This is a genomic window from Acidocella aminolytica 101 = DSM 11237 (assembly GCF_900129125.1).
GTDB lineage: Bacteria > Pseudomonadota > Alphaproteobacteria > Acetobacterales > Acetobacteraceae > Acidocella > Acidocella aminolytica.
Window position 1 is genome coordinate 1 of record NZ_FQVJ01000017.1, and the last position, 57,531, is coordinate 57,531.

The 57,531-nt window shown below is 58.2% G+C and carries 52 protein-coding genes and 4 pseudogenes; 32 read left to right on the forward strand and 24 right to left on the reverse strand.

The features are described from left to right. Positions 1–304 (forward strand): transposase (locus BUB54_RS10380; protein WP_139284873.1); only part of this gene is annotated, 304 nt, incomplete at its 5' end. Between the two features lie 191 nt (positions 305–495). On the opposite strand, the gene vapC is transcribed toward BUB54_RS10380, so the two are convergent. The 15 genes from vapC to BUB54_RS10460 all read right to left on the reverse strand — a co-directional run bounded on the left by vapC (position 496) and on the right by BUB54_RS10460 (position 16,025). Beyond that, the gene (gene vapC / locus BUB54_RS10390) at positions 496–897 is read right to left on the reverse strand and encodes a tRNA(fMet)-specific endonuclease VapC (RefSeq protein WP_026440725.1); all 402 of its coding nucleotides are present in this window, start codon (positions 895–897) and stop codon (positions 496–498) included. Continuing rightward, positions 897–1,121: a type II toxin-antitoxin system VapB family antitoxin gene (gene vapB, locus BUB54_RS10395; RefSeq protein WP_048880604.1), complete on the reverse strand. Its 225-nt coding sequence runs from the start codon at positions 1,119–1,121 to the stop codon at positions 897–899. Before vapB ends, vapC begins: the two co-directional genes overlap by 1 nt. Positions 1,122–1,256: 135 nt before the next feature. Further along, entirely contained in the window at positions 1,257–3,017 is a 1,761-nt protein-coding gene (locus BUB54_RS19945; RefSeq protein ID WP_082075817.1) for a DUF2786 domain-containing protein, read from the reverse strand. Positions 3,018–3,276: 259 nt separating this feature from the next. After that, a complete protein-coding gene (locus BUB54_RS10405; RefSeq protein ID WP_073211553.1) occupies positions 3,277–4,830 on the reverse strand; it encodes an ISL3 family transposase in 1,554 nt (517 codons plus the stop codon). A 169-nt stretch (positions 4,831–4,999) separates the two neighbouring features. Then, positions 5,000–5,275: a type II toxin-antitoxin system RelE/ParE family toxin gene (locus BUB54_RS10410; RefSeq protein ID WP_048880597.1), complete on the reverse strand. Its 276-nt coding sequence runs from the start codon at positions 5,273–5,275 to the stop codon at positions 5,000–5,002. Continuing rightward, a complete protein-coding gene (locus BUB54_RS10415; protein WP_073211556.1) occupies positions 5,272–5,559 on the reverse strand; it encodes a CopG family ribbon-helix-helix protein in 288 nt (95 codons plus the stop codon). The genes BUB54_RS10410 and BUB54_RS10415 overlap by 4 nt, the downstream gene beginning before the upstream one ends. Positions 5,560–5,693: 134 nt before the next feature. Further along, positions 5,694–8,060, reverse strand: a complete 2,367-nt coding sequence (locus tag BUB54_RS10420) for a TOTE conflict system archaeo-eukaryotic primase domain-containing protein (protein ID WP_048880645.1) — start codon at positions 8,058–8,060, stop codon at positions 5,694–5,696. Positions 8,061–8,167: 107 nt separating this feature from the next. Further along, complete coding sequence (locus BUB54_RS10425) at positions 8,168–8,581, reverse strand: putative toxin-antitoxin system toxin component, PIN family (RefSeq protein WP_048880646.1); 414 nt, start codon at positions 8,579–8,581, stop codon at positions 8,168–8,170. A 3-nt stretch (positions 8,582–8,584) separates the two neighbouring features. Beyond that, positions 8,585–8,851, reverse strand: coding sequence for a ribbon-helix-helix domain-containing protein (locus BUB54_RS10430; RefSeq protein WP_048880647.1), 267 nt, complete (start codon positions 8,849–8,851; stop codon positions 8,585–8,587). A 366-nt stretch (positions 8,852–9,217) separates the two neighbouring features. Beyond that, positions 9,218–9,493, reverse strand: coding sequence for a type II toxin-antitoxin system RelE/ParE family toxin (locus tag BUB54_RS10435; protein WP_048880648.1), 276 nt, complete (start codon positions 9,491–9,493; stop codon positions 9,218–9,220). After that, positions 9,490–9,777, reverse strand: coding sequence for a CopG family ribbon-helix-helix protein (locus tag BUB54_RS10440; protein WP_073211559.1), 288 nt, complete (start codon positions 9,775–9,777; stop codon positions 9,490–9,492). Before BUB54_RS10440 ends, BUB54_RS10435 begins: the two co-directional genes overlap by 4 nt. A gap of 125 nt (positions 9,778–9,902) precedes the next feature. Continuing rightward, complete coding sequence (locus tag BUB54_RS10445) at positions 9,903–10,307, reverse strand: type II toxin-antitoxin system VapC family toxin (RefSeq protein WP_048880377.1); 405 nt, start codon at positions 10,305–10,307, stop codon at positions 9,903–9,905. Beyond that, positions 10,307–10,540 carry an antitoxin gene (locus tag BUB54_RS10450; RefSeq protein ID WP_048880376.1) on the reverse strand — a complete coding sequence of 78 codons (234 nt, stop codon included), beginning with the start codon at positions 10,538–10,540 and terminating at the stop codon, positions 10,307–10,309. Before BUB54_RS10450 ends, BUB54_RS10445 begins: the two co-directional genes overlap by 1 nt. A 60-nt stretch (positions 10,541–10,600) precedes the next feature. Beyond that, entirely contained in the window at positions 10,601–14,854 is a 4,254-nt protein-coding gene (locus BUB54_RS10455) for an AAA domain-containing protein (RefSeq protein WP_241869471.1), read from the reverse strand. 97 nt (positions 14,855–14,951) lie between these two features. After that, the gene (locus BUB54_RS10460) at positions 14,952–16,025 is read right to left on the reverse strand and encodes a DUF4011 domain-containing protein (RefSeq protein ID WP_048880375.1); all 1,074 of its coding nucleotides are present in this window, start codon (positions 16,023–16,025) and stop codon (positions 14,952–14,954) included. Positions 16,026–16,129: 104 nt separating this feature from the next. Between BUB54_RS10460 and BUB54_RS10465 the strand changes: the two genes are divergently transcribed. From BUB54_RS10465 to BUB54_RS10485, 5 genes are all read left to right on the forward strand, one after another. Beyond that, positions 16,130–16,429, forward strand: a complete 300-nt coding sequence (locus BUB54_RS10465) for a type II toxin-antitoxin system ParD family antitoxin (protein ID WP_048880374.1) — start codon at positions 16,130–16,132, stop codon at positions 16,427–16,429. Continuing rightward, positions 16,426–16,731, forward strand: coding sequence for a type II toxin-antitoxin system RelE/ParE family toxin (locus BUB54_RS10470; RefSeq protein ID WP_048880373.1), 306 nt, complete (start codon positions 16,426–16,428; stop codon positions 16,729–16,731). Before BUB54_RS10465 ends, BUB54_RS10470 begins: the two co-directional genes overlap by 4 nt. 215 nt (positions 16,732–16,946) lie before the next feature. After that, a complete protein-coding gene (locus BUB54_RS10475; RefSeq protein WP_048880372.1) occupies positions 16,947–18,488 on the forward strand; it encodes a type I restriction-modification system subunit M in 1,542 nt (513 codons plus the stop codon). Then, positions 18,488–19,705: a restriction endonuclease subunit S gene (locus tag BUB54_RS10480; protein WP_048880371.1), complete on the forward strand. Its 1,218-nt coding sequence runs from the start codon at positions 18,488–18,490 to the stop codon at positions 19,703–19,705. The genes BUB54_RS10475 and BUB54_RS10480 overlap by 1 nt, the downstream gene beginning before the upstream one ends. Positions 19,706–19,707: 2 nt before the next feature. Beyond that, entirely contained in the window at positions 19,708–23,076 is a 3,369-nt protein-coding gene (locus tag BUB54_RS10485; RefSeq protein WP_048880370.1) for a DEAD/DEAH box helicase family protein, read from the forward strand. Between the two features lie 84 nt (positions 23,077–23,160). Here the strand turns inward: BUB54_RS10485 and BUB54_RS10490 are convergent, their stop codons facing one another. After that, a complete protein-coding gene (locus BUB54_RS10490) occupies positions 23,161–23,445 on the reverse strand; it encodes a hypothetical protein (protein ID WP_139284874.1) in 285 nt (94 codons plus the stop codon). A gap of 173 nt (positions 23,446–23,618) precedes the next feature. Further along, positions 23,619–25,013 (reverse strand): CoA transferase, encoded by a 1,395-nt coding sequence (locus BUB54_RS10495; RefSeq protein WP_082075790.1) that lies wholly within the window; start codon positions 25,011–25,013, stop codon positions 23,619–23,621. A gap of 121 nt (positions 25,014–25,134) precedes the next feature. Between BUB54_RS10495 and BUB54_RS10500 the strand changes: the two are divergent. The 3 genes and pseudogenes from BUB54_RS10500 to BUB54_RS10510 form a co-directional block, all read left to right on the forward strand. Continuing rightward, positions 25,135–25,317, forward strand: a pseudogene (locus BUB54_RS10500) (transposase); the annotation flags it as partial. A 401-nt stretch (positions 25,318–25,718) separates the two neighbouring features. Further along, the gene (locus BUB54_RS10505) at positions 25,719–25,985 is read left to right on the forward strand and encodes an AbrB/MazE/SpoVT family DNA-binding domain-containing protein (protein WP_048879329.1); all 267 of its coding nucleotides are present in this window, start codon (positions 25,719–25,721) and stop codon (positions 25,983–25,985) included. Beyond that, positions 25,982–26,380, forward strand: coding sequence for a type II toxin-antitoxin system VapC family toxin (locus BUB54_RS10510; protein WP_048879328.1), 399 nt, complete (start codon positions 25,982–25,984; stop codon positions 26,378–26,380). Before BUB54_RS10505 ends, BUB54_RS10510 begins: the two co-directional genes overlap by 4 nt. A 283-nt stretch (positions 26,381–26,663) precedes the next feature. Here BUB54_RS10510 and BUB54_RS10520 read toward each other — a convergent pair. After that, positions 26,664–27,350 (reverse strand): annotated as a pseudogene (locus tag BUB54_RS10520) (transposase); the annotation flags it as partial. Positions 27,351–27,896: 546 nt separating this feature from the next. Between BUB54_RS10520 and BUB54_RS10525 the strand changes: the two are divergent. From BUB54_RS10525 to BUB54_RS22060, 12 genes are all read left to right on the forward strand, one after another. Next, positions 27,897–28,832: a LysR substrate-binding domain-containing protein gene (locus BUB54_RS10525; RefSeq protein WP_048879327.1), complete on the forward strand. Its 936-nt coding sequence runs from the start codon at positions 27,897–27,899 to the stop codon at positions 28,830–28,832. Between the two features lie 209 nt (positions 28,833–29,041). After that, positions 29,042–30,199, forward strand: a complete 1,158-nt coding sequence (locus tag BUB54_RS10530) for an alpha/beta hydrolase family protein (protein ID WP_048879326.1) — start codon at positions 29,042–29,044, stop codon at positions 30,197–30,199. 21 nt (positions 30,200–30,220) lie between these two features. Next, positions 30,221–31,177: a VOC family protein gene (locus tag BUB54_RS10535; RefSeq protein WP_048879325.1), complete on the forward strand. Its 957-nt coding sequence runs from the start codon at positions 30,221–30,223 to the stop codon at positions 31,175–31,177. Positions 31,178–31,179: 2 nt separating this feature from the next. Beyond that, complete coding sequence (locus tag BUB54_RS10540; RefSeq protein WP_073211582.1) at positions 31,180–31,551, forward strand: Rieske (2Fe-2S) protein; 372 nt, start codon at positions 31,180–31,182, stop codon at positions 31,549–31,551. Next, a complete protein-coding gene (locus BUB54_RS10545) occupies positions 31,548–32,675 on the forward strand; it encodes an FAD-dependent oxidoreductase (RefSeq protein ID WP_048879323.1) in 1,128 nt (375 codons plus the stop codon). Before BUB54_RS10540 ends, BUB54_RS10545 begins: the two co-directional genes overlap by 4 nt. A 16-nt stretch (positions 32,676–32,691) precedes the next feature. Continuing rightward, positions 32,692–33,678, forward strand: coding sequence for a fumarylacetoacetate hydrolase family protein (locus BUB54_RS10550; RefSeq protein WP_048879322.1), 987 nt, complete (start codon positions 32,692–32,694; stop codon positions 33,676–33,678). A gap of 153 nt (positions 33,679–33,831) precedes the next feature. Beyond that, entirely contained in the window at positions 33,832–34,776 is a 945-nt protein-coding gene (locus BUB54_RS10555) for a SphA family protein (protein ID WP_048879321.1), read from the forward strand. 11 nt (positions 34,777–34,787) lie between these two features. Further along, a complete protein-coding gene (locus tag BUB54_RS10560; protein WP_048879320.1) occupies positions 34,788–35,984 on the forward strand; it encodes an MFS transporter in 1,197 nt (398 codons plus the stop codon). Positions 35,985–36,027: 43 nt separating this feature from the next. After that, a complete protein-coding gene (locus BUB54_RS10565; RefSeq protein WP_048879319.1) occupies positions 36,028–36,813 on the forward strand; it encodes a cyclase family protein in 786 nt (261 codons plus the stop codon). 345 nt (positions 36,814–37,158) lie between these two features. Beyond that, the gene (locus tag BUB54_RS10570) at positions 37,159–37,467 is read left to right on the forward strand and encodes an antitoxin Xre-like helix-turn-helix domain-containing protein (RefSeq protein ID WP_244890767.1); all 309 of its coding nucleotides are present in this window, start codon (positions 37,159–37,161) and stop codon (positions 37,465–37,467) included. A gap of 216 nt (positions 37,468–37,683) precedes the next feature. Further along, positions 37,684–38,277 carry an RES family NAD+ phosphorylase gene (locus tag BUB54_RS10575; RefSeq protein WP_244890768.1) on the forward strand — a complete coding sequence of 198 codons (594 nt, stop codon included), beginning with the start codon at positions 37,684–37,686 and terminating at the stop codon, positions 38,275–38,277. Positions 38,278–38,564: 287 nt separating this feature from the next. Next, entirely contained in the window at positions 38,565–38,873 is a 309-nt protein-coding gene (locus BUB54_RS22060) for an SOS response-associated peptidase family protein (protein WP_073211575.1), read from the forward strand. A 270-nt stretch (positions 38,874–39,143) separates the two neighbouring features. On the opposite strand, the gene BUB54_RS20255 is transcribed toward BUB54_RS22060, so the two are convergent. Further along, complete coding sequence (locus BUB54_RS20255) at positions 39,144–39,728, reverse strand: hypothetical protein (RefSeq protein ID WP_139284875.1); 585 nt, start codon at positions 39,726–39,728, stop codon at positions 39,144–39,146. 552 nt (positions 39,729–40,280) lie between these two features. On the opposite strand from BUB54_RS20255, the gene BUB54_RS10595 reads away from it, so the two are divergent. From BUB54_RS10595 to BUB54_RS19950, 4 genes are all read left to right on the forward strand, one after another. Then, on the forward strand, positions 40,281–40,577 hold the full coding sequence (locus BUB54_RS10595; protein WP_048877474.1) for an ArsR/SmtB family transcription factor: 297 nt from the start codon (positions 40,281–40,283) through the stop codon (positions 40,575–40,577). Then, on the forward strand, positions 40,574–41,638 hold the full coding sequence (locus BUB54_RS10600) for a permease (protein WP_048877468.1): 1,065 nt from the start codon (positions 40,574–40,576) through the stop codon (positions 41,636–41,638). The genes BUB54_RS10595 and BUB54_RS10600 overlap by 4 nt, the downstream gene beginning before the upstream one ends. A 15-nt stretch (positions 41,639–41,653) precedes the next feature. Continuing rightward, positions 41,654–41,890 (forward strand): thioredoxin family protein, encoded by a 237-nt coding sequence (locus BUB54_RS10605; RefSeq protein WP_048877467.1) that lies wholly within the window; start codon positions 41,654–41,656, stop codon positions 41,888–41,890. Positions 41,891–42,201: 311 nt separating this feature from the next. Further along, complete coding sequence (locus tag BUB54_RS19950) at positions 42,202–42,486, forward strand: hypothetical protein (RefSeq protein ID WP_052948282.1); 285 nt, start codon at positions 42,202–42,204, stop codon at positions 42,484–42,486. Positions 42,487–42,642: 156 nt separating this feature from the next. On the opposite strand, the gene BUB54_RS20260 is transcribed toward BUB54_RS19950, so the two are convergent. Then, positions 42,643–42,831: a hypothetical protein gene (locus BUB54_RS20260; RefSeq protein WP_139284876.1), complete on the reverse strand. Its 189-nt coding sequence runs from the start codon at positions 42,829–42,831 to the stop codon at positions 42,643–42,645. Positions 42,832–43,187: 356 nt separating this feature from the next. After that, entirely contained in the window at positions 43,188–44,732 is a 1,545-nt protein-coding gene (locus BUB54_RS10615) for a DUF1254 domain-containing protein (protein ID WP_052948281.1), read from the reverse strand. 240 nt (positions 44,733–44,972) lie between these two features. On the opposite strand from BUB54_RS10615, the pseudogene BUB54_RS21460 reads away from it, so the two are divergent. After that, positions 44,973–45,253, forward strand: a pseudogene (locus tag BUB54_RS21460) (transposase); the annotation flags it as partial. A 252-nt stretch (positions 45,254–45,505) separates the two neighbouring features. Here BUB54_RS21460 and BUB54_RS21465 read toward each other — a convergent pair. Next, positions 45,506–45,838, reverse strand: a complete 333-nt coding sequence (locus BUB54_RS21465) for an SDR family NAD(P)-dependent oxidoreductase (RefSeq protein ID WP_241869296.1) — start codon at positions 45,836–45,838, stop codon at positions 45,506–45,508. A 554-nt stretch (positions 45,839–46,392) separates the two neighbouring features. Between BUB54_RS21465 and BUB54_RS10630 the strand changes: the two genes are divergently transcribed. Next, positions 46,393–47,319, forward strand: coding sequence for an ABC transporter ATP-binding protein (locus BUB54_RS10630; RefSeq protein WP_048877466.1), 927 nt, complete (start codon positions 46,393–46,395; stop codon positions 47,317–47,319). Continuing rightward, a complete protein-coding gene (locus BUB54_RS10635) occupies positions 47,316–48,086 on the forward strand; it encodes an ABC transporter permease (RefSeq protein WP_048877465.1) in 771 nt (256 codons plus the stop codon). The genes BUB54_RS10630 and BUB54_RS10635 overlap by 4 nt, the downstream gene beginning before the upstream one ends. A gap of 119 nt (positions 48,087–48,205) precedes the next feature. Here the strand turns inward: BUB54_RS10635 and BUB54_RS10640 are convergent, their stop codons facing one another. Continuing rightward, on the reverse strand, positions 48,206–49,120 hold the full coding sequence (locus tag BUB54_RS10640) for a LysR family transcriptional regulator (RefSeq protein ID WP_048877464.1): 915 nt from the start codon (positions 49,118–49,120) through the stop codon (positions 48,206–48,208). 99 nt (positions 49,121–49,219) lie between these two features. Between BUB54_RS10640 and BUB54_RS10645 the strand changes: the two genes are divergently transcribed. The 4 genes and pseudogenes from BUB54_RS10645 (at position 49,220) to BUB54_RS10665 (ending at position 56,526) form a co-directional block, all read left to right on the forward strand. After that, positions 49,220–50,053 carry an SDR family oxidoreductase gene (locus BUB54_RS10645; protein ID WP_048877463.1) on the forward strand — a complete coding sequence of 278 codons (834 nt, stop codon included), beginning with the start codon at positions 49,220–49,222 and terminating at the stop codon, positions 50,051–50,053. Between the two features lie 122 nt (positions 50,054–50,175). Continuing rightward, a pseudogene (locus BUB54_RS10655) lies at positions 50,176–51,250 on the forward strand (IS3 family transposase). Positions 51,251–51,865: 615 nt separating this feature from the next. Beyond that, positions 51,866–54,034: a GGDEF/EAL domain-containing response regulator gene (locus BUB54_RS10660; RefSeq protein ID WP_048877462.1), complete on the forward strand. Its 2,169-nt coding sequence runs from the start codon at positions 51,866–51,868 to the stop codon at positions 54,032–54,034. An 89-nt stretch (positions 54,035–54,123) separates the two neighbouring features. Beyond that, positions 54,124–56,526, forward strand: a complete 2,403-nt coding sequence (locus BUB54_RS10665; protein WP_048877461.1) for an ATP-binding protein — start codon at positions 54,124–54,126, stop codon at positions 56,524–56,526. A gap of 32 nt (positions 56,527–56,558) precedes the next feature. Here BUB54_RS10665 and BUB54_RS10670 read toward each other — a convergent pair whose 3' ends face one another. Beyond that, on the reverse strand, positions 56,559–57,530 hold the full coding sequence (locus BUB54_RS10670) for a crotonase/enoyl-CoA hydratase family protein (RefSeq protein WP_048877460.1): 972 nt from the start codon (positions 57,528–57,530) through the stop codon (positions 56,559–56,561). Between the last annotated feature and the right edge of the window lies 1 nt (position 57,531).

Sequence of the window (57,531 nt, forward strand, 5' to 3'; positions counted from 1 at the left end):
CGCTGAACCGCTGATCAACACAACCAAGGTGCCCAAGAAATTCCTCGCCGACAAAGCTTATGACAGCGCCGAATTACGCAAGGTACTGAAAAAGCGCGGCACAAAGCCGGTTATTCCAAATAAGTGCAACCGCAAGAAGCCCTTCAGCTTCAGCAAAAAAGCCTACAGGGATCGACACCTCATCGAAAATGCCTTCTGTCGCCTGAAAGACTTCAGACGTATCGCAACACGTTACGACCGGCTCGAAGTCAATTTCGCCGCATCAATATACCTGGTTGCCGCCATCGTCTGGTGGATTTTATGAGTCTGGACCCTAATAATAAACTGAAAAATATGAATAATTTTTAGAATTTTTCGTTTGTGTGATAATATATGTGATAGATTTAGCGAAGTCATTACGGTAAATCGTGAAAAAAGTGCTAATCGCACTCATCATAGGCGAAATGGTTTCAGCACGCCCCCTGAACAACTGCCCAACACAGCCGGAACTGGTGCTCATACCAACCAATCCTCGCATCTCAACCCCTGAACTCGTTGGAACTCGCCCAAATTACCCGTGACAACAACCAAGCCCCGGCTGCGGGCATGCCCGGCGATCATAAGGTCATACGGGCCGATCACGCAGCCCCGCATCTCAAGTTCAGCCCTGATTTCGGCGGTGTGCGCCGCCGCATCACTGTCAAACGGCAGAACCGTCAGTCGCCCGGAAAAATGCTCCACATCGCGGCGAATGCGGGGCGGGTCGTTCGATCGCTCGGCCCCGTACAGCAATTCATAGAGCACCACATCAGAGAGACAAAGTGCCTCGGCATTCGCATTGAACCTCGCCCGCAAGCCCTGCGGCCGGTCGCGCAGCACACGGATGCAAAGATTAGTGTCCAGCAGATAGCGCAGCATCAGAAGCGCTCACGTTCCTGCATCGCCGGCTGCTCGCGCCCGTTCAGGTCAATCCCCGGCGCGTCAAAGAAATCATCCCAGGCCGTACCAGCAGGCGCGATGATCCGACGCGGGCCATCAGGGACTATGACCACTTCGCGCACCTCATCAGCAAAGGCCAAGGCCTTGGGCAGCCGCACTGCTTGTGAGCGGTTGGAGAGGAACAGGGATGTGCGCGCCAGCATGAGAAAACTCCTGAGTATATCCCGTCAGGATATACTCAGACTCTGACTTCAATTCAACAATATTCATGGGCGTGAATGCTCAGCGCGCTTGGCGTCAGACCTTCAATCACGCAGCAGCCGGCGTGATGTCCGAACTTACGCCGTCGCGGCAATCCCCGGGGCATATTCAAATCGCTGTCCGGCCGCTTCGCCCGCCGCGAACGCATCGCTAAGAACCAGCTTGCCGCGGCCGAGTGCACGGGAACTGAGGCTAAGGCCCAGTTTATCCATCTCCTGCTCCACCATCGCCGCCTTGGCCGGCACCAGATCACGGCCCGAGCCACCGCGCATGGTGGCCTCGCGCGTGGCGCGGATAGCATGGAGCTTGCCGGAAATGCCCCGCGCCAAGCCGGTCTGGAACGAGTTTGTCGCGGCTCGCCGTTCACCGGCCATCTCGAAATAAATATCGCTGGCGCGGAACGCGTTGGTCTCTGTCTCAAACGCACGCTCAACCATCTCGTAGAGATACCGTGCCGCCGTCACATCACCACGCAGGCCGAAGAAGATATAGCGTAACGGCGCAGCCTCGGCGCGCTCCGCCCAGACGCGGCAGTCAAAAAAATTCGCAATTGCTGGGATGCATTCATCAATCGGTGCGATGCGGCGGCGGTTGGTCTGGATACCAATGCCCTCGCAAGACTGTGCCCTAAATTCAAGTTCACCGAGTGACAGACCGTAGCGGTCCAATAACTCGGCCACCTTTTCCGCCGCTGCCAGCGCTTCATGTTCCGTGCAACCTTGCGCCACGGTTTTGGCGCGCAACGCCTGGATGCGCTGCACCAGCCGTTCCAACTCGGGGTCTTCCGCCACGCGCCCACCTGTCAGTTTTGCCCGCAACGTCTCAAAAAGCGTGCGCACCCGCTGCGGCCAGCCTTGTTTGGCAACGACATCGGCAAGCCCGGAGGCAATCAAAGCCAGGGTAAGCCCGCCAACGCCATGGCGCTCTCGGTGCTGCGCCACCTCCAACTGCACCAAAAGCAAACGCTCAATGGCCGCGGCAACATCATCCCTGCCGCCATCGCGGGACAGTACGGCGGCGGCCAATGTATCGAGTATATTCGCCAGACTGGCCGTTTGCCGCGTGCGCTGAAGCAAATTCGCGTCCGGTGCCCGCGCGTCCAGCGCCAGCCACGCCATGGCGAGGTCTTCCAACTCGCTTTGCTCTTCTTCAAACAGCCCCACGCCGCCAGCCTCGCCCATCGGCCGATTCAGGCCCGGGACATCCAGCGTGCCATGGCGGACCACATGGGCATAAACCGCCTCCGCCCAGCGCACATTGGCGCTTGCAGCCGAGGCACCTGCCGCCGGATGGCCGGCCGCCACCGCCAGGGCAGCAACATCGAGCGGCGTTGCCGCACCCGCCAGGCAACCAACTCCGCCGGGCAGCGTCACCACGCGGCCGAATAGGGTCGTACCGTCCAGCAGGGGCAAAAGCTCCGCATCCGCCAGACGCAACACCTCACCCGTGACAACATCCCGCACTCTGATCCCGGCACCGTCAGCGCCTTGCTCCAGACGCAGCAAGCGGAATCGCGCCCGGCAAAGGGCCGCCACCGCCTCCCTCTCCGCCACCGGGGCATTCCCCCAACTCCTGGCAAGGCGATCAAACGCGGTTGCGCCACTGGCGGAAGGCTGCGAGAGCAACAAATCGGACGAAAGCAGCACGGCGTCCGCCATCATGGCGAGCATCCGCTCCTCGGACATATCCTGCACATCCCGCTCGCGCTGGGGCAACCATTTGCGGACGATGCCATCGCCACGCTCGCGCGCCACAAATTTCGCCGCCGCCTCAATCAGGCCGTCAATCAGGTGACAAACCTCCTCGGAGGACGATGTGGCAGTAGCGGCACGCGACATTGGCAACTCCTCTGTTGACCGCTTTTGTATAGCAAGCAGACCGCGAGTCGCACATGAGCCGCCCGGGACCAAAGGCCAACCTGACGCTTGGCCAGGTTGGCCTGGCTTGGAGCGATCCCGTGGAAGCACGTGACCGGTTGGCACTGGATATTTTGTAAGCTTTGTGCTACAAAAATATACTTAATAGTCGCGCAAAGACATCAAAATTGTCGATTTCCGCTGAGGTCTGGCTCTGACTCACATTTGCTGCTGGCGATGCTCATGCGCCGACTACGCGCGCCTGAAGCAGGTCAAGTTTCGGGCGCCCATACATCTGTCGCTTGATAAGTTTGAGGCGCGTGAGTTGCCCCTCAGTCTGTCCGTTCGACCATGGCGAGACGATCGCGTTTCTGACAGCCGTCTGGTCCTTTTCGACGCCACTGGCGAATGACCCGATGAGGCTGCCTTTGGCAATCGCCAGCCAGTCAACGAGCTTTGCCGCTGATCTTGAGCGGATCATGGATTGGAAGTCCCCAATCGCTTTGCGCGCCGCGACCAATTCAGGGACGCTTGCCTCGATGGCTGCCACCAGGATCGCTTCGGATTTAACAAGCCCATCCCGTGCCGAGGTCATCAGGCGGGCAATGACCTTGGCTGAGGGCGTGCGTGCAAATCCACTTTGATTGGCCTTTTCAGCGAGGCGCCGGCGCTGTGCCCATTGCGAGACGACACCGCTCTGGCCGACAAAGCCTTCCGCGCGCATCTCACGCCAGAGCGCCAGAGCATTGCGGGCACCGCTTTCCCATCTGTTGTTTAACCACGGCAACCAGCTGTCCAGAGAGCTTGGCCGGGTGCGGAAAACGTCCAGTCGCTGTCCGCGCAAACCGTTGCGAACGAGCTTTCTGCTATGACCTGTTTGCCGGACAATCTGCCTGATGGACGTCCCGTTGTTCGCCAGCTTCAAGATCGCTTCGTTTGTTTCCTGCCGTCGCCGGTAGCCTTCGTATTGCAGCTTCTCAGCATAGGTCAGAAGCTTGGGATCGATGTCATTGCCGCCAACCGACTGCCTGATCTGCCGCATGGACTTGTTGACGGCGTCCAGAAAAGCTCGGCTCGAATTCTCCATAAGATGCCAACGATCGGCAACCTGCTGGGCTTCAGGCCGCCCTTTTGCAATTGCCTCGCCATATCCGCCGCCCCGGTCACGGGCAACGATCGATATCGACGGGCGGTTAGCAAGCCAGGCTCGAGACGTTTCCAGCGTTCGGTCCGGCAATAGGGTAACAGGCTTCCGGCGCTCCAGATCGCAAATGATCGTCCCATAGCTCTGGCCTCGCCGGAAAGCGAAATCGTCAATGCCTATGACACGAAGCTCATCAGTCTGATCAACCGCACGCCGGCGCACCACGCGCAGCAAGGTGTCCTTGCTAACCGGCATCATGAGCCGAGTGGCGAAAGCCGCCCCAGGTCTGCCACCCAACGCCAGCCCGAGATGATGGACAATTGTTTCAAGCCGCTGAGTGCGTCGAGCATAGCAAGACAGAACGCCATGATCGAACTGCTCGCAGAAGATACGCCGCCGGCAAATAGCCGTGTCACACCAGAACCGGCGCGCCCTGATCGCAAGAAAGGCGCGGCGGCCACCCAGAGGAAGATCCAATGGTCGGCGGATATATCTGCTCTGAACACGGTAACTCCGCCGCCCGCAATCGGGGCAAGTCCCAGAACCATGCCGTGAGCGCAGCAGGATTTCGACACCTTCGCCGACATTCTGTACTGAGACAACAATGAAGCCTTCTGGTGCGAGGTTTGCGCGTTGAAATCGACCGTGCATGGCAGATACTCCCAATGACGCGGTCAAACGATAACACCTAAACAGCAGCAAAAATGAGTCAGAGCCCCTTATTGACCCCAATCCGCCGCTCTTCGCCGTCCCACGTCCGAGAGGATTGTGAGGGGAAGCTGGTGGGAAGATGCGGTGCGAACCGCGTGCTTCCCGCTGGTCAGGGCCAGCGCTGGGCCGCGTGCAGCACGCGCAGAATGGCGACGGCGTTCGTGGCGACCTGATAGATCAGGATGTAATTCTGGTGCGCCACGAGCTCGCGCGTGCTGGCGACGCGGCCAATGCGGCCCTGGCTTGGGTGGTCAACCAGACGTGCCGCCTTTTCAGCCAGGAGCTCGTCCAGCGCCAGCGCGGCGATCGGATTGTCCGCCTCGATATGATCGTAGATGATGTCGCGGTCCTGGATGGCTTCTGGCGTCCAGTACAGCGCCCTCATTCGCCGGTTTCAAGTTTGCGGCGCGTGGCGGCGCGGCGTGCGGCGAAGCGCGCTTCGACATCGGCGGCGGGGACCAGACGGCCAGCGCTGGCCGACTCCAAGCCAAGTTGGACCTGCTCGCGGAACCACGTATCGTGGTCAGCGGCGTGAAGCTGCTGCTGCACGTAATCGCGCATGAAATCACGCAGCAGCTGGGCGCCGGAGCGGTCTCGCATCTTGGCCGCTTTGGAGAATTCGTTTTTCAGGGCCTCGTCGACCCGGAAGGTGAAGGTTGCTTCGCTCATCGTGCCCCCACGCCCATGTATTACAAGAGGTGTACAACGTAGCACGCCCGAAGCGGGTTGCCAATGAGGTTCAAGCTACGCGAGGGCGTGTAGATTACGCCCTTGGGGAGCGTGCAACTTGGCGCGTTCTCGTCTCACCCCTGATCCTCAATCTCGGTCGCCATTCGATACCCCATCGCCCGATAGCCACGCCGCCGCTTGTCCCACATCCGCAGAAGCGCAGGATGTCCGGTGTCGACGAAATCAATGATGCGGACATCGACCTTGTGCGCATGCTCCCGGTGCAGACGGCCCGCATATTGCTGCAACGTTCCAGTCCAGGAGATCGGCATGGCCAGCACCAGGGTGTCGAGAGGCGGATGGTCGAATCCTTCTCCCACCAGCTTGCCTGTGGCCAGCAGCACGCGCGGCGCATCAGGCGGCAAGGCATCGAGCGCTGCGATCAGCGCCGCACGCTGCTTCCTGGACATGCGGCCATGCAGCACGAATGGATCGGAGACAACGCCCGTCACTGCTGCCCGGATGGCGTCGAGATGCTCGGTGCGTTCGGTCAACACCAGCACCTTGCGCCCCTGCCGAAACGCATCGTGCACTTCGGCCGCGATGGCCTCAGTGCGGGCCTGGTCAGTGGCGAGATGCCGGAATACGTCTTGGATTCCAGCGTCGGAGGGCAGGTCAATCCGCGAGAAACGCGACCTCGGTATCATTGCCATGTCGTGAGGTGCGCCAGCAGGTTTCGCCGCCTTGTGCCGGATCGGCCCACACTGCATGAAGATGATCGGCTGCTGACCATCGCGGCGAATTGGCGTTGCCGTCAGGCCAAGCACATACTTCGCCTTCGCGCGTTTCAGAATGGCATCGAAAGAAACCGCACCCACATGGTGGCACTCGTCCACGATGACCTGACCGTAACCCTCGACCAACGGGTTGACCTCACCGCGCCGTGACAGCGATTGCATCACGGCGATGTCGATCTTGCCCGTGGGCTTGGCCTTGCCGCCGCCAATGATGCCGACCGTCTCTTTGCCGACGCCCAGAAACGCTTGCAGGCGCTCCTGCCACTGTTTGAGCAGCTCGGTGCGGTGCACCAGTACCAGTGTGCTAACAGCACGGCGCGCGATGATCGCCGCGGCCGTAACCGTCTTGCCGAAGGCTGTCGGCGCGCACAGCACACCTGCCTCGTGATTCAGCATGGCCGAAGCGGCTGTCTCCTGGTCGGGACGCAGGGTGCCCACGAAGGCGATGTCGGTCGGGTCACCATCCACGCGCTCGTCATGCAATTCGTACGCTATGTCATTCTCACGCAGAAGGACGAGTGCGGCCTCAAGACAGCCGCGCGGCAAAGCAATATGCCGCGGATAGTTCTCGGCGCTGCCAATGACGCGAGGCTTGTCCCAGACAGACATCCTCATCGCCTGGGCTTTGTAGAATTCAGGGTTCTGGAAGGCCGCGAGCCGGATCAGGCGATTGGCCAAAGCTTGCGGCAGTTGGTCCTTCTCGAAATAGACCAGATTGGCCAATGTCACGGTCAGTGACGTTGGCATGGGCCCGGCCAATTTTTTCTGGGGCGCCGCGCTTTCACGCCGCCATGGGGTAGCCAAATCCTCGTCGTCGATGAAGGTGACATCCAGCGGATGAACGCCGCCCGTGGCGCGCAGGATGGTGGGCTCGATATCCTCGACCGGCATCGGCGCAATGGCAGCCAGGAATGCCCATTGATCGGGGTACGGCTGGAGGTTGGTATCGACGAACACACTTCCGCCCTTCTCACGGGGCTTCTTCTGCAGCGGCAATGCGATCAAATTGCCGAAGCCACCCTTGGGCATCGTATCCTGGTTGGGGAAAAGCCGGTCATAGGAGGTCAGCTTCAGTTGCCGCGTGCGCGAGCAGGTATGGCTGATGATGGCCGTGCCAAGACGGCGGGCATCCCGCGCCGGTACGCGATTAGCGAAAAAAATCCAAACATGCGCGCCGTTGCCGGACCGCGAAACTTCCAGAACAGACGGGACGCCGAGCTCGCTGCAAGATTGCATGAAAGCGCGCGCATCATCCCGCCATTCGGCTTCGTCGAAATCTGCTGCCAGAAAATAACAGGTATCATCTTCCAATAGGGGATACAGACCGATCGTATGCTGGCCAGCCAAGTGGTCATAAATTACAGTGTCGGACAGCGGACTCAGTAAGCGGTTGGTGCAATCACCACATTTGATGCGCGGCTTTTCGCAAATTCCGGGCCGCCATTCATTGGCGCAGGCTGGGGCGTAGCCGGATCTTCCGGAATTCTTGCTTTCCCAGCGGATGGGGTAGACGTCGGTGCGACCGCGGAAAAGGCGACGGAACAGAGCGACCTTCTCCTCCGTGGAAAGGTGCGACGATTCCGGTTCTCCTACCGTTGGGGCAGATGGAGGTGGCTGCCGCCAAGCGACGCCATGAGCTTCAAGCAGCGCGATCAGGCGAGCGTTCTCTGCCTGCAGCGCTGCTAGTGTGTCCGGTTGGTCCATAGGTCAACTCGCTGACGAGCAAGGGGTACGGCCCATCACAATGCCAGTATCTAGCCCAGTTCGGGGTGAGGCAAGATGAAACTCCTGCCAGCAATTAGACCACCCCATCACCGCCGATGCAGGGCCAGGAAATCGCGCACGGTCACGATCTTCGTGCCTTCGTACAGCCGCAGGGCCAGCAGATCGCGTTTGTCACCCGTCACCAGAAAATCGGCCGCGCCCGCCGCGGCAATCGCCAGCAGGTAATCGTCGTTCGGATCAGGGGAGACGGAGATGACCGGGCGGTCATTGACCACCACCGCAAGGTCGCGCAGCTCGTTGATAAGGCGCCCAGCCAGCGCCGGGGCCAGCCGTTCGCGGATTTTCGGATAGCGTGTCACGCGCCTCAATTCGTCGAGTTGACCGGCGGAGGTCAGAAGATCGAACCGCCCTTGGCGCCAGAGCACGATCAGATGGGCCGGTAGCGACGTGCCCGCGAGCAATGCGCTGATGAGCACGTTGGTGTCGATGACAAGACGCACGGGTCAGCCGGCGCTTTTCGCAGATGTCTCCTCACGTGCTGCCGCGACGGCTTCTTCGAGCAAGTCGTCCAGCTCGCCCGGTTCCAGATCAGAGAACTTATCCCGCGCCTCGGCCATGGTCTGCTCCAGAACCCGCCATTTGACGGCGTCCTCGATGAATTTGGACAAATCCCCCTTCTTCATCCCCCGCTGGGCAAGGAAGCTGCGGACCGAGATATCGGTATCCTTCGACACAGATACCGTCCACCGGGTCGTGGTGTCGTTGGGCATGGCTGACTCCTGACAATAGGCGCTTATACGCTTATCTACATACCATGCTTTCACTCTATGTGCAAAAAAGACGCAACCTGCGGTGAATAGGGCCTCGGCCGGCTCTTTCCATAATTGCGGATTCTCACACGAAGGCGGCACTCCTGACCCTCAGATTCGTAGTAGGTTCGAAACGAAATTCCGAGGTCCCTTGCTCGCCTCTGCGGGCCGCGCATGACCCCGCTTGGCCATGCCGGCGGTCATGTTGGATGCGGGCGGCACCCCCTGCATGCCCTGAACCGCCGCTCCTCACCGTCGTCCGCCCGAGGGGATTGTGAGGGGAAGCTGGTGGGAAGATGCGGTGTGAACCGCATGCTTCCAGCTTGGTCAGGGCCAACGCTGGGCAGCGTGCAGCACGCGCAGAATGACGACGGCGTCCGTGGTGACCTGATAGACCAGGATGTAATTCTGGTGCGCCACGAGCTCGCGCGTACCGGCGACGCGGCCAATGCGGCCCTGGCTTGGATGGTCAATCAGACGCGCCGCCTTTTCAGCCAGGAGTTCGTCCAGAGCCAGCGCGGCGATCGGATTGTCCGCTTCGATGTGATCGTAGATGATGTCGCGGTCTTGGATGGCCTCGGTCGTCCAGTACAGCGTCCTCATTCGCCGGTTTCAAGCTTGCGGCGCGTGGCGGCGCGGCGTGCGGCGAAGCGCGCTTCGACATCGGCGGAGGGGACCAGACGGCCGGCATTGGCCGCGTCCAAGCCAAGTTGGACCTGCTCGCGGAACCACGTATCGTGGTCGGCGGCGTTAAGCTGCTGCTGCACGTAATCGCGCATGAAATCACGCAGCAACTGGGCGCCGGAGCGGTCCCGCATCTTGGCCGCCTTGGAGAATTCGTTTTTCAGAGCCTCGTCGACCCGGAAGGTGAAGGTTGCTTCGCTCATCGTGCCACCACCATGTGTTACAAGAGATGTGCATTGTAGCACAATGGGTCCCGAGTTGCCAGTGGTTTGAGCTACGCAAGGGGGTAACCTCTTGCCCGGCGTGAAATGCCAAGCCTCCGCCGTGCCTACGATCCCCGCAGCCAGTTCTCGCACGCGAGCCCGTCGACCCGGCCGAACTCCCGCTCATTGTCCGTCACTACGGTGCAGCCCAGCGCCTTGGCCTGGGCCGCGATCAGCAGGTCGTTGCCGCCGATGGGCGTGCCGGCCAGCTCCAGCTGCGCCCGGATGGCGCCGTAGGCCTCGTCTGCCGGTTGCTCGAATGGCGCCACGTCCAGCACGGACAGCACCGTTTCGAGCTGCTGCGCCAGCCGCGCGGAGCCGCGCTTGGCGGCGCCGAAGCGCAGCTCCGCCGCGACAATGATGCTGGTGCAGACTTCGGCTTCCCCAACGCGCCTGATCTGCTCGGCGACGCGCCCTTGCGGATGCCGGATGAGGTCGGAGAGGATGTTGGTGTCCAGCAAGTAGCGCATCAGAGCGCCACGTCGTCCGGCGGCAGATCCTCGATCGGCGCGAAATCCTCGTCCAGGGCGGGGAGGGTGGCCAGCAGAGCCAGCAGCGACCTGGGTGCCACCGGCTCGATGATCAGCCGGTTGCCCTCCTTGTGCATGACGGCGTCCTCGCCCGGCAGCTCGAACTCCCGGGGGATGCGCACGGCCTGATTCCGGCCGTTCTTGAAGAGTTTGACGTGGCGGGTGGGTTCCATGGTGCATAGCAGGCATATGTCGCGGCATATGTCAAGGGAGGCGTTTTCTTTAAAAGTCGACTAAGGCCGGATGGCACTGCCGCTTGGGAATGCATGGTGGAGGACTTCAGGATTTTCTTCCATCTCATCTTCGCCTTCGTCCTCGCCATCAGATTCGGTGAACGGTGAGCTGATGTCCTCGATTTCCGACTCTTGTCCTTGGGCAAGTACCTGAGCGTCACGCCGAGCCTGCTCCTCTACGCGGCGTGACAGAGACTCTCGCAAGGTCTGCTCAATGAAAGCGGACATCTTGGCCATCTCTCGGTTCTGGTCCCTGAACCAGTCCGTCGACCAAACACGGTAGATGGTCCAACCGAGGCTTTCGAGAATCTGCTGGCGTAGGCGATCACGGTCACGTGCTGACAGACTGGAGTGGTAGGCTGCTCCATCACACTCGATACCGACCAAGAAGCCGTATGGCCATTCGGGGTGGCGTACGCCAAGATCAATTCGGAAACCTGCCACGCCGACTTGCGCAACGACCTCGTAACCCTTCGCTTCCAAACGTTCCTTCACGAAGCGTTCGAAGTCGCTGTCACACTCTTGGTGAACTCCCACCGTACCGCTGTCTAGTCGGCCGGTCGCGGCGAACTGGAGATAGTCCTTAAGCAACCGCGTTCCACGGGGGGTGTCGACCCCAACTCGTATCTGATCGGGGCGCATGGAGGAGAACACTGTCACTCCATGCTTGGCTCGTGAAAAGAGTACGTTGAGACGGCGATCGCCGGCGCCACCTACAATGTCACCAAACCGTTGCATGAGATTACCCTGCTCGTCGGGGCCATAGACGGTTGAGATGAAAATGACGTCGCGCTCATCTCCTTGGACGTTCTCAAGATTCTTGACGAAGAAAGGCTCCAGGCCAGACGCCCATCGTGCTCGGTAGTACTCGGCCACCGTGTTGCGCACGAACAGACGGTCCATTTCGGCCAATATAAGGTCGCGCTGAGGTTGGTTGAGCGCAACGATGCCCAGGCTTTTGTCCGGATTCTTGGCCATGAAATCGACCGCCGCTTGGGCAACCACATTGACTTCGGGTACGTTGACGCTGGCGCGATATTGTCCTGAGACCGGTACGAACTTGACCCCGTACTGTGGATGACCCTCTTGGGGTGAAGGGAAGACAATGAGACGATCCCCATAAAAGTGGCGATTGGAGAACGCTATGAGCGAGCCGTGGCGGGAACGATAGTGCCACAGCAGCTCCCGTAGTGGTTGGAAAGCAGTGCTGGCCACATCCAGGATGCTCTCTGCGACAACCTTCTCGAACTCCTCCTCCCTATCCGACTGACCGTCTACACCCTGGCGGGCGAAGTGATTCGATGGCGGCAACTGCTGAGAATCACCAACAATGACGGCCTGCTTCGCACGGGCGAGCGTCGAGATGGCCTCTTCGGGGCGCATCTGCGAGGCCTCGTCGATGATCACAAGGTCGAAGGTTTGACCGGCCTTGAGAAATTGCGCCACAGAGGCAGGAGACATCATAGTGCAAGGCTTCAGAGCTCTGATTGCCCCCTGCGCCCGATCCAGGAGATCGCGTAGGGGAATATGCCTCTTTTTTTTCGCTATCTCGTTACGTACCAAACTCGCTTCCGTACACTCACCTTTCTTGGGTGATTGTATGCCTTGCGGGACAGGGGCAGCAGCCAGCGAACTGACCAGCTCAAGCCGACGCATGTCCATTATGCGCCTGTCAAGCTCTTGAAACCGGCGGCGAAGATCATCTAGCGAAAGCGCGGATGCTGATCCAAGTTCAGGGTATTGCTCCATGACTCGCCTGGCCAATGAGCGGTGGAGAATCCGATCATATGCATCGGCTGTTCTCTGGTAAGGCTCATTGGCCTCGTCATAGGCATCTAGCAGAGGCCCAAGGCCGTCGGCCCTTGCATCTGTGATGCCTCTCCGGAGCGTGACCCAGCGCATCAACTCGTCTCGTTCCTCACCAGCCCTACGCAGAAGGCCGACCACTTCTGAGGTAGGCTTGGCTGCGAATACGCCAACCTCGTGGTCTATAAGGTGCTCCTCTATCACGACCCCTAACATGGCAGAGAGCTCGGACGAGGCGTCCCTCGCTCGTTCTTTCAACTCGTTACCCACCTCGCGCAGGGTCTGCACCGTCTCAGAGGCGTTGAGCTGCGCCGCGATGGCTTGGCACACCGTATCGTCGGAGGCATGAGTATACAGAGCGTTCGCAGAACGAAGAGCGGCTTCGAGAGCGGCCGAGTCAGTCTCGCCGCCATGCCATGCTGTGCCAAGCAAGGCTGGCCCTTTGGACGTCACAAGGCGCGTATCGATCTCCTCGATGCGTGCCAGGATGGACATGACCCCTTCGGCCTGAGTAGGGGTAGCGTCGGCACGTACACCGCCGGCCGAGAAGGCATTGCACAATACGTCGGCCTCAAGCCCGAGGCGTTCCAGGGCGGAGCAGCGTTCTGCAAGATCCACGTCCAAATGCGTAGCATCGCTGGCGAGTTGACGTAGTTCGCCGAAGTGATCATCGGCAGCCATCGCCTTCAGGCCATCCAGGCTTTCAACGTCGCTGTGAAGTAAGAAACGACGGATGGCGGTCTCCGCATCCCCAAGGCCAGCAAAAACTGAACGGACATCGGTTGCAAAACGGTTGGCGGCTAAGAGCGAGCCGATGTCTGTCTCCAGCCCAACGAAACGATGCTGACAGATGGCGCGTAGAGCTTGATCGCCATCGAATGCTTGTCGAGCCTCGAGATGCTCAGCTATTTCGATGAGAAGTTCAGCTAGCCTCGCTTCCGTATACTTCTCGCTACCCTTGAGCATTGCCAAAGCAGTCTTCTTGGCTGTCTTGAACTCACCGCCAAATTTGCCGAGTGTACCTGTTGTTTTGAGTACACCCGCGTGACGACGCAGATCAATCACCGATAGGCTGGCGTCGAAAACGAATCTCTCCCGCAACTCTGCATCCTTGGCACGCAGGTGCGATAGACGCCCATGTGCCCGTTCAAGTGCAACATGCGACGTTTCTTCGACTACCGAGGGGATACGGCCAAGTAACACGTTGCGATCTGTACGGGCGATGAGATCGGTCGCCTGCACGGCAAGACGCAGCGTTCTAGGCGAAATCAGCCCCTGAATTCCCAAGGCATCGAAAAGGCTCTTAGCTAGCATGACTACGCTATTCAGGCGTGCCAGCTCACTGCGGGCCTGCACGGCCTTTTCGGCAATCTGGCTTAGGGTCATATCTGAAAGGCCCAGAACCTTCGCTCGGCTGGCTAGACTGGCAGCAGCCTCTCTGCTGAGGGTTGTGGTACTGGATACCAGCAGTTGGTCACGCTCGGCCAACGCTTCAGTACGTGCCAAAAGATCGGCGATGACGGCACGGACGGCCTCCTCGCAAGTCGGGTCCCTCAAGATGAGGCGCACCACATGGTCCTCTGCCATGGGTTCTGGCAACGGAAGAGAGGACAGTACCGCCCCAAATACCCTTAAGTCTGCAAGGGTTTCTGGGACTTGCAGTTTGAGGGCGCCGAGCAGTGTGGTGGCACGAGACAGAAGTTCAAGGGTCAATTTGGCGCGACCCACCGCATCGACAACCTCGGGCACGTCGAGAACTTGGAGGCTAGGACGCGTAACGAAAGACCAAGGGTGAGCATTGACACCACCGAACCGCTCGATCGTCTCAGAGACGATTTGCTCAATGGCCAGAAGGCGGTCGCGTCGGCGCTCGGCGTCAAATCTGGCTGTCACTATGGCGTCGGGCAAGAATACCCGGTCTAGCCCCTGGAAACGCGGAACGATGGCGCGTGTGCGCTGCTCCGCCCAGAGGATGTCGTGGATGGTCATCTTGCGCCAAATACCCCGGTCACACACTTCCAGGGCGCTGAAAGGCCGATTCATTGTCACGGCATGTTTGGTGAGGCGTTTACGCAGCGACTGCAATTCGTCCAGGGACGCCGTGATGGAGGAGACCGTTCTTGTGGCGGTGAGATTGAGACGACGTTCGAGGCCGGCCAGCACTTCCGACTTTTTGGCCTTGGTCGAATGTAGTTCAAAGCAGAATTCGCCGAGTCCGGCATCATCGAGACGCTTCTTCACCACGTCGAGGGCCGCGGTCTTTTCTGCAACAAATAGGACCTTCCGACGCTTCGCCAAGGCTGCTGCGATAACATTGGCGATCGTCTGTGATTTGCCCGTTCCGGGAGGACCTTTGATGACCAGATTCCGCCCGCGCATGACGTCGATGATAGCCTGGTGCTGAGACGAATCTGCATCACGAATAAGCAGAGGCACTTCAGCCTCCACCGCGGGGTCCTCGATGTCGTGGGTCTCGGCCGTGGGGTCGCCGGCCTCCTTGCGCCCGAATACTTCGCCTAATACGCCTGCCTTGGCCAACCCACCTTCACCCCCCCCAACGTTCAGGGGCAAGATCATTGAACATCACGAGGCGGGAGAAGGAAAATAGGCCCAGTGTGGAGAAACGACGAACACGCCAACGTGGCAGACCTTCGATTACTTTGGTCATCCGTGCCATGTAGGACTCAGCGGTGTCTCCTTCCTCAAGTGGAGGGACGATGAGGTTGTAATCCTGTGCCAAACGCTGGAGCAGGGTGATATTGATCATCGGTTCGGCATCACCGCGAAGGTAGTAGCGGTATTGCCCCTTTGCCTTCATCGGCTTGCGATCAAGCTCAACCGGGTAGAGCAAGAGGGGCGCAATCATCGACTTCTCCGCCTGGGGTGTTTCTACCCATTCGAGAAAGCCGATTGCCAGATGGAGCAAGTTGACCCCCATCTCCTGCTGCGCAGTACGGGTCTCGTCCAAGACACCAGCGAGCTTACCTTGCAGATTGTCGGGTAAGAGTAGGGTCTGGATTTCTTTGTCGGCGTCGTCACTTTCATCCTCATCGATCACGGGATGTGGTAGGTCGAAGGTCGGTTCAATGCCATTGAGGCGGGCCCAGTCGGCGATGGAAGCCAAACGGCCTCCTTTGGCAGGCGGCAGCCCCATTTCGGAACGTACACGATCACGGATTGTGCGGTCCAGTCGGAGGGACTTGTCAGAGGTGACGTCCTCTTCCTCTTGGCCGAGTGCAATCCATGCGGGATCCAAGCGGCGAGCCTCATCCAACGCCATCAGAAAGGCATCTGACCTCTCATCGGGTAATTCCCCTTCTGGCTCGGGCAAGGGGCGGAACGAGAGGCTCTTACCTGAGGTAAGGCATTCATGGAGAAAGTCTGGTTGCGCGTCGATGATACGGACTTGGGTTTTTGCCCGGTCAGAATGCGTGTAGTTAAGCAGCTTGTTGCTGTTGCGCAGGTCCAGGAGACGGATGCGCAAATCCGCGAGAAGCTGCCCAGTGAGACCCTCAAGCGACACGTCCTGTAGCTCCCCTCTCGAATATTTTGGAAGGTTAACCAAGGGTTGCAGGGACGACAAGATCGCTTCCCAAAACGGTGCGGAAAGACGCGACAAACCTCGGACTGGAGCGGGCGTTGTGCTGCCACGTGCCCATTTCAGGTTGACTGTCGCGCCAAAAAAGTATGAAATTATCATACCGAACTACAGGAGCCCCGACCATGGCCGGCCGAACGGCATCATCCATCGAGAAGCGCACCATCAGCCTGCCGGCGGAGCAGGCAAGCTATATCGATGCCCTGGTCGCCTCCGGCGGCTACGCGTCGGCGAGCGAGGTTGTCCGAGCCGGGTTACGCGCGCTGCAGGAGCGCGACGCGGCGGTGGAGCGCTGGCTGCGCGACGCGGTGGTCCCCGTCTATGACGCCATGCAGGCCGATCCCGGCCGGGGGCGGTCCGCCGCACAGGTGGCGGATCGCCTGCGCGCCCATCATGAACAGCGCCTGAAAAAAGACCGCGCGTGACGCGGGCCGTCATTTTCGCGCCGGAAGCCGAAGACGACCTTCTCCAACTCTACGACTTCATCGCCGATCGGTCCGGCCCTGACCATGCGTACGGCTACGCCGAGCGAATCAGGTCCTATTGCCTTGCCTTCGAGACCTTCCCGGAGCGCGGCATCCGCCGGGATGACCTGCGGCCAGGGTTGCGGCTTGTGAGGTTTGAGCAGCGCGTCACCATCGCCTTCCACCTCACCCCGGCCGCCGTCGTCATCGACCGAATCCTGTACGGCGGGCGCGATGCGGAAGGGCTGCTGGCGGATGAGTAGCGTCTACCCGCAACGTGATCAGGCGTTGCGGAGATTAACCGGGCTATTCTCCGCACAATCTGCGGCGAATAGCCCACGCGAACCAGGGAGCCGGCGATCCTGAGGCGCCCAGCTGGTGGCGAAGGCGCCTGTTGCGCCTCCGCCGCCCGGTTGCCATCCCCCACCCGATCGGCCAAAAATCGGGCCATAGACAGAGTGACGAAGAAGAGAGACGAATGCTGACAGGTGAGATCCGCAACCAGGTCGACCAGATTTGGAATAATTTCTGGACCGGCGGCATCTCCAACCCGCTCGAGGTCATCGAGCAATTCACCTACCTGCTCTTCATCCGCCGGCTGGATGAGGAGCACGCCCGCGAAGAGGCTATGGCCAACCGGCTGAAGAAGCCCATGGCGCGTCGCATCTTCCCCGAGGGCGTGGACGACAAGGGCTGCCCCTATGAGAGCATGCGCTGGTCGAAATTCCGCAACCTCGGCTCGCCCCAGGAGATGTACGAAGTGGTGGCGGAGCACGTCTTCCCCTTCCTGCGCACCCTGGGCGGCGACGGCTCCACCTACGCCCACCACATGCGCGACGCCCGCTTCACCATCCCCACGCCGGGCTTGCTGGTGAAGGTGGTGGAAGGCATCGACAAGGTGCCGATGGAGGACCGCGACACCAAGGGTGACCTCTACGAATACATGCTGGGCAAGATCGCCACCGCCGGCCAGAACGGGCAGTTCCGCACGCCGCGCCACATCATCCAGCTGATGGTCGAGCTGACGGCCCCCACACCGAAGGACGTGATCGTCGACCCTGCCTGCGGCACCGCCGGCTTCCTGGTGGCGGCGGGCGAATACATACGCCACCACCACCCCGAAGTGCTGCGCGACGACAAGCTGCGCGCGCATTTCCACCACGGCATGTTCCACGGCTTCGATTTCGACGGCACCATGCTGCGCATCGGCAGCATGAACATGATGCTCCACGGCGTGGACAATCCCGACATTCGCTACCGCGACAGCTTGGCCCAGGAGCATACCGAGGATGCGGAGCGTTACTCCCTGGTGCTGGCCAACCCGCCTTTCGCCGGCGCGCTGGATGCCGAGGCGGTGGCCAAGGACCTCACCGCCATCGTCAAAACACGCAAGACCGAGCTTCTCTTCCTCGCTCTCTTCCTGCGGCTGCTCAAACCCGGCGGACGTGCTGCGGTGATCGTGCCGGATGGTGTGCTGTTCGGCTCCTCCAAGGCGCATAAGGAGCTGCGCCGCATGCTGGTGGAGGAGCAGAAACTGGACGGGGTGGTCTCGCTGCCCTCGGGCACCTTCCGCCCCTATGCCGGCGTCTCCACCGCCATCCTGCTCTTCACCCGCACCGATTCCGGCGGCACGGATGGGGTGTGGTTCTACGACATGCAGGCGGACGGTTTTAGCCTGGACGACAAACGCCAGCCGCTGCTGCCGGAGCAAAAACTGGGCGTGGCGCCAGCGCAGAAATTGGACGAGGCCGAGCACGCGAAGAATAACCTGCCAGACGTGCTGGCCCGCTGGCGCGCGCGCGACGGGGCGGAGAAGAAACGCCCGCGCACGGCGCAGAGCTTTGTCGTGCCCAAGGCCGACATCGCGGCGGCGGGCTGGGATTTGTCCCTGAACCGGTACAAGGAGATCGTGCGCGAGGATGTGCAGCACCGCGCACCGAAGGAGATTTTGGCCGAGTTGATGAAGCTCGAAGACGACATCCGCGCGGGGATGCAGAAGCTCGAGGAGATGCTTAGCTGATGCTCCAGAAGGTCCACCCTTCGCCGACCATCCAGCATGTGCCGCTTGCCACGCTGGTACTGGACGTGACGACGCGAAACCCCGGCACAAAGCCAAACGAGACTTTCACATATGTCGATCTCAGTGCCGTCGATCAGGAGCGGAAAGCCATCGTGGGCGCGCGTGCTCTCGTAGGTAGCGAGGCACCGAGCCGCGCCAGACAAGTCATCTGCGCGGACGATGTTCTGGTGTCCACTGTGCGCCCGAACCTGAATGGGGTTGCGCTGGTTCCCGAGGATTACGACGGTGCGATTGCCTCGACCGGCTTTTGCGTGCTGCGCCCAAATAGAAAGCTTCTTGATCCAGTCTTTCTTTTTCAGTGGGTTCAATCTCCGGCTTTCGTCGCGGACATGATACGGAAAGCAACCGGTGCGAGTTATCCCGCCGTCTCTGACCGCATTGTCCAGGAATCCCTAATCCCACTCCCCCCACTCCCCGAGCAGCGCCGGATTGCGGCCATTCTCGACCAGGCTGATGCGCTGAGGGTGAAGCGGCGCGAGGCGTTGGCCATGCTCGACGAAATGGCCCAGGCCATTTTCGTGGAGATGTTTGGTGATCTTCGTGAAAATGCGCTGAAGTGGCCAATTTATCCAGTATCACATTACGTTTCTGAGTTTCAGGGTGGGAAAAGCCTTGAGGCGAATGGCGACGAAATATCCGCAAAGTATCGCGTCCTCAAGATAAGTGCGGTTACTGGAATGATGTTTCGTCCGACAGAATGCAAACCTCTGACGGACGATTACGAACCACCTTCAGAGCATTTTGTGCGCCCTGGTGACCTGCTGTTCAGCCGGGCCAATACAACAGAGCTTGTCGGTGCTGTCGCCTATGTTGAAGAGACGCCACCAAACCTTGTTTTGCCCGACAAGTTGTGGCGGTTTGTGTTCCGTAAACCGCTATCAGTAGACCCTTTGTTCATATGGGCATTATTCCAGACTCCTGCCGTGCGCGATGAAATTGAACGCCGGGCGACGGGAACGAGTGGTTCTATGAAAAATATCTCTCAGGGGAAGCTGCTGGCTCTGCCGACGATTCTACCTCCGCTAACAAAGCAGCGCGAATTCACCAAACGCCTGCGTGAGCTTCAATCGGTGAAGGTGCGGCAATCCTTTTTTGCCATTGAAGCGGATTCATTTTTTGCCTCCCTCCAACACCGCGCCTTCACAGGGACCCTGTAGCCATGTCGCAGTTCGGCTTTCTCCAACCAGAATGGCCGGACATTTTTGGTGCGGCCGCGCGCGCCGAGGCGCAGGCGCTGTCAGACCCGCGCGCCGCCGCCTTCTACGCCCGCCGCACTCTGGAGCTGGTGATGGCTTGGCTCTACAAGGCCGATGCGCGGTTGAATCTGCCCTACCAGGATAATCTCAACGCCCTCATCCACGAGCCGAGTTTCCGGACCGTGGCGGGTCAGGCGATCTTCGCCAAAGCCCGCTACCTCAAGGATGTCGGCAACAAGGCCGTGCACAGCGACAAGCCCTTCTCCGAAACGGAAGCGCGCACGGCCCTGGCGGAGCTGTTCCACCTCTGCTTCTGGCTCGCCCGCCATTACGCCCGCGGCCCCAAGCCGGCGGACAGCATGGCCTTCGACGCTTCAAAACTTCCCCGCCCGATGGCCCAGGTGGCCAAAATCACGCTGGACCAGTTGCGCCGCCGAGAGGCCGAGTTGCAGGAGCGCGACGAAAAACTCGCCACCCTGCTGGCGGACAAGGCGCATCTGGACGAAGAACTGGCCCGCCTGCGCGCCGAAGTCGCCGCCGCCCGCACCGCCAATATGGCCGTGCCTGACCATCACGATTATGGCGAAGCCGCCACCCGCGACAATTTCATCGACCTGCTGCTGCGCGAAGCCGGCTGGAACCCGAACGCGCCGAACGTGGCGGAGTATGAAGTCACCGGCATGCCCACCACCAGCCGCCAGGGCTTCGTGGATTACGTGCTCTGGGGCGATGACGGCAAGCCGCTGGCCCTGGTGGAAGCCAAGGCCACCCGCCACGCCGCCCTGAAAGGCCAGCAGCAGGCAAAACTTTATGCCGACTGCCTGGAGGCGATGACCGGCCAGCGCCCCATCATCTTCTGCTCCAACGGCTATGAGCATTGGATTTGGGATGACACCGCCTATCCGCCCCGCGAGGTGCAGGGTTTCTACAAGAAGGACGAGCTGGAGCTGCTGATCCAGCGCCGCACCACCCGCCGCCCCCTGGCCGAGGCCCAGCCGGACGAAGAGATCGCCGGCCGCTACTACCAGCAACGCGCCATCCGCCGCATCGCCGAAACTTTCGAGGATCACCACCAGCGCAAGGCCCTGGTGGTGATGGCCACGGGTGCGGGCAAGACCCGCACGGTCATCGCCCTGGCGGACATGCTGATGCGCGCCAACTGGGCCAAGCGCGTGCTCTTCCTGGCAGACCGCGTCTCCCTGGTAAACCAGGCCGTGCGCGCCTTCTCGAAAAACCTGCCCTCCTCGTCGCCGGTGAATCTGGTGACGGATAAGCACAGCGAGGGCCGCGTCTTCGTCTCCACCTACCCCACCATGATGAAGCTGATCGACGAGCAGGATGGCGCCGCCCGCCGCTTCGGCACCGGGCATTTCGACCTCGTGATCGTGGACGAGGCGCACCGCTCCATCTACCGCAAATACAGCGCCATCTTCGACTGGTTCGACAGCTTGCTGGTCGGCCTCACCGCCACGCCGAAGGACGAGATCGACCGCAACACCTACCGGCTCTTCGAGCTGGAGAACGGCGTGCCGACCGACGCCTACCCGCTGGAGCAGGCGGTGGCGGACAAGGTGCTGGTGCCGATGCAGGCCATCTCCGTGCCGCTGAAATACCCCCGCCAGGGCATACGCTACGCCGACCTCTCCGAGGAGGAGAAGGAAGATTGGGACGCGCTGGAATGGGACGAGGAAGACGGCCCGCCGGAGAGTGTGGACCCGCAGGCGGTGAATAAATGGCTCTTCAACGCCGACACGGTGGACAAGGTGCTCATGCACCTGATGACCCACGGCCAGCGCGTGGAGGGCGGGGACAGGCTGGGCAAGACCATCATCTTCGCCAAGAACCACAAGCATGCCGAATTCATCCAGGAACGTTTCGACGCCAATTACCCTCACCTCAAGGGCAGCTTCGCCCGGGTGATCGACTTCCAGATCGATTACGCGCAGAGCCTGATCGACAGTTTTTCCATCGCCTCCAAGGCGCCGCACATCGCCATCAGCGTGGACATGCTGGATACCGGCATCGACGTGCCCGAAGTGGTCAACCTCGTCTTCTTCAAGCTGGTGCGCTCCAAGACCAAATTCTGGCAGATGATCGGGCGCGGGACGCGGTTATGCCCGGACCTGTTCGGCCCGGGGCAGGACAAGAAATTCTTCTACGTCTTCGATTTCTGCCAGAATTTGGAATTTTTCAGCCAGCCCGAGGCGCAGGCGGAAGGCAACGTGGCGGACAGCCTCTCGGCCCGGCTGTTCAAGACGCGCCTGAAGCTGGTCGGCGCGCTGGATGAGGGAAGGGAAGAGGATGGCGCGCATGCCGGCCTGCGCGGCGATGTCGCCGCCCAGCTGCAGCGCGAGGTGGCGGCGATGAACCTCGACAATTTCATCGTGCGGCCGAAGCGCAAGCTGGTGGAGACTTACTCGAAGCCGGAGGCGTGGGAGCAGCTGGACGATGATGCCCGCCACGTGCTGGCCGAGGAAGTCGCCAACCTGCCCGCCGAGCTGGACCCGGAGCGGCTGGAAGCCAAGCAGTTCGACATGCTGGTGCTGAACCTGCAGCTCTGCGTGCTCAAGCGCCAGCCTGGCTTCGTGAAGCTGCGCAAGCAGGCGGAGGAGATTGCCGCAGCACTTGAGGCGCAGGCCAGCATCCCCATCATCCAGGCCGAGCTGGCGCTGATCCACGACATCCAGACCGATGCCTGGTGGCAGGACGTGACGGTGGAGATGCTGGAGCATGTGCGCCGGCACCTGCGCGGCCTCGTCCACCTGATCGAGAAGCGCAAGCGCGCGATCATCTACACGGATTTCGAGGACGAGCTCGGCGAGGGCGAGCTTGTGCCGTTCGAGCAATTCGGCCCGCCGGATTCCTTCGAGAAGTTCAAGGCGAAGGCGCGCTTCTTCCTGCGCCAGCACGAGGACCACATCGCTGTGCACAAGCTGCGCACCAACAACCAGCTCACCCAGACCGATCTGGACGAGTTGGAGCGCATGCTGCGCGAAAGCGGCACCGGCACCGCGGACGACATTGAGCAAGCGAAAGCCTCAGCCGCTGGGCTTGGGCTTTTCGTGCGCTCACTGGTAGGGCTGGACCGCGGTGCGGCCAAGGCGGCGTTCTCGGCTTTCATGGCCGGGCGCGCGCTGAGCGCCAACCAGATCGAATTCATCGACATGATCGTGGAGCAGCTGACCGAGAGCGGCGTGATGGACCCGGCGCGGCTGTATGAGTCGCCCTATACCGACCTCAACGATCAAGGGCTGGACGGGCTGTTCGGCGGCGAGGCGGCGGACGCGCTGCTGGCCGTGCTGGACGAGATCAAGCGCCGCGCGGCGGCGTAGGCCCGGCGCGGGAAGGGCACCTGGACCGTTTCGGCCCAGGTGCCCGGTTACTTGATCTTCAGGATATGGATGACGCCCTGCGGTTCACTCGGCCGCGTCGGCGTCCTCGCCGGCCAGCCACCAGCCCATCCGCCCGCCCCCGATCCAGCCTTCCGCGTACAGCTTCGACAGCGCGGCGGAGATGGAACCGAGCGGCACCTCACCGGCATTTTCCGCGGCCAGGAGGACGGCGATCTGCGGGCGGGTCAGGGTGGTGTGCTGCTTCAGCAGATGGGCGATTCGCGCGGAGACGGTGTTGGCTGTGAATTGGCGCCGAAGTGGGCCCCCTCCGAAAATCGCTTCAAGTGGCTGAAATCCAAACATAAACAAAATTTGAGAGGGGCCCGATCTGCGCCGATCGGGACCCCTGCTAGGCACTAATTCTTTTATGTATTTCAATGGATTGTGTTAGTACCGGGAGGGGGACCACTTCAGTGCCGGTTCACAGTCGCGGCGCTATTCGCCGATCTCCGACCTGACGCCAGGGTGCAAGAGGAGGCGGGTTAACCTGTCATTGCCCCCCAAGCCGCCTTCGCCGATCCAAGTGGCGAGGCGGGCAAATCCCAGTGCAAGGGGCTGCCGCCGATCAGGATGGGAGACCGCAGCCGGCGCGCCGGTCCCCATGCAGTGTGCTCCGTCTCGGGTGTGTAATCCTCGTCTCGCAGCGTGCTGAAGGCGGCTTCGGCCTGGGGCTCGCCGCCGTTCACCAGCAGCGCGGCGGTGCGCGCCAGGGAGAGCCGTGCGGTGAACGCGGCTTCATCGCGCACCCGTGCAATCAGCCCGCGGATCGCCGCGGCCGCCATGAGGTAGCCGGTGGCGTGGTCCAGCGCCTGGGCGGGAAGCGGCACGGGCCGTTCGGCCTGTCGCCAGCGCATTCCTTCATCCGCGATGCCAGACGACATCTGCACGAGGCTGTCGAACCCGCGCCTGCCCGCCCAAGGCCCGGTCCAGCCATAGGCACAAAGGGAAACATCGATCAGGCCGGGGCTGATCGCGCGGCGCTGCGCCTCGCCATAGCCGAGCCCTTCGAGCGCGCCGGGGCGGTAGCCGTGCACCAGAATGTCGGCTTCTTCCAGAAAATCCTCGAAAACGCAACGATCTGCCGTCTGATGAAGGTTGAGCCGCGCGCAGCGTTTGCCAAGGGTGACCTCCGGCACCACGCCGGGTTCGTCCCAGCTAGGCGGATCGATCCGCAGCACCTCCGCGCCCAGCCCGGCCAGAAAGCGCGTCGAGATCGGTCCCGCCAGCACGCGGGTCAGGTCAAGCACCTTGATCCCGGAAAGCGGGCGGGACGGGTGCAGGCGCCATCGCCGACGCATGCCGGGCTGGGTTTGCGCCGTGGCGATCAGCGGTTCCGCCGCCACCGCGCGGCCCTGCTCATGAACTCGCCACGCATCCAGCGAACGCATCGTAGCCGCGCAGCCGCCGGCGCCGATAACTGCCGCCTCCAACTCGTCCGTACCGCGCCGTGCAACGGCCTCGGTCACTGAATCCCGATCGCCGGCGCAGCCGAGTACGGCCAGCGCCACCGCGCGATGGTGTGGGGCGTTTGTGTGAAGCCTGATCCATCCGTCGGCCGTCTCATAATCACCGGCGATCGGGTCCCAGGGAACGGGGAGCTTCCACCCCTCCGGGCTCAGCGACCACTGGAACCATGCCGATGCCAGATGCCTGTCGACCGTGACGGGCGTCGCCGCTCCGTCCAGGCCCAGAAGTTCCGACAAGGCCAATCCGGCAGTCGCGATAGCCGCCACCGCAAGATCGGTCACCGCGAAGCAAGAATGCAGGCTCTCACCGCCTGTGACATGCAGACGCTCGGCGGCGCTGGGCGGCAGCGTTACCGCATGCAGAGCATCTACGAGCATCCTTCCGAGGGGAGAGGGAAGTGTGTCGGACATTGCCTGACGGTACGCCGCTGCGGAGGAAGTGGAAATAGCTAGGTGGAGGAAGAAGCGGTAAACGCTGGCTCGCTGTTTTTTGCCTGCGCTGGTTGAATTCAGGTACGTGTCCTGTTCAGACGATCTCGATGACTGGCTGGCGATTGCCAAAGGCAGCCTCATCGGGTCATTCGTCAATGACGTCGAAAAGGACCAGACGGCTGTCAGAAACGCGATCGTCTCGCCATGGTCGAACGGACAGACTGAGGGGCAGATCACGCGCCTCAAACTTATCAAGCGACAGATGTATGGGCGCGAAACTTGATCTGCTTCATGTATGGGTAGGTACCCAGGACGAGGAGAGGATTTTGGCCCGCATGAATACTCACAACCGCGCCATACATCACGTACGTGGCAGAATCGAAAAATCTTCGGTACTTGGAAACAAAGCTATAGATTACGACGAATGCGATGATGTGGTCTTGCTAAATCCGTTGTTCAGGTCTGTCTCACCGCCATCGCTTATAACCTCAAACGCATTCTTAACATCGACATTCAAGCGGCCTGATTTTAGCATGCCCGCGCTACCCCGCTTCACAGGAATATGGCCAATCTAGCTCGCATCCCAAACGGCGCGCGAACATTGAGTGACCTGCCCAGACGCTTCATCTTGACGGTAATGAAAAAACTCCTTACAATTTAAAGGGACGGGCTAAGGAGGCTTTGATGGCATCGCTTGCGGTCACAGTGAAAGGGCAGGTCACGTTGAAGCGGGACTTGCTGCAGCACCTCGGCATCAAGCCGGGAGAGAGGGTTGAGTTTGAAAAGCTGCCGGGCGGCGAGCTGAAGGTGCGCGCGGCACGGCCAAGCGGAACAATTGACGGCTTCTTCCATGCGCTGGACGGCAAGGTGAAGCTGAATAAGCCGCTCAGCATCGAGGAGATGAACGACATCATCGCCGCTGGCTGGGCGGGTGAGCTAGGCGACGAATGAAGATCACCGCCGACACCAATGTGCTGGCCCGCGCCATCCTGCAAGACGACGCCGCACAATGCCGTACCGCGCGCAAGTCGCTCAAGGACGCCACTCTGATCGCCGTGTCGCTGCCCTCCCTGTGCGAGCTGGTGTGGTTGCTGCGGCAGGGTGCCAAGTTGTCGAAAGAGGATGTGGCAGTAGCCATCCGGGCCCTCTTGGACGCCGGAAACGTGGTCATGAATCGCCCCGCCGTGGAGGCCGGGCTTGCTCTGCTGGAAGCAGGTGGAGACTTCGCCGATGGTATCATGGCCCATGAGGGCAAATGGCTGGGAGGCGAAACCTTCGTGTCCTTCGACAAGAAGGCGGTCACGCTGCTATCCAAGCAGGGTGAGACCGCCCTGCTACTGACCTAAAAAGAACGCTTTGGCTGAGTGTGGTATTTTTCGTGGTATCCCTAAATTTTTCCTTGAAATACCATTGATTTTAAAAGGGTTTTATCTAATCAATGATCGGCTATTTAGCCGACGTTTAGGAGTTCAAGGCTGAAGAATGAGCATTAACACTGCCGGATTAGCGTAAACTCTCGGTTGTTGCGTGCCCCTGCAACCAAATTAAATTGTGAAAACGGAACAAAAAACCGTCCGCAGACCCGCGGGTGGTTTTGCCGTTTGCAGCGCCCAGCACACAAGGCAAGAATCCCATACTCTTGCGGTACAGCCTGGCGTCCGGGTCGGTGGTTGGGGCATAGGTCTCGTTCGAACGTGTCTCGCCGCGGAAATTCCGCCCGACATTGTGCTCCGTGGGCCGTGCCGGAGGCTCATCCTGATCCTTGGGCACAAAACTCTTCATGCTGACCTCCGCAGCTTTCCATTGATACAATGCATCAATGAAACCTTGGCTGCTCCGCCCACGCATCAATCAGTGTGCCATCTTCAGAGAAATGTTCCGACGACAGCAGGCGTTTGACCCGGGGCAGCGCCAGCGCCCTTGCAGGAAGGCCCGTGCCACATCAGCCTGCAGCAGTCGGTCGCGATTATGGGTGAAGCCCGTCGGGTGCCACACGGGCGCATCCATCGAGAGCCCGACAAACCAGCGGAACAGCAGATTATAGTTCATCTGCTCCATCAGCATCCGCTCCGAGCGCACAGAGTACAACGCTTGCAAAAGCGTCGCCCGCAGCAGCATTTCAGGCGGGATCGAGGGTCGGCCGGTATACGCATAAAGCCCCGAAAAACTACTGCTCAAGCCTGCAAGAATTTCATCCGCCAGCGCTCGGATCACCCGCAATGGATGATCCGAAGGCACAGGCTCCTCAAGCCGAACAAAACTGAAAAGCTCGTCACCCAAACCAGACCGACGCCGCTTCCCCTCTCCTGCCGGGATAATCTGAAGCGCGCAGGCGGTGGGACTGACCTGGCCGACGGGGCTGCAGGAGGCGCGTCTGTGTGCCCGCAGCGGCACCGCGGGCGGTACGTGCTGGCGTGGATCTGATGGTGCTGTGGGAAAAATATCGCGCGGCGCATCCGGATGGGTATTGGCTCGCTCGGTTTTAGAGAAGAGAGCAAGCTCTCCATAGCCTAGTTTTCTCACGTATTGCTGCCTCTGTTCATCACCTAATTGATTCTAAAAAATTGTTGCTTTGGTGGGGCGTTGTTGATTATGGGGGCTAGTGAGCGCGACCACTCGTGCAGACCAATCGAACCGCCTCATCTTCAATGTCACGACTATGCCGTTGCGCCATAGATGAAAAAATTCCCTATAACATTAGAGGCGTTTCACTTTTCCGAAGCAACTTCAAGGTGAGGTTTTCTACGTAGTTGATCAGCAAGTCGGACAGGCCGCTTATGTACCTTAAATTTCCATGCAGAGGGGGTAGGGCTCCAGATTTGCCGTATCTTCATATAGGTTTAGAAGGGGGGGGAGGAACCGATGCGGATCAATAGCCTGGACTTGAATCTGCTTATCGTCCTCGATGCGCTGCTGACGCACGAAAATGTTACCCGCGTCGCGGAGCAGTTGAATGTGACGCAGCCGACGATCAGTAATGCGCTCTCCCGATTAAGGCTGCATTTCAAGGACGAGCTTTTGGTGATGCTCGGGCGGCGCATGGTGCCAACGCCTTTGGCCAACCGGCTGCGCGATCCGGTTTCGGAGTTGTTGCGGCAGGCTCAGCGCGTGGCGCTTACCCGCTCCAACTTCGATCCCGCGGAAGCCGAGACAGATATTGCCATTGCCGCTTCGGACTATGTCGTCGACGCCTTGATGCTCGATGTTCAGCGGGAGTTGCTGCATCGCGCGCCACGAATCAATACCCAGATCGTCAGTGTTTCAGCCCCGGCAAGGCAGCGATTTGCCGATGGCCAGATGGATCTCATGTTTCATCCACCCGAATTCGTTAACACGAATGACTATTTCGAACGCGTGTTCGAAGATAAGTTTGTCCCGGTGATCTGGGAGGGAAATGACGCGATCGGCGCAACATTGCCGCTAGCCGCGTTTCAATCGATGCCCTATGCGGCCATCGAATTTGGCGAATCCTCCCATATCAGCCAGTCTGATCTTTATTTTTCGCGCGCGGGCATTACCCGGAATATTCGTCTTCGTCTGCCCAACTATATCAATCTGGCGGCGGCCGTCATAGGCACGCCTTTGCTGGCAAGCCTGCCTTGGCTGCTGGCACGCCATTGGGTCGGCAAAGGACTTCGGGTGGTGAAGCCCGATTTCACCTTCCCCACGCTGCCAGAAGTGATGTGCTGGCCAGCTCATCTCAATGACGATCCCGGCAATCAGTGGTTGCGCGGGCTGGTCAAGGATAAGGCGCAAAGGCTGCAAGCCCTGATCGACGCGGCGTTTTCCCATTCATAGACAATCCTTATTGCTTTCATTCAAAACGATGATTTGATCGGCCGTCTCCCCTGGCTCAATGAATGCACAAGAAAATTTGTGAGGGGATTTCGTCTTTGCCGAGCGGATAATTTATTCGCGTCATGGCCCGGGTGAACGGGCTCGATTTCTGTTTTGACTCTCATCAGACGTAACCCTCGCACAGTGGCTGGGTATGCGCGGAGATATGCATGTTTCGCTATTTTCCTACCAATTATGTTTGGAATCTTTCTGTTGATCTTGCCTTCGAGATGGGTGCAAGGATCGGCGAGATCGAGGAGATGTGTGCGCCTTTACTGGAGGCGGCGAAATCCCCCGATGCCGCTGGCACGCGGGCGTTCCGCGAAGCCTGGGAAAAAATGGCCGGCAAGCTGGTCGAGCTCGCGCAGGAAGACGAATCCGCGGGGCGGCTTCTATCCGCTGGTGAAAAGCTCAATCGCGCCGCCATATATTTGCTGACCTGCGAGCGCCTGCAGTCGCGTGACGCGCCTGGCCGGCTCGACCTTTATAAAAATGTTCTGGCGGTTTTCAAAAAGGGCGTTGCGCTCTCGCGGGAGAATTGCCGGCTCGTGGAAATACCTTACGAGGGCAAGGTGATTTCCGGCTTGTTCGTGCAGGCGGAAGGGGTCAGCGGCCCCGCGCCCGTGCTGTTGCAGGTCAACGGCCTGGATTCGACGAAAGAGATGAAATACCGCGTCGGCCTTCCGGCGTGGCTGGCGCGGCGGGGGGTGTCCTCGCTGGTGATCGATCAGCCCGGCACAGGCGAGGCGTTGCGCTTGCATAACCTAACAGCACGTTATGATTCCGAGCATTGGGCCAGCGTGGTGGTAGATTGGCTGGAAGCCCAGCCAGAGATCGACCCCAAGCGGATCGGCATGGAGGGCGTGTCGCTGGGCGGCTATTATTGTCCGCGCGCCTTGGCCTTCGAGCCGCGCTTTGCCATGGGTGTGGCCTGGGGTGCGAATCATGATTGGCGGGAGGTGCAGAAGCGCCGTCTGGCAAAAGAGGGAAGCTTTCCGGTGCCGCATTACTGGGAGCATGTCTGCTGGGTCTGGGGTGCCGCGAATATCGATGAATTCATGACCATTGCTGAGAATGTGCATCTCGACGGGATTCTGGACCGCATCAAGGTGCCGTTTTTGGTCACGCATGGCGAGAAGGATTCACAAATTCCGCTGGACATGGCGCGCCGCACGTATGATGCGCTAGTCAACAGCCCCAGGCGTGAGCTGAAGATTTTCACCGACCGCGAAGGTGGCGTGCAGCACTCAAGTTTCGATAATTCCATCAATGCCGGCCACTATATCGCCGATTGGGTGGCGCAAACCCTCGGCGGCCGTCTGGCCTGAACCGATATCACGGAGATAGTCATGAACATCACCAGCCTCGAGGGGCTTGTTTTCGGTGTTGACGATGTTGGCGCCTGCAACGAGTTCCTCGCCAATATGGGACTTGAAGCTGTTGAGCGTAGCGGTGGCGGCGGGCGTTTCTTCGCCGAGGATGGAACCTGGATCAGCACTCGTCCGCGTATGGATGAGAGCCTGCCCGCACCGCTGGAGACCGGTTCCATGTTGCGCGAGACCGTCTACGGCGCCGCCGACGCGGACACGATCGAGGCGGTTGCCAAGGAGATGGCGCGTGACCGTGAGGTCACCCGGCATGCCGATGGCAGCATCGGATTTTACGATGATCTGGGGTTTGCCTTGCGGATTTGTCTCTCGACCCGCAAGCCGCTGGAGGTGCCGGCGGAGGTGATGCTCAACGTTCCAAATTCCACGCAAAGCCGTGGGTTGAATGTCACGGGTGTCACGCCGGGCGCGCCTGCGGCGCAGCCGCGCACATTGTCCCACGTAGTGTATTTCGTTCCCGATGTCGCGGCGGCCGAAGCGTTTTATACGGAGCGTCTAGGATTTCGTTGCACGGATCGCTTCACCGATGTCGGACCCTTCCTGCGCCCGGCCGGCATGGCGGATCATCATGCCTTGTTCTTGATCCAAAGCCCGCCGCATATCAAAGGCATCGAACATTTCGCCTTCCACATGGCCAGCCCCTCGCAGGTTCTGGCGGCGGGAACGCAGATGGTAAAGCGCGGCTTTCAGAGTTTCTGGGGGCCGGGGCGGCATCATTTCGGCAGCAACTGGTTCTGGTATTTTAATTGCCCAATGGGCTGCCATGCCGAATTCGACGCGGACATGGATCAGCATGACGATCATTGGGTGCCCCGTGCCACGGCGATGGGGGCCGAGGCCAGCCAGGCTTACCTTTTCCAGTTTCGTGAAAAATGGGCGCCCGGCGGGCCGCCGCCAAATGCCCGGCCGGCCAGCTGAGCATGACGGTGCTCTGTCATATTTCAGAGATTCCGGATGCGGGCGCCATCGGTGTCGAGCCTGGCGAAGACGGGCACGATACGATTTTTCTGGTCCGCCGCGCCGGGCGTGTCTATGCCTACCGCGATTCCTGTCCGCATTGGCCAGGGGCGCGCATGGCCTGGAGGCGCCATGAATATCTGGACGCGGACGGCGCGCATATCGTCTGCCACGGTCACGGGGCCCTGTTTGATATTGAAACCGGCGATTGCCTTTCGGGGCCTTGCGCCGGCTTGTCGCTCAGCGCCCTGCCGGTGGAGCTGACAGCGCAGGGTTTGGTGCGGCTCATGCCTATTCAACCTGCGCCCCTGACCTCAAAGGATATTTCGAAATGAGTGAAATGGCGAAGAAGGTTCTCGTCATTGGCGGCGGGTTCGCGGGCATGGCCGCGGCGATTGAGTTGGCCAAGCGGGGCATGCAGGTCGAACTGGTTGAGATCGATCCGGGCTGGCGCGCCTATGGTGCCGGCATCAGCCTGGGCGGGGCGACATTGCGGGCATTACAAACCTTGGGCATTCTCGATAGGTTTTTGCGCGCCGCCCACGCCTCGGATGGCGTGGATATCTGCACCCCGGCCGGGGGGCTGATCAGCCAGTTGCCAACCCCCCGCCTGGCGGGGCAGGAGGTGCCGGGCGGTGCTGGCGTGATGCGGCCGGTCTTGGCTGGCATTCTCGCCTCCGCCACGCGCGAGGCCGGTGTGGCGGTGCGGCTGGGTGTTACATTTTCCAGCATCACCCAGAACGAAGCCGGCGTGGAGGTTGCCTTCACCGATGGTGGGACAGGCCGGTATGATCTGCTGATCGGCGCCGATGGGCTTTATTCCAAGGTACGCACGGCATTATTCCCGGACGCGCCGGCGCCAGCCTATAGTGGCCAGGGTGTGTGGCGGGCGGTGCTGCCGCGCCCGTCCGAGATCGAGCGCTGCACGATGTGGATGGGCGATATGGTCAAGCCGGGGGTGAATCCGGTTTCCGCCGAGGAGATGTATCTTTTCGTCACCGAAGACCGCGCGGCGCATGAGCGTCTGGATCCGGCCGGCTTCGTCGATCATCTGCGCGGCTTGCTGGCGCCATTCCCGGCTCCGGTTTTGCAGGCGATCAGGGCGCAGTTGGGGACGCAGTCGCAGATCATCTACCGGCCACTGGAAGGGCTGCTGCTGAAGACCTGGTATCAGGGCAGGGTGGTGCTGGTGGGCGATGCCGTGCACGCTACGACCCCGCATCTGGCCTCCGGCGCCTGTATCGGGATTGAGGACGGCATCGTGCTGGCCGAGGAACTTGCCGTTGGCGGCGGCATCGAGGCGGCACTCTCGCGTTTCCAGGCTCGGCGCTGGGAACGCTGCCGCATGGTGGTGGAAAACTCAGCACGGCTTGGCGTGATTGAGCGGACGGGAGGCGATAAGGCGGAACATGCGCAGATCATGCAGGCCAGCCACCAAGCGCTGGCGGCGCCGATATGAGGAAAGGGTCTCACTCATGAAGCTGGCCAGTTTGCGTGACGGCAGCCGCGATGGGCGGCTGGCCGTGGTCTCGCGTGATCTCTCCCGCGCCTGCCTGGCGCCCGTGCCCACCATGCTGGCGCTCATGGACCAGTGGGTGGCGCAGGAGCCAGTGCTGCGCCGCCTGTATCAAGCCTTGAACGAAGGTAAGCTCGAAAGTTTCGCCTTCGACCCCGGCCAAGCGATGGCGCCGCTGCCGCGTAGTTTTCAATGGCTGGATGCATCCGCCTTCCTGGCGCATGGCGCGTTGATGACCAGGGCGCTGCGCCTGGAGAAGAATGTGCAAGGCGATGTACCGCTGATTTACCAGGGCGGATCGGATAGCCTGCTCGGCCCGTGCGAGGATGTGCCATTCCCCTCGGAAGGGTTGGGAATCGACTTCGAGGGCGAGTTTGCCGTGTGCCTGGGCGATGTGCCGATGGGGGCAACCCAGGAGGAGGCGGAACAGGCGATCCGCTTGCTGACAATCGCCAATGATTGGAGCTTGCGGACGCTTGCCGTGCGGGAGATGGCCACTGGCTTTGGCTGGCTGCAATGCAAGCCCTCTACCAGCTTCGCGCCGGTGGCGATCACGCCAGATGAGCTGGGGCGGGCCTGGGACCAGGGACGGGTGAAATTGCGCCTCTCGGTGAGCCTGAACGGCGCGCTGTTCGGCAAGCCCGATGGCGCGGCGATGGATTACGGCTTTCCGGAGCTGATCTGCCACGCGGCACGCACACGCCGCCTCTGCGCTGGCACGTTACTGGGATCGGGAACCGTTTCGGAAGGGGCGCCGCAGCGTGTGGGGAGTGCTTGCATCGCGGAGATGCGCGGTGGCGAGATGATCCTGCACGGCGAACCGCGAACCGCCTTCCTGAAGTTTGGCGATGAGGTCGCGATGACAGCTTATGACGCCGAAGGCCATGCGCCATTTGGCGCTCTGTCACAACGTGTCGTCGCCGCGCAGCGTCAGGAAATACCCTGATTTCGCAGCCGTCTTATCGAATTTTCCATGGCGATAGAGACGCTCAATGGGAGCCATATAAAAACTAAATTTTTCAAACATCCATGATTATGGATTGATCGCAGCCGTCCAAGCAGCGCGCAAAGCGCCTTTATAACGAGAAAGTTTGGGGAAATGAAAAAAATCCTAAAAACATCTGTGGCCCTCTTATGCTGCCTCGCGGCGGCACCGGCCTTGGCGTTCGAAAATGACAGCGCCCCCTATCCCGTCGGCACCACCTCGATCGGCATTGCCTCCTTGCCGCCCATTCCGGGTGTTTTTCTGTTGGACCAAACCGACGTCGCCGGCGCTGGCTACCTCACGGATAGCCACGGCAACAAGAAGGAGATCCCTCCCTTCAAGGTGCATTCAGTATCAACCACCCCGCGCATCCTGATCAGTTGGCCGGTGACATTGCCGGGCAATGGGCGTCTCTACACGCAAATCGTCCCGCCGATCGTGTTTCTGAACACGGAAGTGTTCGGGCAGAAATTTCATACTGCCGGTGTGGCGAATTTCACCATCACGCCGTTTCTTGGCCAATGGAGCGTGACACGGAATTTCAAAATCGCCAGCGGGTTCGACTTCATTCTGCCCACCGGCGCCTACAGCGCCAGTAAGCCCGCCATCGCCTCCGGCTATACCACCTACTCGCCAGTGCTCTCGCTGCGCTACAACAATCCGCGGGGGCTGGATATTGGCGTTTCCAACCGTCTGTTCTTCAACGCCACCAATACGCGCACCAATTACCATTCCGGCGACGCCTATATGGCGGATTATATCGCCGGCTGGAACATCGGGCATGTCGAGCTAGGCGTGACCGGCGGCTGGCTGCAGGAATATCAGCGCGATAGCCAGTATGGCGCCGCGATTCCCGGCTCGCGCCAGGAGATTTTCAGGATCGGCCCATCCATTACTTATAGCGGCCGGTTCCTGGGCAAGATCCCCTTCATCGTCAACGTCAACGACCAGTTCGACGTGATTTCAAAAAATGCGCCGAAGGAAAATAATTTCTGGGTGAATATCGGCTTTCCGCTATTCGCGCCGCCGCCGCCGGCCCCGCCGGTACAGTCAAGTTGAAGGAACAGACGATGAGCGAGACGCAACGCCAAGCCGGAAACGGCCAAGGTATCTTGTTGCTATGCGGGTCGTGCCTGCCAATTCTGGGCGCGGTCTTGCTTGGGCCGGTGCTGGCCGACGTGCAGACGCATTTCATTACATCCCCCGACGTCGCGACCCTGACGCCGGTGATGCTCACCATTCCGGCCCTGATGATCGCGGTATTTTCGCCATTGGCCGGCTGGCTCGCGGACAGGTTCGGCAGGCGTCGATTACTACTCGTCGGCCTGCTGGTCTACACGCTGTTTGGTACGGCGCCGCTTTATCTGCCGAGTTTGCAGGCGATCGTGCTATCCCGCGCGGGGCTGGGGCTGACAGAGGCGGTAGTGATGACCATCTGCACCGCGCTCATTGGCGATTATTTCGAAGGTAATAGGCGCGAGTTTTGGCTCTCTATGCAGGGGGCGGTTGCGTCGTTCGCTGCCGCCGTGTTTTTTGGGCTCGGGGGCGCGCTGGGGGAATTTGGCTGGCGCACGCCGTTCTGGCTCTACGTCGCCGGAATCCTGATGTTTCCCTTTGCCTTGAAGCTATTGTGGGAGCCAGCCAAACCGCATGCCTTCGCAGTGCATCTAGGCGAGCAGAAACTTCCCTGGCGGGTACTTGCTGTCGCGTATCCTTTCGCATTGGTCACGGGCATCGCACTGTTAATGGTGCCCATTCAGCTCAGCTTCATTCTACATGGGCTAGGGCTCGATTCGCCAGCGACGGCGGGGCTGCTCTCCGCCGGCAACCAAGCCTCGGTGCTGGCCGGCGCTTTGTTGTTTCGTTTGCTGGTGCGCTTTGGCTATGTGCCTGTTTTCGGGGGCGGGTTTTTCGCGGCAGGCGTCGGGCTGCTCCTGGTCTCGGTCAGCAAAGGGCAGGGCGGTTTGCTTCTGGGTGGTTGTTTGAACGGTTTGGGGTGTGGCTTGTTGCTTGTAGGATTGATTACCTGGGCTTTGGCGGCGTTGCCGGCGAAGGTTCGCGGCATCGGCGCGGGCGGGTTCAATGCCTGCGTTTTCCTGGGTGAATTCCTCAGCCCTCTGGTCATCCTAGTGTTGCGACATGCCGGCGTCAGCTTGGTGAACGCCTTGGCCCTTTGCGGCTGGGCGCTAGTTGCGTTAATTTTGCCTGGGCTGTTCGCGCCTCTGGCCAACCGTGTGCGAACCGCCGCGGTACCGGCCGCCGACTGATCGCACTCGCGCCAGCCTATAGATATTCCTTTCCGGAGTGAACATGATGAGATGCTTTCTCGATCTCTCGGTGGCTATTGATAACGATACTCCTGCAGACCCGCCGCCCCTACGCCCAAAAATCCGGTATCAGGATCATGCGCAAAGCGTAGCGGAAATGTTGGGGTTCTTCCCCGGCCTCACGTCTGGGCAATTGCCGGATAGTGCCGGCTGGGCGGTGGAAGAATTGCACATCACAGCCCATAACGGCACTCATCTGGACGCGCCCTGGCATTATCATCCGACGATGAATGGCGGCGAGCGCGCGATCACGATCGACGAAGTGCCGTTGGATTGGTGCTATCGTCCCGGCGTCAAGTTGGATTTCCGGCATCTGGAAGACGGCTATGTGGCAACTGCGGCGGATATCGAGGCGGAGTTGCAGCGGATCGGTTATACGTTACAGCCGCTGGATATCGTGGTGATCAACACCGCCGCCGGCGAGGCTTACGGCACGCCGACTTATCTGGGCAAAGGCTGCGGAATTGGCCGCGAGGCCACTTTATATTTGCTGGAAAGGGGAGTGCGTGTCACCGGCACAGATGCCTGGAGTTGGGACGCGCCCTTTCCTTACACCGCCAGGCGTTTCGCCGAGACCGGCGATGCGTCGTTGATCTGGGAAGGGCACAAGGCCGGTGCCAAGATCGGCTATTGTCACTTGGAAAAGCTCGCTCGCCTGGAGGAACTGCCGCCATTTGGCTTTGATGTCATCTGCTTTCCAACAAAAATTAAAAATGGTTCCGCTGGCTGGACGAGAGCGGTAGCGGTGTTTGAATCGGAAGCGGGGTGATTGCGCGTAACTTTCTGTCTGTCGGGCCTGGGCGTTAAGACGGTCTGCTCAATACCAAATTCAAGGGCGTGATCTGGGTGATCCAGGGGTTGACTGACTAAAGCAAATACGATCAATTGGTTATTTTGATGTTCGGTGCGATACAGGTTCAAGAAGTGCACTGTGCCAGCATGGCTCTTCAGGTCAAATCCAACCATGCAAGACAAGGTGACATTGGATGGACACCGCATGGCCCCAGGGGCGTATAATTCTAAGGATCGACTTTGGTAAGTGCCGCCAGAGGAGAGAAGTTATTGTCATATGGCGATGCGTTACGCGTATATAGTCATATGACAGGAGCTGTCCATGTCCGTGCTCAGCCAGATCATCGTTGCGTCGAAACCCTTTTCACCTGCCCCGATCACCGCTGAAGAGGCAGGTGCCATGTTCCGTACGGCCTTGAATCTCTTCCGCCTATGGGGGGTGACAGACGATCAGGCCGCGATCATCCTCGATTTGCCGCGCCGTACCTTCGCCCGCTGGAAGGCAAGCGAGGTTGGTCGGATTGGCCGTGACGGCAAGGCCAAGCTCTCCAATATCTTGGGGATCCACAAAGCCTTGCGGATCATTTTCAAGGAGCCGGCGCGCGGCTATGGCTGGATCAAAGCCATTTAGTGGCCGCTCGGCTTTGGATGTTATGCTCCATGGTGAATTAGCCGATCTCATGCGCGTGCGGAATTATCTGGACGCGGAGCGTGGCGTCTGCTGATCGACCCGTCGATCGTCCCCATCTCGCCGGTTCATTGGGTTGGCGCCAGGCGGATCATCCGCAGCCTGTATCCGCCGATCAATTTATTTGAGGATATCGCCGATCCAGAAGATTGGCCCTTGTTGATTGCCGCCGAGCAGAAGACCAATCCGCGCCTAATGGAAACGATCGGTACCTTTGATCTCGTACCGGTGACGCGGCGCGTTTCCGGGCCTGGAGCGAGTTATCTCATGGCCCCGTTCACGCATGTCTACCCTGAGCGGCCGAGCCGGTTCGGCGCAGGCACCTATGGTGTGCTGTACGCCGCGCGGACATATGAGACGGCCTTGCTTGAAACCATTCATCATCATGCCCGCTTCATGGCACAGACCGGCCAACCGCCTGGCTGGACCTCGCAATTCCGGGTGCTTGTGCGCGATATTCTGGCTTCACTCCATGACCTGTGGGGTGGGATTGACGCATTCGCATCCACACTGGACCCGAATTGCAATACTGCGGCGCAACAACTGGCCGCGGCGTTGCGGGACAGCGGATCTCATGGGCTGGTCTACCCGAGCAGGCGTGCCCCTGCTGGTGTTTGTGTCGGGCTGTTTTACCCGGATCTAGCCTCGCCGCCTGTGCAATGGCGCCATCTTGATTATCACTGGGATGGTGTTCGCGCTGATCTAGTCCGTGATGATGGGACAGGAGAGGTTTTTCGGTTGAAAGAATGGTGAAGTGGGCGGAAGCAAACGAGGCCAGATTGTTCACGCCCATTTTGTGAGGTGACATCCTACAGCCCACCCGGCGCTGTTGTGACGCAAATGGGTGGTTTGGGTACGCTTCGAGTGAAATGGTGAAGGATTGTGTTTAGGCCAGCCCATTAGGACTTTTTGAGTCAAAAATTGAAACGATCAAGGACTTTTACATTTATTATTTTAGTGTGTTGTCTAGTCTCGGGACGTCATTGGGATCAGGTAAGCTAGAGCTCTCTGCAGTATTGGGAAGATGACCTGCGCACTGAATGCAAGCTGTTCAATGCCAGGGCGGAGACGTTGGCGACGCCCCCATGTTTCGGGCGGCTTTTGTCCATAATCGCTGTCCAATTCTAGCCGATGCCTATTTTGAGTTGCGGATACAGCCGTATGGCCAGCATCCCTACACCTTAGCCCGCCGGGACGGGGTACCGATGATGTTCGTAGAGCTGTGGGATATATGGAAGGGCACAGATGGAGGGAAGCACCGCAGCTTCACCCTGATCACAACTGAGTCCAATAATATCGTCCGACCCTGCTATGATCGCATGCCGGTGACTGTGGAGAACGAAAATTAGCCCCTATGGCTTGCAGACGCAAAGGGCAATGTGCGGGTGTTGCTGCGCCCGGCGGAAGAAACCAACCTCAAAGCCTGGCCGGTTAGACGGCACGTAAACAGCTCTAGAAATAATCACGCCCAGTTGTTGGAGGTGGCGCAATGACGTACGAAATCGGCAGGGGCGGGCGCGATGGGTACGAGAGCGGCCTGAGCGCTCTATGACGCTCACTAAGAAGATATACAATGGTGAGTGGCAACGCTGCTCTGCATTGTCACTCACCTTAGCCTTTCACTCCTGATCTAGATTTTCTTCAAATGCCCCATCAGTTGAAATTTCCTCATGAGTTTCAAGCATTGTTTCAAAGGGAGCCGATTTAGCTTCAGAGAGGATAGGCTTCTTTTGCCGCTTTGGCTTTACTCTGTCGGTCTCTTTGTTGGCAACAGATTCAGCTTTTTTTAGTTTTTTGTTGAGCTGAATAACTTCAGCTTCTAGTTCTGCCACATGCTTATTTGCCTGCGTTAGTTCAAGCTTCATCGTCTTTGCGCGCAGTTTAGCGCGATCGAGTGATTTTGCTTGACGGGTAGCGAGTGCCTTCAAATCGACGACTTTCAGACCTTTGAAAGGATCCGCCGGTTCTTTCGCTTTGGTCCTGGAAGTGACGGGCTTTCTAGCAGGAGCGGCTTTGGCGGCGCTCTTCAGGCGGCGTGTTCCTGTTAAAGTTTTTCGGCGATTGCTTCCCGCCCTGTTGGATTTAGCGGCGTCGTCTGTAACGATGTCCGCCTTTTTTCTCCTGGCCACGGGCTTTCGTTTTGCTGTGACCGTACCTCGGGCCGTAGTGATTCGCTTTTTGGTTGTTGTCGACGCGCGGGCCAATAGGATTCTCCTAACAAAAAATGAAGAAAATTTCAAACTTCATATATGGTACGATATTTTTTTCTTGTTATTCAATACCTGCATCAATTATTTGAAATACTTATACACTTAATGTCTGTCAATTCCTTGTTCCGCTTCAGTAGGTGAGCGCAGAAATATTCCAAAATTTATGCATGAAAAATATTGTGTTTGGAAGAAGCATCAAAGGCGCAATCGAGGTGAATTCGAATAACTCGCCCTGCTCCTGACCGATCATTTAGATTCGAATATGAAGCTTTTTATCCCAAGATAGAGATGAAATATTCATCGTCGTATATAGAACGATAAATTTATAGGGAAAAGTAATTTATAGATCGGGAATTATTTAAATGCTATCGTGTGGAAATGTGATGGAAGACCTAGAGTATCGTAAAATAAAACTCTTGATGCTGTCGAAAGTGGCTAGACTGGCTAAGAATTGGCTTAAGGACGCGGCAATTTTTCGTCTATAAAGACGTAGCGATTGATGCATATCAAAGCATACATATATGCGTTCATGCGCATATGCAAATCATGAGCGAAGTATGCAGCATCCTTAAAGCCCTTGCCGAACCCACCCGCTTAGCCGCCATGCGGGTGCTTTGGGATGGCCAGGAGCGTTGCGTGTGCGAGCTGATGCAGCGGCTTAGTGTCACTCAATCGCGCATGTCCCGTCACATGGCGGTGCTAAAAGCTGCTCGGCTAGTAACGGACCGTAGAGATGCTCAATGGGTACGCTACCGCCGCGCTGCTGCCATCCCGGTTGAAATCGAGGGGATCATTGAGGCAGTACTCATCTTGTCTACCCAAGCAGACCGGATCGCCGCATGACCGTTACAATCATGAACCATGAAAAGCCACGGAAAAAGGCGCCTAGTGAGGTATGGCTTATCATAGGCACAATTCTCGCCATTGCGCTTTGGATCATAGTCTATTGGCAACTACAGTCTTTCTCGGTTTGGGTGGTCTCTATACTGCCCATCCCGCATGGCGGACACCTAGATGAAGCTCTGGCCTTTTTTGTTTTTGATACACCGAAAGTTCTGATGCTGCTTGCGCTAGTTGTATTCGGCATGGGGGTGGTGCGGAGCTATTTCTCACCCGATCGTACGCGCGCCTTTCTGGCCGGTAAGCGCGAAGGATTGGGGAATATCGCGGCCGCCAGTCTGGGCGTTGTCACGCCGTTCTGTTCATGCTCGGCTGTGCCCTTATTTGTCGGTTTCGTCTCAGCGGGTGTGCCGCTGGGGGTGACCTTCTCTTTCCTGATTGCTTCGCCGATGATCAACGAGGTGGCTTTGGGGCTGCTCTTTGCCATGATTAGCTGGCAAGTCGCACTCACCTATCTCGCATTCGGGCTGGTGGTAGCTATCAGTGCCGGATGGATCATTGGAAGGTTGCATCTGGAAGGGTGGCTGGAGCCATGGGTGCGCGAAATCCGCGGTAGCACGGTGGCAGCAGAAGCCAAAGGGATGAGTATGGCCGAGCGAATCCACGCGGGCATTGATGCCATGCGCGACATTTTTGGCCGAGTTTGGATGTGGATTATTGCTGGCATCACAGCTGGCGCCTTCATCCATGGCTACGTCCCAACCGAGATGCTCTCTGGCCTCATGGGGCGTGACCATTGGTGGTCTGTTCTAATGGTCGTACTCATCGGCGTGCCGATCTATTCTAACGCGGCTGGCATATTCCCCGTCATCCTGGCGTTGCTCGGCAAGGGGGCAGCCTTGGGTACGGTTCTCGCCTTCATGATGTCAGTCACGGCCCTTTCGGCGCCGGAGATGGTGATTCTTCGCAAAGTGCTCTCTCTGCGGTTGATCACTATCTACATCGCTGTTGTTGCGGTTGGCATCATCGCCGTCGGCTATATTTTCAATGCCTTGTTCTCCTAACATCGGATTCTGCTCGTGAAAGACGTTAAAATTCTCGGTTCCGGCTGCAAGCGTTGTGTGGCCACAGCCGAACTAGTGCAAGCTGAGGCAGCGCGGCTAGGTATTCCTGTCAGCGTTGAGAAGGTAACGGATTATGTGACTATCGCTGGATATGGCGTGCTCTCGACCCCGGGCGTTGTCATTGATGGCAAGGTCGTCCATGCAGGCGGGGTACCAAAAGCTGAAGATATTGCCAGTTGGCTCTCAAACTGATTGGGTGTTTCCTGGCTGTAAGAAGTGCCGACAGCCCTCTTCGCATGCAAACCGAGCTCTCTTATAGACAAGTAGCGGCTGATTATGGGCGGGATGGAGCCGATATTGTTGAAAAGGCCCTGCTTATTTCTTTGTAACCCCGCGATGGCCGCGCTTCACTTAACGCATGCGGCAGTGGTGATCGTGCGGTACCGAGCTTTGCCGGTTTTCGCCAAGTGAAGCGGTGCGGGCGGTGCAGGAATATCTCGGTAAGCTGAACGATGCCGCGTTTGGATCGGCAACCGAGGTGACGCCAAAATTCGTACTTTCCAGTGACTCGGCATCTCAATGGACCGGCGCGCTCAAAGGGCCTGCTTTTCACATACGCTACCAATTATCTGATCGACGTCGAGAGCGCGATCATCCTTGACATCGAGGCTACCAGAGCGGTTCGCCGGGCCGAGGTTGGCGCATCCCGCACCATGCTAATTGGGGTCAAAGAAATGTTCGGCCTGAAACCCGCGTGGGTGGCCGCCGACAGTGCTTATGGTTCGGCCGCCAATTCGGCTTGGCTTGTGAAGCAAAAAAAAGTTCGCATCGTACATCCTGATCTTTGATAAATCGCAGCGGACAGATGACACCTAATCCCGCAGAGACTTTACATGGTACGGCAAAAATGGCCGCTACATCTGCGCAGAAGGAAAAACACTCGTTCAATATCGTCGGACATATACGACGCCCCGAATTGGCATAGACCAGGATAGCTTTCGCCGTTATCTCGCCCCTTCAAAAAATTGTTTCATTTGTTCCTCAAAATCACGCTGCTGCCCCAACGCGCCCGCGCGCGAAATACTACGCGATTTGAATGAAGACAGCGCGATTTGGCACGCGCCATATGCAAAACACCTTAGTATAAGAGAACCCGCTGTTGGAGAAAGAAAGCCGAAATTCTGTTCGCGCATCTCAACCGTATCCTGAATCTCGGTAGACTGAGGCTTCGAGGCCCTTCAGGTACCTGTGACGAATTCTTACCGGCCGCGACAGCTCAAGATCTATGGAAACTCACGAAGCTTAGGCCAATGAGAGCGGGTGGCATGCGCCCAGCCACAACATAGTCCGAGATAGCGCACTACGAAGGACGTGAAGTAGACACCGACGCCGGGAGCCAGTTGCTCGACCAAAGAATTGTGCGCCAATTGTCGATTAAATCAACAATATCCGTCCATATAGGCTCCTTTGGATCGCCCCCCGATATCCCCAACCAGGGCATTCCTGCGCAAAGTCGGCGATCTTGAAAGAGGCCGCTTTGGTGCTCGCTCTAAGGTTGTGGTTCAATTTCTCCCGGCCGCCAGGATTTGTTGAACCAAGCCTCAAGGGGCCCGTAGAGCCGCAAAATGGTAAACCAAGTCTGGCCGGGAATCGTCTGTACCCAGTTGGGTTCCTTGCCGGGAGGCGGCTTGGGTCCGAAATACACATCAACCGAATCGTCGCCGTTCACCAGTAGGTCATTCTTCTGGCTGCTCACGCTAGGGAAGCGTTGGTTGGTTTGTAGCATCGACCGTGTTTGGGTGCTGTATACGATCACCGACCAGAACGTCTTGACGGGGACGTGCGGTGGCAGGTGCAGCTTGTAAGTTTTTCCGCCATCCAGCGCGTTGTTGTTGGCGTCGAGAGCTGACCATGGATAGGTGGAACCCTCGCCAACGATCTTAGTATCCATCGCCGGGGTGACACCCGTTGCCAGGAAGAAGAAGAAGGCTGCCGCATCGAGGTTGGCCACGCCAGGCTGCCACTCGAATTTGTAACCGCCAAAGAAGGCCAGCCGCCAGTTTGAGTCGTCGAAGAAGTATCCTTCTTTCCCGCGCAGTCGATAGCTGATTGCCCGGGCGGTGGCGTCGCCTACGGCCGCAGCTTCGGTGAGGATCTTCTTCATGCGTGCGTCTGGCGCGAACGTCTTACCTTTCAGGATGCCAATTGACGCCCAGAACCCCAGGGTGGTCGGATCGACGGAATCGATCGGCTCCTCCTGCACGACCTGATTGAGCATTTCCCAGAACTGGTACCCAGCAGGCCCGACCATATTGAACGGCTTGCCTGACATATCGACGAAGTTGGGCGTCGTCGGATAGGCGGCCTGCGAGAGCGGGTAGATCCTCGTAAACTTTTTGACCAGATCCACGCCCGGTTTAGGGTCGCCATGGACAAGGAAACTGCGCCAGACGGGCCAGATGCTGTATGTCGGGCATCGCACGACATGGTAGCCTTTCGGTACCTGGCCCTTGTGACCTGGGGGGAGCAGCAGATACTTGCCGCCGCGTCCCTCGTCTGGGCCTGTGATACCCAGGTCTCCGACCCAGTGATACCACATGTCATCGATCAGTCCGAGCACATTCGGTGGGACTTCCAGAACCAATGGTCCATTGCGAAGATCCAGCCAGAACCACGAGTAAGCCGTATTGTCGTTCGCAGTTAGTTCAACGGTGCGGGAGTCAACTAACTGCTCCCAAATCGGCACGGTCTTGTTCGCTGGTCCCACAGTCAGGATTGCGCTCTTGTTCGCCAACTGATTGACCGGAGGTAGACCGAGCAGGTACGCTTGCACTGCGCGCTGGAAATCGAGATTGTGGTAGAGTATTTCGGTAGTGGCCGCATCCGGAACGCCGCCGTCGAAGTGAAGTGTCCCCAGGCGCGTTTCGATCTCCTCCGGGACACTCACGTCGCGTGGCGTCGGTGTTGAGTATTTTAGATCGGCATCTGCTGGTGCGCCGGAGAGCAGTTGCGCCAGCGCCACTCCTGGTGCGCCACCCGCCGCCGCGATTGTTGCCAATGTTCCTGATTGAAGCAGTTCGCGCTTGGTCACCATACTGTGTCCCCTCTCTGCTGATCTGCGTGATTTCTCCGTTCTTTTTATGGCAATGGCTTCAAAAACCACATTGACATAGATCGTTTTGCTTCGGATTCAAAAATTATTAATTATCCTGAAATAGTGACTTTATGAAAATTGGTTGGTTCAGAAGCTTAAGTTGGCCGACCGTGCGACTTCCCCGCTCTGAGCTGAACCACCAACTCAAGGTACGGTTGTTTGCTGTGGTGTCTGGAATCGGACAAGCTGCACACCGATAAAGGTTACGATCACGGACGCTGCCGCTACGCCTGCAAGCGTCGCAATATCAAACCGTGCATTGCCCGAAGAGACCAGGATACCTCGCAGAAAGTCGGTCGTCATAGATGGGCGGAGGGTGCCAAGATTCAATCGGCGCAACCAGTGGAAAGCACCTGTAGGGCATCGAACGAAGCTTCGCCTGGATAAACCGATTCCGAAGGCTGACTATTCGATACGAACGCCGCATCGATATTCATAAGGTCCTCACCACCATCGCCTGATCATTTATATGCCCGCGTGCGTCATGGCAGGCCAAAAAGACTGCAATACCAGAAATGTCGCCGGGCTGACCAACGAGCCCAAGTGGCTTTTGCGCTGCGCATTGCAAAAGAACTCCGCGCTAATAAAGCCAGCGGTATGCGTTCCCTCCGTCTCGACAATACCAGGGTTGATCGCGTTGACGTGGATTTGCGGGCGCACAGTTCCGCAACCAACACGCCGGTAATAGCGTCTACAGCGCCCTTGGTCGCAGTTTAGACCACAGACTGCAGGGGCGGAATGCTGGTTACGACTAAGGAGATGTTGATCATGCTTTCACCTTCCCCAAGATACCTCACCGCAGCACGCATAGTGAGCAGCGCGCTGAGCTCATTAACGTCGAATATCTTATGATAATAGTCCTCCGTCACGGCCTCGATCGACTGTATCTCGTAGACGCCAGAAATATTCAGCAGCACGTCGAGCCGGCCAAAAGCTTTCACCGCCGTGTCAATGACGCTGTCTGCAGGACGCGCCTTAACGATGGCAGCACCAATTCCCTTGGATGCTCCTGTTACCACAGCGACTTTACCTGCAGGTTTCGACAAGACCCGCTCCCTGAAAGGACCGGACCAAACACCAACATGGTGCGCCTCAATCCGCTGGTACTAGAGAGTGGAACTATTGAACAAGGCATCGAGTCCTCTTATGTACAAAAAATGGGACTCCTATTTCACCCACCAACGCAGAAAATCCGGCTGGAGGCGATTTTGTACGCCCTTTCTGACCCGAGTCCGGCTATTGTCGTCGCCAAAATAGCCAGTGCGGGCAATTCCCAGACTTGCTTGGCTTTTGCGTGCATGGGCGATCGGGTGATTCCCAAAAACCTTTCTGTCCCAGCATTCAAAAATTCTTCGCGAAGCGGGGTTGATCCGTTCAGGACGTCACGGTGTCGAGATGCGTAATAAGTCGCGCTGTTGCGAGGTTGAAGGTCGCTTTCCTGGCTTAATTTTAGCAATCTTGAATACCTGCGCACGCGACACCCAATAGAACCAGACAAGGTAAGAATTTCAGGTTGCCCGACCACAGCTGCCAACTCGGAACTGGCTATGAGACCACCGGTCGTAATTTCAGAACAGTCTTTCCCCAGGTAGGAACGTTTATGCCGACAGTTTTATCGCTTTCGAGTGTAACAAAAATATATAAATCAGGCCAAACCGCGTTGCATGAGATCGATCTTGTGATAGAGAAGGGCGAGATATTCGCGCTACTCGGCCCCAACGGAGCGGGCAAGACGACGCTTATTAGCATCATCTGCGGTTTGGTCTCGATGACCACCGGGCATGTTTCCGTCAATGGGTACGACATTATCAAGGATTATCGCTCCGCGCGCGCCATAATCGGCCTCGTCCCTCAGGAGATTTCACTCGATATCTTCACGACAGTCGAGGATACCGTGCGATTCAGCCGCGGTTTGTTCGGAAAGCCGAATGCCCCTGACTATATCGAACAACTACTACGTGATCTTTCGCTCTGGGAAAAGCGTAGCGCACGTCTCAACGAGCTATCGGGTGGAATGAAGCGCCGAGTGATGATCGCCAAAGCGTTGAGCCATGAGCCGGACATTTTGTTCCTCGACGAACCAACCGCCGGTGTTGACGTCAATCTCCGCCGTGACATGTGGGACCTTGTGCGCCGGTTGCGTGATCGCGGTGTCACCATCATCCTTACCACCCATTATATCGAGGAGGCTGAGGAGATGGCAGACCGCGTTGGCGTCATCGACAGAGGTCGGCTCATGCTTATAGAGGGGACCGCGACACTAATGCACAAGCTTGGCAAACGGCGACTGACAATCCTATTGCACCAACCTCTGATGACGATCCCGCCCGCACTCGCCCATTGGCCGCTACAGCTTGACGCCGAAGGCAGCCGCCTTGTCTATGAATTCGACGCTAACGCATCGGACACTAGCATACCCCACCTGCTACGCGATATTGGCGCCGCTGGAATCGACTATACCGACCTTGAGACCAGCCGGAGTACGCTCGAGGATATTTTCGTCGGGCTGCTGGAGGGGCAGATATGAGTGGTTTCAATTTGCCTGGCATCTGGGCTATCTACCGCACCGAGATGGCGAGAACACGGCGGACGATACTGCAGAGCGTGGCAACCCCTGTGATTACCACAGTGCTCTATTTCATTGTGTTCGGTAGCGCGATTGGCTCGCGTATGCACCAGGTGGCTGGCGTCAGCTACGGAGCCTTTATCGTGCCGGGATTGATCATGCTTACCCTGCTAACGCAGGGCATTTCCAATGCATCGATTGCGATCTATTTTCCGAAATTCACCCGCACGATATTCGAGATTTTATCGGCACCGATCTCGAGCATGGAGGTGGTTTTGGCTTATGTCGGAGCCGCCGCAACGAAAGCGATCCTAATTGGCTTGATCATCCTCGTCACGGCAACGTTCTTCGTTCCCGTGCAAATTATGCATCCGGCTTGGATGATCGCCTTCCTCGTGCTCACCGCTCTGACCTTTAGCCTGTTTGGCTTCCTTATCGGCATTTGGGCCGATAGCTTCGAGCAACTGGCGGTGATTCCGTCGTTGGTGGTCACACCCCTCACATTCTTGGGTGGTGCTTTTTATTCGATCGACATGTTACCCCAGCCATGGCGGACGGTCAGCCTGTTCAACCCCGTGGTTTATCTTGTGAGCGGGTTTCGCTGGAGCTTTTATGGGTCTGGAGATGTCGGCGTCGCGGCGAGCTTGATCTTCGTCATCACGTTTATGGTTTGTTGTCTGGCCCTGCTCTCGTGGGTTTTCCGCACAGGATACCGCCTGAAGTCATAAGCTCTGACTCTAATGCTCTCCTTGCAATCAACTATCTCGGGTATTGCTCGGTGAGGAGGTGGCCGACGGCGGAGGGATCGCTTTAAGAATGTTGGACCACGAAAGTGGACATTTCTCCCTTATTCGCTGGCAAGGTCAGCACCATTGGATTCTTCCTTCAGAATATCGATAAATGCCCGAAGCGTTGCCGGAATGTAGCGGTTTCCCGGGTAGTACAGGGCCAATCCGGGCGACGGAGGACACCAGTCTGGGAGTAACCGGACCAGCCGGCGGGAAGACAACCCTGCTTGGGCAAAAGATTCTGGCACATAGGCAATACCAAGTCCGGCCATCGCCGCCTGAACCAGGAGATCATTATCGTCAAGCGTCAGAGCGCCCGGCGGGTCGAGCACGAATTCCTCGCCGAGCCGGCTGAATTCCCAGCGATAACGCTTTCCACTGGGGAGTCTCTGGCGGATGCAGGTGTGATGGGTGAGATCATCCGGCGTCGTCACCGGCAGGCGTCCTTTCAGATAGTCCGTGGAGGCTATTGCGATGAAACGAACATCACCGCCAAAGCGGACAGCAATCATGTCTGCGGGTACCGCGTCGTAAAGCCGCACCCCCGCGTCAAAATTCTCCGCAACAATATCCACAAGGCGTCCCTCCGAAACGAGGTCTAATTCCACCTGGGGATAGCGGGCCAAGAAACGAGGGACGACAGCGCCGAGGAGAAGCTGTGCGGCCCGTTTATTGGCGTTGATCCTCAACAAACCACTTGGCTCGCCACGCGCCTCGGCCAGCCCGTCGATAGCGGCATCTAAGCCTTTCATTATCGGTGTCAGACGCTCGAGTAGTCGCAAGCCAGCATTTGTTGGTGCGACGCTACGTGTTGTCCGGTTGAGCAGGCGGACCCCGAGGTGTCTCTCGAGTCCAATTAACGTGTGACTGAGCGCGGAACGCGATATGCCCAACGCATCGGCCGCCTTTTGAAAGCTAAGATGGCGCGCAACGGCTGCAAAGGCTTCAAGCTCATTCAGGGTCGGTCTCGTCATTGGTGCAAAATCCACACTAGGTCGGTCGAGTTCTGGAGTCTTATACCACCAATCGGCCGTGCGTAGATCTAGCGTGACGAATCGCGAAAGGTAGATTCTATGACAAAGACTTGGTTCATTTCTGGTGCCGCCTCCGGTCTCGGACTGGAGATGACCCAGCAGCTTCTTGCGCGCGGGGACGCGGTTGCTGGGACGTCACGCCGCGACGGCGCACTCGCTAATTTAGAGGAGAAATATCGAGAAACTCTCCTTGTCCTTAAGCTTGAACTGACAGACGTCAAAAGCATTCGCGCGGCAGTAGATGCGGCATTCGAGGAGCTTGGGACCATAGACGTTGTGGTAAGCAATGCCGGCTACGGCCTCGTGGGAGCTGCGGAGGAACTCTCAGATGCACAGATTGATCAGCAGATCGCAACCAATTTGGTAGGCTGCATACAGCTCATCCGCGCCGCATTGCCGCATATGCGGACGCAAGGCGGTGGGCGCATTGTTCAGATATCATCGGAGGGAGGGCAAATCGCTTACCCCAACTTTAGTCTTTATCACGCAAGCAAATGGGGAATAGAAGGCTTCATTGAAGCGGTATGTCAAGAAGTGGCGCCGTTCGGAATTGATTTCGTGATTGCCGAACCAGGTCCAACGGCGACGAAATTCCGGGAAGGCTTGGTGCATGCTGAAAGTATGGCAGTATATGATGATACGCCTGCGGGGCAGATTCGGCGGTTAATCCAAACCGGCGCCTTCGTCCTGAAGGGCGATGCGGCACGAACTGCCGCGGCCATCATTTCGACGGCTGACAGAGAAAAACCGGAGCTGCGTCTTGCCTTGGGAAGCGCGGCTTATCAATCCATCTCGAAAGCACTCGCTGCTCGACTGTCATCTATTGAAGGTCAGCATGATGTCGCATTCGCAGCAGATCGGCCCGATGTCTAAACGCAGCTGGGTGGTCATTTATGAATAGACCCCAGATTTATGAACGCCTTCAATCCCAATTTTGAAGACAGGAGGAGACGAGGAGAAAGCCCAAGTTCAGAGATGAGTCCAGGCGTGATGCAGTGCCCAAGATTACCGAGCGTGGTTATCCGGCAGCGGAGGTGTCTCAGCGCCTCGGCGTCAGTCAGCATTCACGGTGTGCCTGGAAGCGCCAACTGGCGAAGGTGGTGCGGGGCGATACTGGCGAAGATGCCGAGATCCGTCAGCTACAGCGTGAACTGCCCCAGGTGACCGAGAAGCACGACATTGGAAAAGGCCACCGTGTATTTGGCTCGGGCGGCAAAGTGAGAAACGCGTTTATTGCCGCGCACCATGACCAGTTCCAGGTTCGATCGATGTGTCGGGGGCTGCATATCCAGCCCAACGGCTTTTGCTTTGCTGAAGAGCCCGGTGAGCCAGCGCCTAGAAAGACGCTCAATACACGGAGCTAATCCGAAAAGCCTCGAACGACAGAAATAAGGTTTATGGCTATCGAAAGCTGCAGGATGACCTCCTGGATCGCGGCGAGACATGCTGTCCAACAGCATTGCCCGATTGACCGAGCTGGAGGGTATCAAGGCGTAAATCGGCTACAAGAGCCGACCGGGAAGCTATAGTGGTAAGCTGTCTCTGGCAGTCGAAAAACCCTCTCGATCGTCAGTTAGACGTTGCTGCGCCCGAGCAAGCTTGGGTAACGGACATCACCTACTTTGGCACTTTGGAAGGTTTTTCTATCTGACCCTCGTGATCGTTCTCTATTTTCGCCGTGTTGTGGATTGGTTGATGCAAAGTCGGTAGACCACCGCTAGGGTATTGCAAGCGGTGCACTTGGCGGTATGGCGGCGCAAGTCGAAGCACCGAGTGCTGATCCATTCCGATCAGGGCGCGCGGTTCACCAGCATAGACTGGGCTGCGTTCATCCGGGCTCACAATCTTGAGCACTCGATGGGCCGAAGCGGCAACTGCCATGACAATTTCGTCGCCGAGAGCTTATTCTCGTCGCTAAAGCGTGAGTGAACTTGGCACGACACCTACAAAATGCGTGGAGAAATCCGGTGGGACGTGTTCGACTAGATCGAGATGTTCTACAATCCCCTGTCCGAGCACGTCAGGAGCAGAGTGCTGCCACCCGTCGGGTTCGAGAACAATAGTTTTTGAAAGCGAAAGGCGTCTAGAAAATTAGGTGCTATTCAGATCTCGTTTTTAAGATGGCTATCACTCAAGTATTGTATTTTGAAGCTACTTAAGGGGGGATTCATACCGGCTCGCGCGGAGCGGAAGGAGGAAGGTGTATTAAGCTTCTGGGAGCCGGTTTATCCGATTAACCCTCGGGGTTGGACGGTTCTATGTCAACTGGATGGTATCGTGTACGAAGCAGGAGTAAGGCCAGCCGCGCCCCGTCTGCTGGACCAGCCCAACCGCCGGTTTCGCCCGCCGGCTCCGAATATGTTGTGGCATGGCGATTTTATTTGCATCTCAACCTGGCAAGAGTTTGCCTGTGTCGCCCGCATTATTGATGCCTTTGCTACGTCGTTCTTATTCTGTCTTACCTTCAACTTTTCGTCAAATTCGATACCAGGTGGAACCAGAGAGGGTTTTGTAATAAAGTCTTGCTTTGATGTGAGGGTAGGGGGCGTATTCACAAATGGGCGGTCAACTTATAGGGGGGGGAAGCGCGAGCCTGTCCCAGTACCCTAGTTTTCGGCCTTGTGGCGTCTCCTTTCAAGGGCTTGGCATGTTTGAATTGCTCCCAGCAGGGGATGAGATGGGCTGATGCAGCTTTCCAAACCGGTGATTGTCATTGTTGATGACAGCCCCACGAACAGGCGGATTTATGCTCGTTTGTCCCGGAATCTGGGTTTTGAGGTCCAGGTCAAGACGTTCGAAAATCCCGCACAAGTGCTTGACTGGCTTCCAAATAATCGGGTCGATCTGATCATCACTGACTATAAGATGCCGATCATGACCGGGGATAAGCTGGTGACCCATATCCGCGCCTTCGACCCCAATATCCCGGTGATTGTCGTGACGGCTTATAATGACCGCAGCTATCGGGTGGCGTGCCTGGATGCAGGCGCCACGGATTTCCTGCTCAGCCCTGTAGATCATGTCGAGTTTGTAACCCGCGCGCGCAACCTGCTCAGACTCCGTTCACACCAGCAAATCACCGCGCGCAGGGCGGAAATGCTTGAACGGCGCCTTGCTTCGGGTATCAACGCGCAAGACTTATTTGTGCTGGATAGCCGCGAGGCATTGGCTCAGGTGATCGATACGGTGCCAGCCATGATCAGCGCAGCGGACCGGGCAGGCAACTGCATTTTCGTGAATGCGCTGCAGGCCGCGGTTGCTGGTGGGATTCCAGCGGATCTCGTCGGGCAGCCAGTGGAAGCATTGTTGGGGTGGGAACGCGGCGCCTCAAGCCGGCGGCTCGATCGGCTGGTGCTGGAAACCGGTCAAGCCTTACCATCCAGAGAAGAGGAGGTGTTGACCGATTCTGGTGACACTCATGTTTATCTCACCACTAAGGTACCGCTACGCGACAGAAATGGGGTTGCGATCGCGGTTCTCACGACCTCGGTTGATATCACCGAGCGGCGGAATGCTGAAAGACGCCTGGAATATCTAGCTAGTCATGATCCGCTGACCGAATTGCCCAACCGTGCACTACTGCGTGAGCGAATTCAACGGGAGTTCGCCCGTGGGCGCCGAGGCGATCAGCATTTTGCGCTACACTTTATTGATCTGGACCGCTTTAAGGCCATTAACGATTCGCAGGGGCATTTGCAGGGCGATAGGCTGCTGCGTCGCATAGCGGATATGCTGACTGACGTGGTGAATGAAGGCGATACCGTCGCGCGCATCGGGGGTGATGAGTTCGCCGTGCTGCAAACCAACATTACCGGGCCTGACGATATGGCGAGCCTCGCGGGCACCATCATTGCGCGGTTAAATGAGAGTGAGCAGTCCCCAGATCCCCTGAATGTTGGTGCGAGCATCGGTATTTCCATCGCGCCGCTGGATGCGCAGGATGCCGAGGCGCTGATGAAGAACTCTGACCAAGCCATGTATGCCGCGAAGCTAGCGGGCGGTAATATGTGGCGTTTTTTTGCTGCCGAGATGGGAGCCACCTCCGGTGAAGTGGTGAATCTGGAACGCGACCTGCGCAACGCCATCACTCAGCAGGAATTCATTATCAATTATCAGCCGCAATTTGATCTGCGCAGCGGCGCGCTGTTGGGGGCGGAGGCGCTGCTGCGCTGGAAGCGCCCGGATTTGGGGCTAGTCTACCCTAATCTTTTCCTGAGTCTTGCTGAGGAAACCGGCCTTATACTGCCAATCAATGAATGGGTCATAAATGAGACCTGTCGTCAGATTTCGACCTGGGAGAAGCAGGGGGTTGAATTGCGGGTGGGGCTTAATATCTCCTCTATCCAGTTTCGCCGCCGGACGATTTTCCAGACAGTCTCTAATGCGATCGCCGAAGCGGGGATCAATCCGAAATCTCTTGATTTGGAACTGACCGAAGGGATTTTGCTGCGCGATGTTGATGACACTATTGCCCAGCTTGACGCCTTGCGCGGCCTCGGGGTTACTTTATCCCTCGATGATTTTGGGACCGGCTATTCCTCGCTCAGCTATATCCAGAAATTTCCTCTCGACCGACTGAAGGTAGACCGTTCCTTTATTCAACGATTGGCCGAGAACAAGAATGACCTCGCTATCGTGCGTACAATCATTGATCTTGGCCACATCCTAAAGCTGAGTGTGCTCGCGGAGGGAGTTGAGACTAGTGCTCAGCTTGCTCTGCTGCAAGCTGAAGGCTGTGACGAAGGGCAAGGCTTTCTATTAGGCAAGGCGCTGCCGCCTGAGCGTTTTCTAAAAGAGTTTTACTGCCAGGGCACTCAAGTCTCGCTCCTGAATTCAAAGCGGACGGTAAGATGAGTTGGCTGACACGTGCTGCTAGCCGGATACGGAATGGGGCTCGTATTCTTGCGAAGCGTCTGCGAGGTCGGCCAGACAGCGAACATGAGATGAGTTTCAATCGCTTGGTTTTTGCGGGGCTCATCGTCCTTATTCTGTTGCCTGGGACAGGCAGCGCCAGTTCTCATCTCGCGCTGGCCTGGATGGTTGTTTATTTTGTCCTGGCATTTGGCGGGTTGGCTCACATCATCTGGCGCCCTGGCATTTGCCAGGCGCGCAGAGTTTACGCGCTGTTGTTAGATTGCGGCTTTCTTTCCTGGCAGTTGCATCTAGGCGGTGAGCGGGTGGCGTTGTTTTATCCCGTCTATCTTTGGGTCATTTTTGGGAATAGTTTTCGGTTCGGCATCAAGTTTCTGCTTCTCGCAGTGCCGGTTGCCACACTCAGCTTTCTGCTGGTCGTGCTCAGTACGCCATTCTGGTTTTCACAGCCGCATCTTTCCGCTGGACTGCTCATTGGGCTCGTTATCCTGCCGGCCTATGCGGGCACTTTGATCAAGAAGCTTTCTCTGGCCACCCTGGCGGCGGAGAAAGCCAATAAGGCTAAGAGCTTGTTCTTAGCTAGCGTTAGTCACGAGTTGCGCACGCCTTTAACGGCTATTATCGGCATGAACCAGATGTTGCGCACCACCGCGCTCGGTAGCGCCCAGAGGGAGATGGTCGAGACGGTGGACGTCGCGAGCCGCTCCCTGCAGACGCTGATCAACCAATTGCTTGATTTCTCCCGTATTGAAGCTGGACAAATGACCAGCACGATCGAGGAATTCGATCTGCTGACCTTGCTGATTGACGTACGGCGCATCGTCGAAAGCCAAGTTCGGGAAAAAAATTTGGCATTCACGATTCATGTCACGCCGCGTACGCCGCTTCGTGTAAAGACCAGTCGTCTGCAATTGCAGGAGATATTGGTGAATTTGGTCGGTAATGCCGTGAAATTCACCGAAGCCGGCAGTGTCGAGATCGCGCTGGACGGCCAGCTTATGGAGGGAAGTGAAGGCGAACTGACCTTGAGGGGAGAGATAGCGGATACAGGGATTGGCATTCCGGTTGAAGCGCAGGCCCGTATCTTTGAGAGCTTTACCCAAGGCGATGCCTCGATCCTCAACAAGTTCGGCGGAACCGGCCTGGGGTTGGCGATCACCCGCCGCCTAGTCGGAATTTTGGGTGGTGATATCACGGTTGAAAGCAAGGTCGGGGAGGGGAGCCTGTTTAGGTTCCATATTAAGGCCCTCCGCGCCACCGAGGAGGCTTGGCAGCCGCCCGCCGGTAAGGTCGGGCTGCACGTACGTAACCCGCTGAAGAGGTCCCTATTGCGCACAACCCTCACCGCTATGGGTGTGAAGGTGGAGTTGATGAAGCCGGCCAACGCCGCGTCCGCTGAGGAAAGCGGTGTAAGCATGGTTGTGGAATATTACGCCGATGGCGAGATGGTGGACATGCCGAGCGGGGGGCTCCCTCGGACAATTCTTATCCAGCCATCCGCAGCGCCGGGGCTACCGGAGCGTGCCATTCGGCAGCGCTGCGTGACTCTGCTGTCAGACGATTTCTCGGATCAGGAATTGCAGCAGGCACTGCTTATCGCTAGCCGGTTCAGTGTGTCTGAGATGAGCGCCTCTCGGGAGGGTGAGATACTAACGGCGCCAGTGCTGCCGCCTTTGCCAGTCTCTCTCATCAGTCGTGATGTGCTGTTGGTGGATGATAACCGCATTAATCAGCGCGTGTTCACCCGTATTCTGGAAGCCGCGGGACATAAGGTGACAGTGGCGGATGACGGTAACCGCGCCATCGATATGCTGGAGCGTGAGGGGGAACGATTTGATATTGTTCTGATGGACTTCAATATGCCCGGCATGGACGGGCTGGAAGTGACCAAGTTGTATCGATTGATGTCACTTGGCCAGACACGATTGCCGATTATTGGTCTGACAGCGGATGCCTTTGCCCAGGCGAACGGGGATTGGCGTAATGCCGATATGGATGACTGCCTAGTGAAGCCTGTGGCACCACAGGATTTGGTGGCGGTAGTTGAAAAAATGGCCCGTGTGCGTCAGGGGCAATCATCCGCTGCGCCCGTTGAGGCGCGGGCCAAGCAGAACATCCCAGCTTTGGATGAGGCGATCATCGCCAATCTGCGGCAGTTAGGAGATAGCCAATTCCTGCATGAGCTGCTTTCTGACTTTCTTGCCGATGCGGAGAACCTGATCGATCAGTTGGTCGCTGACGCGGCGCGCGGCGACAGCCCGGAATTTCGTAACCATGCTCATGCTTTGCGGAGTAGTGCTGCAAATGTCGGCGCTAAGGGGTTGGGGGAGCTATGCACCAACTGGCACGGGCTGCGGGGGACTGAACTGAGAGCACAGGCGGCATCGTTTGCCGCCCGTGCGGATGTTGAATTGAAGATGACTAGGCAGGCCGTTATGGCCTTGGGCACGATCCGCAGGGTAAATAATCAATGATTTTATACCCCGCTTGTTCGTAGCCTCGGCTATTACTCTGCAGCCATGATTATGGATGGCTGAGGAAGCATCGCCGCCAAGCGGCGGTCCTGTGCTGCGCAGAGTCTGTCCATCTTACGCAGGTCCGCTTCCGTCAGGTTCAAGGCGGCTTCCGCCCAGATATCGACCACATCGATCAACTCCTCCAGCGTCACCGGGTTGACCCTGCGCCGCGCGCGGTAGGTGGACATATGGGCGTTAAATTTCCGGTTATGATGGGAGATATAATCCTGTATGGTCTGCTCACCTTGCCCATCTTCCGCCAATACATCGACCACACCGATCTCGAACAACTCTTCAGCTGAATAAATCCGGCCGGAGAGGATCATTTCTTCCGCGCGCTTGCGGTCGATCCGGCGGGAAAGGAAGCTGTAAGCCCCCATGCCGGGAAACATATTGAACAGGATTTCGGGGAGGCCAAGTTTGGCGCTGCGTTCCGCGACGATCATGTCGAAGGACAAAGCGTGCTCAAAACCGCCGCCGAGGGCATCACCCTGCACCAACGCCATGGTAATAACAGGAACATCAAAGGCAATTGCGTTGCGGTGGATCGCTTTCACTGCAACGTGCCCATAATGGCGCAGTGCCTCTAAATCCCCCTGACGGATGCGCTGTGCGAAATGGCCGAGATCGCCACCAAGGTTATAAATGCCCGGAACTGCCGACGCCATCACAAACCATGAAAACGGCATGTCTTCCCGGCGTGGAGACCGGGCGAAGGACGAGGTGATCAAATTCTGCATCTCGCCGATATCTTGCATGAGTTCGTGAGTATAAGAGGGCCGCCCCTGCGGCTGCATGAAGCACCAGCAGGCGCTGCTGGGCATATCCAGTTCCAGCCGGAGATTGTCGAAGCGCCGCGTAAGAAGGTCTTGAAATGAAAGCTGGTATATATCCTTGTTCTGCTGGCAGGAGGAGGTCGCGTTCTGAAGGCTGGATACAGTGGTAAAATCAACGAAGTTCATT

What these genes read in the sequence shown, in the direction of transcription:
- BUB54_RS10595 (WP_048877474.1), top strand. Translation starts at nt 40,281, where the DNA reads ATGAGCGAAGTATGCAGCATCCTTAAAGCCCTTGCCGAACCCACCCGC.
- BUB54_RS10670 (WP_048877460.1), bottom strand. Translation starts at nt 57,530, where the DNA reads ATGAACTTCGTTGATTTTACCACTGTATCCAGCCTTCAGAACGCGACC.
- BUB54_RS19945 (WP_082075817.1), bottom strand. Translation starts at nt 3,017, where the DNA reads ATGTCGCGTGCCGCTACTGCCACATCGTCCTCCGAGGAGGTTTGTCAC.
- BUB54_RS10505 (WP_048879329.1), top strand. Translation starts at nt 25,719, where the DNA reads ATGGCATCGCTTGCGGTCACAGTGAAAGGGCAGGTCACGTTGAAGCGG.
- BUB54_RS10510 (WP_048879328.1), top strand. Translation starts at nt 25,982, where the DNA reads ATGAAGATCACCGCCGACACCAATGTGCTGGCCCGCGCCATCCTGCAA.
- BUB54_RS10630 (WP_048877466.1), top strand. Translation starts at nt 46,393, where the DNA reads ATGCCGACAGTTTTATCGCTTTCGAGTGTAACAAAAATATATAAATCA.
- BUB54_RS10525 (WP_048879327.1), top strand. Translation starts at nt 27,897, where the DNA reads ATGCGGATCAATAGCCTGGACTTGAATCTGCTTATCGTCCTCGATGCG.
- BUB54_RS10535 (WP_048879325.1), top strand. Translation starts at nt 30,221, where the DNA reads ATGAACATCACCAGCCTCGAGGGGCTTGTTTTCGGTGTTGACGATGTT.
- BUB54_RS20260 (WP_139284876.1), bottom strand. Translation starts at nt 42,831, where the DNA reads ATGCGCGAACAGAATTTCGGCTTTCTTTCTCCAACAGCGGGTTCTCTT.
- BUB54_RS10570 (WP_244890767.1), top strand. Translation starts at nt 37,159, where the DNA reads ATGTCCGTGCTCAGCCAGATCATCGTTGCGTCGAAACCCTTTTCACCT.
- vapC (WP_026440725.1), bottom strand. Translation starts at nt 897, where the DNA reads ATGCTGCGCTATCTGCTGGACACTAATCTTTGCATCCGTGTGCTGCGC.
- BUB54_RS10465 (WP_048880374.1), top strand. Translation starts at nt 16,130, where the DNA reads ATGGCCGGCCGAACGGCATCATCCATCGAGAAGCGCACCATCAGCCTG.
- BUB54_RS10440 (WP_073211559.1), bottom strand. Translation starts at nt 9,777, where the DNA reads ATGAGCGAAGCAACCTTCACCTTCCGGGTCGACGAGGCTCTGAAAAAC.
- BUB54_RS10430 (WP_048880647.1), bottom strand. Translation starts at nt 8,851, where the DNA reads ATGCCCAACGACACCACGACCCGGTGGACGGTATCTGTGTCGAAGGAT.
- BUB54_RS10635 (WP_048877465.1), top strand. Translation starts at nt 47,316, where the DNA reads ATGAGTGGTTTCAATTTGCCTGGCATCTGGGCTATCTACCGCACCGAG.
- BUB54_RS10475 (WP_048880372.1), top strand. Translation starts at nt 16,947, where the DNA reads ATGCTGACAGGTGAGATCCGCAACCAGGTCGACCAGATTTGGAATAAT.
- BUB54_RS10410 (WP_048880597.1), bottom strand. Translation starts at nt 5,275, where the DNA reads ATGAGGGCGCTGTACTGGACGCCAGAAGCCATCCAGGACCGCGACATC.
- BUB54_RS10615 (WP_052948281.1), bottom strand. Translation starts at nt 44,732, where the DNA reads ATGGTGACCAAGCGCGAACTGCTTCAATCAGGAACATTGGCAACAATC.
- vapB (WP_048880604.1), bottom strand. Translation starts at nt 1,121, where the DNA reads ATGCTGGCGCGCACATCCCTGTTCCTCTCCAACCGCTCACAAGCAGTG.
- BUB54_RS10665 (WP_048877461.1), top strand. Translation starts at nt 54,124, where the DNA reads ATGAGTTTCAATCGCTTGGTTTTTGCGGGGCTCATCGTCCTTATTCTG.
- BUB54_RS10540 (WP_073211582.1), top strand. Translation starts at nt 31,180, where the DNA reads ATGACGGTGCTCTGTCATATTTCAGAGATTCCGGATGCGGGCGCCATC.
- BUB54_RS10485 (WP_048880370.1), top strand. Translation starts at nt 19,708, where the DNA reads ATGTCGCAGTTCGGCTTTCTCCAACCAGAATGGCCGGACATTTTTGGT.
- BUB54_RS22060 (WP_073211575.1), top strand. Translation starts at nt 38,565, where the DNA reads ATGCAAGCTGTTCAATGCCAGGGCGGAGACGTTGGCGACGCCCCCATG.
- BUB54_RS10415 (WP_073211556.1), bottom strand. Translation starts at nt 5,559, where the DNA reads ATGAGCGAAGCAACCTTCACCTTCCGGGTCGACGAGGCCCTGAAAAAC.
- BUB54_RS10405 (WP_073211553.1), bottom strand. Translation starts at nt 4,830, where the DNA reads ATGCACGGTCGATTTCAACGCGCAAACCTCGCACCAGAAGGCTTCATT.
- BUB54_RS10565 (WP_048879319.1), top strand. Translation starts at nt 36,028, where the DNA reads ATGATGAGATGCTTTCTCGATCTCTCGGTGGCTATTGATAACGATACT.
- BUB54_RS10550 (WP_048879322.1), top strand. Translation starts at nt 32,692, where the DNA reads ATGAAGCTGGCCAGTTTGCGTGACGGCAGCCGCGATGGGCGGCTGGCC.
- BUB54_RS10645 (WP_048877463.1), top strand. Translation starts at nt 49,220, where the DNA reads ATGACAAAGACTTGGTTCATTTCTGGTGCCGCCTCCGGTCTCGGACTG.
- BUB54_RS10560 (WP_048879320.1), top strand. Translation starts at nt 34,788, where the DNA reads ATGAGCGAGACGCAACGCCAAGCCGGAAACGGCCAAGGTATCTTGTTG.
- BUB54_RS10420 (WP_048880645.1), bottom strand. Translation starts at nt 8,060, where the DNA reads ATGGACCAACCGGACACACTAGCAGCGCTGCAGGCAGAGAACGCTCGC.
- BUB54_RS10450 (WP_048880376.1), bottom strand. Translation starts at nt 10,540, where the DNA reads ATGGAACCCACCCGCCACGTCAAACTCTTCAAGAACGGCCGGAATCAG.
- BUB54_RS10530 (WP_048879326.1), top strand. Translation starts at nt 29,042, where the DNA reads ATGTTTCGCTATTTTCCTACCAATTATGTTTGGAATCTTTCTGTTGAT.
- BUB54_RS10555 (WP_048879321.1), top strand. Translation starts at nt 33,832, where the DNA reads ATGAAAAAAATCCTAAAAACATCTGTGGCCCTCTTATGCTGCCTCGCG.
- BUB54_RS10640 (WP_048877464.1), bottom strand. Translation starts at nt 49,120, where the DNA reads ATGACGAGACCGACCCTGAATGAGCTTGAAGCCTTTGCAGCCGTTGCG.
- BUB54_RS10600 (WP_048877468.1), top strand. Translation starts at nt 40,574, where the DNA reads ATGACCGTTACAATCATGAACCATGAAAAGCCACGGAAAAAGGCGCCT.
- BUB54_RS10495 (WP_082075790.1), bottom strand. Translation starts at nt 25,013, where the DNA reads ATGTCCGACACACTTCCCTCTCCCCTCGGAAGGATGCTCGTAGATGCT.
- BUB54_RS10445 (WP_048880377.1), bottom strand. Translation starts at nt 10,307, where the DNA reads ATGCGCTACTTGCTGGACACCAACATCCTCTCCGACCTCATCCGGCAT.
- BUB54_RS10435 (WP_048880648.1), bottom strand. Translation starts at nt 9,493, where the DNA reads ATGAGGACGCTGTACTGGACGACCGAGGCCATCCAAGACCGCGACATC.
- BUB54_RS10660 (WP_048877462.1), top strand. Translation starts at nt 51,866, where the DNA reads ATGCAGCTTTCCAAACCGGTGATTGTCATTGTTGATGACAGCCCCACG.
- BUB54_RS10545 (WP_048879323.1), top strand. Translation starts at nt 31,548, where the DNA reads ATGAGTGAAATGGCGAAGAAGGTTCTCGTCATTGGCGGCGGGTTCGCG.
- BUB54_RS10480 (WP_048880371.1), top strand. Translation starts at nt 18,488, where the DNA reads ATGCTCCAGAAGGTCCACCCTTCGCCGACCATCCAGCATGTGCCGCTT.